The 54,354-nt window shown below is 63.5% G+C and carries 61 protein-coding genes and 1 riboswitch (2 of these 62 running past the window's edge); of the genes, 17 read left to right on the top strand and 44 right to left on the bottom strand.

What is annotated here, in order from left to right; genetic code table 11:
- The 23 genes from D1223_RS13990 to D1223_RS14100 form a co-directional block, all read right to left on the bottom strand.
- Nucleotides 1-94: the start of a heme lyase CcmF/NrfE family subunit gene (locus tag D1223_RS13990; protein WP_119377021.1), read on the bottom strand. The gene continues 1,808 nt to the left of window position 1, outside the view; 94 of the gene's 1,902 nt are visible here — the first part of the coding sequence; its start codon is at nt 92-94; the stop codon falls past the left edge of the window.
- A complete protein-coding gene (locus tag D1223_RS13995; protein WP_119377022.1) occupies nt 91-516 on the bottom strand; it encodes a cytochrome c maturation protein CcmE in 426 nt (141 codons plus the stop codon). The genes D1223_RS13990 and D1223_RS13995 overlap by 4 nt, the downstream gene beginning before the upstream one ends.
- 66 nt (nt 517-582) lie before the next feature.
- Complete coding sequence (locus D1223_RS14000; RefSeq protein ID WP_119377023.1) at nt 583-1,179, bottom strand: tetratricopeptide repeat protein; 597 nt, start codon at nt 1,177-1,179, stop codon at nt 583-585.
- Nucleotides 1,176-2,540: an ATP-binding protein gene (locus tag D1223_RS14005; protein WP_233353172.1), complete on the bottom strand. Its 1,365-nt coding sequence runs from the start codon at nt 2,538-2,540 to the stop codon at nt 1,176-1,178. The genes D1223_RS14000 and D1223_RS14005 overlap by 4 nt, the downstream gene beginning before the upstream one ends.
- Before the next feature lie 63 nt (nt 2,541-2,603).
- On the bottom strand, nt 2,604-3,290 hold the full coding sequence (locus D1223_RS14010; protein ID WP_119377025.1) for a response regulator transcription factor: 687 nt from the start codon (nt 3,288-3,290) through the stop codon (nt 2,604-2,606).
- Nucleotides 3,291-3,299: 9 nt separating this feature from the next.
- Nucleotides 3,300-3,611: a PepSY domain-containing protein gene (locus tag D1223_RS14015; protein WP_119377026.1), complete on the bottom strand. Its 312-nt coding sequence runs from the start codon at nt 3,609-3,611 to the stop codon at nt 3,300-3,302.
- A gap of 77 nt (nt 3,612-3,688) precedes the next feature.
- Nucleotides 3,689-4,558 (bottom strand): DnaJ C-terminal domain-containing protein, encoded by an 870-nt coding sequence (locus D1223_RS14020; RefSeq protein ID WP_119377027.1) that lies wholly within the window; start codon nt 4,556-4,558, stop codon nt 3,689-3,691.
- 45 nt (nt 4,559-4,603) lie between these two features.
- Nucleotides 4,604-8,281: a baseplate multidomain protein megatron gene (locus D1223_RS14025; RefSeq protein ID WP_119377028.1), complete on the bottom strand. Its 3,678-nt coding sequence runs from the start codon at nt 8,279-8,281 to the stop codon at nt 4,604-4,606.
- A 6-nt stretch (nt 8,282-8,287) separates the two neighbouring features.
- Complete coding sequence (locus tag D1223_RS14030) at nt 8,288-8,719, bottom strand: NlpC/P60 family protein (protein WP_119377029.1); 432 nt, start codon at nt 8,717-8,719, stop codon at nt 8,288-8,290.
- Entirely contained in the window at nt 8,716-9,357 is a 642-nt protein-coding gene (locus D1223_RS14035) for a DUF2163 domain-containing protein (protein WP_119377030.1), read from the bottom strand. The genes D1223_RS14030 and D1223_RS14035 overlap by 4 nt, the downstream gene beginning before the upstream one ends.
- A gap of 8 nt (nt 9,358-9,365) precedes the next feature.
- On the bottom strand, nt 9,366-9,986 hold the full coding sequence (locus D1223_RS14040; protein ID WP_119377031.1) for a DUF2460 domain-containing protein: 621 nt from the start codon (nt 9,984-9,986) through the stop codon (nt 9,366-9,368).
- The gene (locus D1223_RS14045; protein WP_158588493.1) at nt 9,983-10,360 is read right to left on the bottom strand and encodes a phage tail tape measure C-terminal domain-containing protein; all 378 of its coding nucleotides are present in this window, start codon (nt 10,358-10,360) and stop codon (nt 9,983-9,985) included. Before D1223_RS14045 ends, D1223_RS14040 begins: the two co-directional genes overlap by 4 nt.
- Entirely contained in the window at nt 10,347-10,541 is a 195-nt protein-coding gene (locus D1223_RS19295; RefSeq protein WP_119377033.1) for a phage tail assembly chaperone, read from the bottom strand. The genes D1223_RS14045 and D1223_RS19295 overlap by 14 nt, the downstream gene beginning before the upstream one ends.
- Nucleotides 10,525-10,815: a GTA-gp10 family protein gene (locus D1223_RS14055; protein WP_119377034.1), complete on the bottom strand. Its 291-nt coding sequence runs from the start codon at nt 10,813-10,815 to the stop codon at nt 10,525-10,527. Before D1223_RS14055 ends, D1223_RS19295 begins: the two co-directional genes overlap by 17 nt.
- Complete coding sequence (locus tag D1223_RS14060; protein ID WP_119377035.1) at nt 10,812-11,231, bottom strand: phage major tail protein, TP901-1 family; 420 nt, start codon at nt 11,229-11,231, stop codon at nt 10,812-10,814. The genes D1223_RS14055 and D1223_RS14060 overlap by 4 nt, the downstream gene beginning before the upstream one ends.
- Complete coding sequence (locus D1223_RS14065; protein WP_119377036.1) at nt 11,231-11,662, bottom strand: DUF3168 domain-containing protein; 432 nt, start codon at nt 11,660-11,662, stop codon at nt 11,231-11,233. The genes D1223_RS14060 and D1223_RS14065 overlap by 1 nt, the downstream gene beginning before the upstream one ends.
- Nucleotides 11,659-12,204, bottom strand: coding sequence for a head-tail connector protein (locus D1223_RS14070; RefSeq protein ID WP_119377037.1), 546 nt, complete (start codon nt 12,202-12,204; stop codon nt 11,659-11,661). Before D1223_RS14070 ends, D1223_RS14065 begins: the two co-directional genes overlap by 4 nt.
- Before the next feature lie 64 nt (nt 12,205-12,268).
- Entirely contained in the window at nt 12,269-12,472 is a 204-nt protein-coding gene (locus D1223_RS14075) for a hypothetical protein (RefSeq protein WP_119405215.1), read from the bottom strand.
- Between the two features lie 75 nt (nt 12,473-12,547).
- Nucleotides 12,548-13,726, bottom strand: coding sequence for a phage major capsid protein (locus D1223_RS14080; RefSeq protein WP_119377039.1), 1,179 nt, complete (start codon nt 13,724-13,726; stop codon nt 12,548-12,550).
- Between the two features lie 12 nt (nt 13,727-13,738).
- The gene (locus D1223_RS14085) at nt 13,739-14,149 is read right to left on the bottom strand and encodes an HK97 family phage prohead protease (protein WP_119377040.1); all 411 of its coding nucleotides are present in this window, start codon (nt 14,147-14,149) and stop codon (nt 13,739-13,741) included.
- Entirely contained in the window at nt 14,142-14,369 is a 228-nt protein-coding gene (locus tag D1223_RS14090) for a hypothetical protein (RefSeq protein ID WP_119377041.1), read from the bottom strand. Before D1223_RS14090 ends, D1223_RS14085 begins: the two co-directional genes overlap by 8 nt.
- The gene (locus D1223_RS14095) at nt 14,366-15,478 is read right to left on the bottom strand and encodes a phage portal protein (RefSeq protein WP_119377042.1); all 1,113 of its coding nucleotides are present in this window, start codon (nt 15,476-15,478) and stop codon (nt 14,366-14,368) included. Before D1223_RS14095 ends, D1223_RS14090 begins: the two co-directional genes overlap by 4 nt.
- Nucleotides 15,479-15,646: 168 nt before the next feature.
- Nucleotides 15,647-16,897, bottom strand: a complete 1,251-nt coding sequence (locus tag D1223_RS14100; RefSeq protein WP_233353173.1) for a DNA-packaging protein — start codon at nt 16,895-16,897, stop codon at nt 15,647-15,649.
- An 87-nt stretch (nt 16,898-16,984) separates the two neighbouring features.
- Here D1223_RS14100 and D1223_RS18955 point away from each other — a divergent pair, with 87 nt between their 5' ends.
- Both D1223_RS18955 and D1223_RS14105 read left to right on the top strand, forming a co-directional pair.
- Nucleotides 16,985-17,140, top strand: a complete 156-nt coding sequence (locus D1223_RS18955) for a hypothetical protein (RefSeq protein WP_233353174.1) — start codon at nt 16,985-16,987, stop codon at nt 17,138-17,140.
- A gap of 108 nt (nt 17,141-17,248) precedes the next feature.
- Complete coding sequence (locus D1223_RS14105; RefSeq protein WP_158588494.1) at nt 17,249-17,896, top strand: 1-acyl-sn-glycerol-3-phosphate acyltransferase; 648 nt, start codon at nt 17,249-17,251, stop codon at nt 17,894-17,896.
- On the opposite strand, the gene D1223_RS14110 is transcribed toward D1223_RS14105, so the two are convergent.
- The 3 genes from D1223_RS14110 to D1223_RS14120 all read right to left on the bottom strand — a co-directional run bounded on the left by D1223_RS14110 (nt 17,861) and on the right by D1223_RS14120 (nt 20,235).
- Entirely contained in the window at nt 17,861-18,187 is a 327-nt protein-coding gene (locus tag D1223_RS14110; protein WP_119377044.1) for a hypothetical protein, read from the bottom strand. The genes D1223_RS14105 and D1223_RS14110 overlap by 36 nt on opposite strands.
- Nucleotides 18,184-19,203: an NADP-dependent oxidoreductase gene (locus D1223_RS14115; RefSeq protein ID WP_119377045.1), complete on the bottom strand. Its 1,020-nt coding sequence runs from the start codon at nt 19,201-19,203 to the stop codon at nt 18,184-18,186. Before D1223_RS14115 ends, D1223_RS14110 begins: the two co-directional genes overlap by 4 nt.
- Nucleotides 19,204-19,314: 111 nt before the next feature.
- Nucleotides 19,315-20,235 carry an Hsp33 family molecular chaperone HslO gene (locus tag D1223_RS14120; protein ID WP_119377046.1) on the bottom strand — a complete coding sequence of 307 codons (921 nt, stop codon included), beginning with the start codon at nt 20,233-20,235 and terminating at the stop codon, nt 19,315-19,317.
- Nucleotides 20,236-20,535: 300 nt separating this feature from the next.
- On the opposite strand from D1223_RS14120, the gene D1223_RS14125 reads away from it, so the two are divergent.
- On the top strand, nt 20,536-22,422 hold the full coding sequence (locus D1223_RS14125) for a putative bifunctional diguanylate cyclase/phosphodiesterase (RefSeq protein ID WP_233353190.1): 1,887 nt from the start codon (nt 20,536-20,538) through the stop codon (nt 22,420-22,422).
- Nucleotides 22,423-22,430: 8 nt separating this feature from the next.
- On the opposite strand, the gene D1223_RS14130 is transcribed toward D1223_RS14125, so the two are convergent.
- Entirely contained in the window at nt 22,431-23,633 is a 1,203-nt protein-coding gene (locus D1223_RS14130) for a serine hydrolase domain-containing protein (RefSeq protein ID WP_119377048.1), read from the bottom strand.
- 89 nt (nt 23,634-23,722) lie between these two features.
- Nucleotides 23,723-24,346: a YqaA family protein gene (locus tag D1223_RS14135; protein WP_119377049.1), complete on the bottom strand. Its 624-nt coding sequence runs from the start codon at nt 24,344-24,346 to the stop codon at nt 23,723-23,725.
- A 126-nt stretch (nt 24,347-24,472) separates the two neighbouring features.
- On the opposite strand from D1223_RS14135, the gene D1223_RS14140 reads away from it, so the two are divergent.
- The 5 genes from D1223_RS14140 (at nt 24,473) to D1223_RS14160 (ending at nt 28,670) form a co-directional block, all read left to right on the top strand.
- Nucleotides 24,473-25,789 carry an MFS transporter gene (locus tag D1223_RS14140; RefSeq protein WP_233353175.1) on the top strand — a complete coding sequence of 439 codons (1,317 nt, stop codon included), beginning with the start codon at nt 24,473-24,475 and terminating at the stop codon, nt 25,787-25,789.
- Between the two features lie 30 nt (nt 25,790-25,819).
- Entirely contained in the window at nt 25,820-26,146 is a 327-nt protein-coding gene (locus tag D1223_RS14145; protein ID WP_119377051.1) for a c-type cytochrome, read from the top strand.
- 23 nt (nt 26,147-26,169) lie between these two features.
- Entirely contained in the window at nt 26,170-27,027 is an 858-nt protein-coding gene (locus D1223_RS14150) for a hypothetical protein (protein WP_119377052.1), read from the top strand.
- Between the two features lie 124 nt (nt 27,028-27,151).
- Nucleotides 27,152-27,847 carry a hypothetical protein gene (locus D1223_RS14155; RefSeq protein ID WP_119377053.1) on the top strand — a complete coding sequence of 232 codons (696 nt, stop codon included), beginning with the start codon at nt 27,152-27,154 and terminating at the stop codon, nt 27,845-27,847.
- Between the two features lie 85 nt (nt 27,848-27,932).
- Nucleotides 27,933-28,670: an enoyl-CoA hydratase/isomerase family protein gene (locus tag D1223_RS14160; protein WP_119377054.1), complete on the top strand. Its 738-nt coding sequence runs from the start codon at nt 27,933-27,935 to the stop codon at nt 28,668-28,670.
- Here D1223_RS14160 and D1223_RS14165 read toward each other — a convergent pair.
- Nucleotides 28,667-29,767 (bottom strand): Zn-dependent alcohol dehydrogenase, encoded by a 1,101-nt coding sequence (locus tag D1223_RS14165; protein ID WP_119377055.1) that lies wholly within the window; start codon nt 29,765-29,767, stop codon nt 28,667-28,669. The two genes, D1223_RS14160 and D1223_RS14165, sit on opposite strands and share 4 nt — an antisense overlap.
- Nucleotides 29,768-29,914: 147 nt before the next feature.
- Nucleotides 29,915-30,841, bottom strand: coding sequence for an ornithine carbamoyltransferase (gene argF / locus D1223_RS14170; RefSeq protein ID WP_119377056.1), 927 nt, complete (start codon nt 30,839-30,841; stop codon nt 29,915-29,917).
- A 227-nt stretch (nt 30,842-31,068) separates the two neighbouring features.
- On the opposite strand from argF, the gene D1223_RS14175 reads away from it, so the two are divergent.
- Entirely contained in the window at nt 31,069-32,034 is a 966-nt protein-coding gene (locus D1223_RS14175; RefSeq protein ID WP_233353176.1) for a zinc transporter ZntB, read from the top strand.
- Nucleotides 32,025-33,446 carry a mechanosensitive ion channel family protein gene (locus D1223_RS14180; RefSeq protein ID WP_119377058.1) on the top strand — a complete coding sequence of 474 codons (1,422 nt, stop codon included), beginning with the start codon at nt 32,025-32,027 and terminating at the stop codon, nt 33,444-33,446. Before D1223_RS14175 ends, D1223_RS14180 begins: the two co-directional genes overlap by 10 nt.
- Before the next feature lie 2 nt (nt 33,447-33,448).
- On the opposite strand, the gene D1223_RS14185 is transcribed toward D1223_RS14180, so the two are convergent.
- Together D1223_RS14185 and D1223_RS14190 are read right to left on the bottom strand one after the other, a co-directional pair.
- A complete protein-coding gene (locus D1223_RS14185) occupies nt 33,449-34,711 on the bottom strand; it encodes a S41 family peptidase (RefSeq protein ID WP_119377059.1) in 1,263 nt (420 codons plus the stop codon).
- Nucleotides 34,712-34,808: 97 nt separating this feature from the next.
- On the bottom strand, nt 34,809-35,000 hold the full coding sequence (locus D1223_RS14190; protein ID WP_119377060.1) for a LapA family protein: 192 nt from the start codon (nt 34,998-35,000) through the stop codon (nt 34,809-34,811).
- Nucleotides 35,001-35,177: 177 nt separating this feature from the next.
- Between D1223_RS14190 and D1223_RS14195 the strand changes: the two genes are divergently transcribed.
- The gene (locus tag D1223_RS14195) at nt 35,178-35,789 is read left to right on the top strand and encodes a glutathione S-transferase family protein (RefSeq protein WP_119377061.1); all 612 of its coding nucleotides are present in this window, start codon (nt 35,178-35,180) and stop codon (nt 35,787-35,789) included.
- Between the two features lie 9 nt (nt 35,790-35,798).
- On the opposite strand, the gene D1223_RS14200 is transcribed toward D1223_RS14195, so the two are convergent.
- Nucleotides 35,799-36,260: a MarR family winged helix-turn-helix transcriptional regulator gene (locus D1223_RS14200; protein ID WP_158588495.1), complete on the bottom strand. Its 462-nt coding sequence runs from the start codon at nt 36,258-36,260 to the stop codon at nt 35,799-35,801.
- A gap of 135 nt (nt 36,261-36,395) precedes the next feature.
- Between D1223_RS14200 and D1223_RS14205 the strand changes: the two genes are divergently transcribed.
- Nucleotides 36,396-37,679 carry an acyl-CoA dehydrogenase family protein gene (locus D1223_RS14205; RefSeq protein WP_119377063.1) on the top strand — a complete coding sequence of 428 codons (1,284 nt, stop codon included), beginning with the start codon at nt 36,396-36,398 and terminating at the stop codon, nt 37,677-37,679.
- Between the two features lie 89 nt (nt 37,680-37,768).
- On the opposite strand, the gene D1223_RS14210 is transcribed toward D1223_RS14205, so the two are convergent.
- The 4 genes from D1223_RS14210 to hisS all read right to left on the bottom strand — a co-directional run bounded on the left by D1223_RS14210 (nt 37,769) and on the right by hisS (nt 43,141).
- The gene (locus tag D1223_RS14210; protein ID WP_119377064.1) at nt 37,769-38,959 is read right to left on the bottom strand and encodes an aspartate aminotransferase family protein; all 1,191 of its coding nucleotides are present in this window, start codon (nt 38,957-38,959) and stop codon (nt 37,769-37,771) included.
- A 653-nt stretch (nt 38,960-39,612) separates the two neighbouring features.
- The gene (hisG, locus tag D1223_RS14215) at nt 39,613-40,557 is read right to left on the bottom strand and encodes an ATP phosphoribosyltransferase (RefSeq protein ID WP_119377065.1); all 945 of its coding nucleotides are present in this window, start codon (nt 40,555-40,557) and stop codon (nt 39,613-39,615) included.
- On the bottom strand, nt 40,554-41,654 hold the full coding sequence (locus tag D1223_RS14220) for an ATP phosphoribosyltransferase regulatory subunit (protein WP_119377066.1): 1,101 nt from the start codon (nt 41,652-41,654) through the stop codon (nt 40,554-40,556). The genes hisG and D1223_RS14220 overlap by 4 nt, the downstream gene beginning before the upstream one ends.
- A complete protein-coding gene (gene hisS / locus D1223_RS14225; RefSeq protein WP_119377067.1) occupies nt 41,651-43,141 on the bottom strand; it encodes a histidine--tRNA ligase in 1,491 nt (496 codons plus the stop codon). The genes D1223_RS14220 and hisS overlap by 4 nt, the downstream gene beginning before the upstream one ends.
- A 310-nt stretch (nt 43,142-43,451) precedes the next feature.
- Between hisS and D1223_RS14230 the strand changes: the two genes are divergently transcribed.
- Both D1223_RS14230 and D1223_RS14235 read left to right on the top strand, forming a co-directional pair.
- Complete coding sequence (locus tag D1223_RS14230) at nt 43,452-44,480, top strand: glycoside hydrolase family protein (RefSeq protein WP_119377068.1); 1,029 nt, start codon at nt 43,452-43,454, stop codon at nt 44,478-44,480.
- Between the two features lie 43 nt (nt 44,481-44,523).
- Nucleotides 44,524-45,012 carry a hypothetical protein gene (locus D1223_RS14235; protein WP_119377069.1) on the top strand — a complete coding sequence of 163 codons (489 nt, stop codon included), beginning with the start codon at nt 44,524-44,526 and terminating at the stop codon, nt 45,010-45,012.
- Nucleotides 45,013-45,023: 11 nt separating this feature from the next.
- On the opposite strand, the gene D1223_RS14240 is transcribed toward D1223_RS14235, so the two are convergent.
- The 3 genes from D1223_RS14240 to D1223_RS14250 are packed head-to-tail and all read right to left on the bottom strand — an operon-like array spanning nt 45,024 to nt 47,757.
- On the bottom strand, nt 45,024-45,872 hold the full coding sequence (locus tag D1223_RS14240) for an acyl-CoA thioesterase (protein WP_119377070.1): 849 nt from the start codon (nt 45,870-45,872) through the stop codon (nt 45,024-45,026).
- A gap of 11 nt (nt 45,873-45,883) precedes the next feature.
- Entirely contained in the window at nt 45,884-46,786 is a 903-nt protein-coding gene (locus D1223_RS14245; protein ID WP_119377071.1) for an ABC transporter permease, read from the bottom strand.
- Nucleotides 46,786-47,757 (bottom strand): ABC transporter permease, encoded by a 972-nt coding sequence (locus D1223_RS14250; RefSeq protein ID WP_233350134.1) that lies wholly within the window; start codon nt 47,755-47,757, stop codon nt 46,786-46,788. Before D1223_RS14250 ends, D1223_RS14245 begins: the two co-directional genes overlap by 1 nt.
- Before the next feature lie 122 nt (nt 47,758-47,879).
- Between D1223_RS14250 and D1223_RS14255 the strand changes: the two genes are divergently transcribed.
- From D1223_RS14255 to D1223_RS14265, 3 genes are all read left to right on the top strand, one after another.
- The gene (locus D1223_RS14255; RefSeq protein WP_119377072.1) at nt 47,880-48,290 is read left to right on the top strand and encodes a TIGR01244 family sulfur transferase; all 411 of its coding nucleotides are present in this window, start codon (nt 47,880-47,882) and stop codon (nt 48,288-48,290) included.
- Nucleotides 48,291-48,413: 123 nt separating this feature from the next.
- Nucleotides 48,414-49,349 carry an ATP-grasp domain-containing protein gene (locus tag D1223_RS14260; protein ID WP_119377073.1) on the top strand — a complete coding sequence of 312 codons (936 nt, stop codon included), beginning with the start codon at nt 48,414-48,416 and terminating at the stop codon, nt 49,347-49,349.
- Nucleotides 49,350-49,393: 44 nt separating this feature from the next.
- A complete protein-coding gene (locus D1223_RS14265; protein ID WP_119377074.1) occupies nt 49,394-50,305 on the top strand; it encodes an MBL fold metallo-hydrolase in 912 nt (303 codons plus the stop codon).
- A gap of 7 nt (nt 50,306-50,312) precedes the next feature.
- Here D1223_RS14265 and D1223_RS14270 read toward each other — a convergent pair whose 3' ends face one another.
- The 4 genes from D1223_RS14270 to D1223_RS14285 form a co-directional block, all read right to left on the bottom strand.
- Nucleotides 50,313-50,984, bottom strand: a complete 672-nt coding sequence (locus D1223_RS14270; RefSeq protein WP_119377075.1) for a M23 family metallopeptidase — start codon at nt 50,982-50,984, stop codon at nt 50,313-50,315.
- Nucleotides 50,985-51,077: 93 nt separating this feature from the next.
- Nucleotides 51,078-51,779 (bottom strand): DJ-1/PfpI family protein, encoded by a 702-nt coding sequence (locus D1223_RS14275; RefSeq protein ID WP_119377076.1) that lies wholly within the window; start codon nt 51,777-51,779, stop codon nt 51,078-51,080.
- A gap of 22 nt (nt 51,780-51,801) precedes the next feature.
- A riboswitch (ZMP/ZTP riboswitch) is annotated at nt 51,802-51,882 on the bottom strand.
- Between the two features lie 31 nt (nt 51,883-51,913).
- Nucleotides 51,914-52,816 (bottom strand): DUF1499 domain-containing protein, encoded by a 903-nt coding sequence (locus D1223_RS14280; RefSeq protein ID WP_119377077.1) that lies wholly within the window; start codon nt 52,814-52,816, stop codon nt 51,914-51,916.
- A 102-nt stretch (nt 52,817-52,918) separates the two neighbouring features.
- Nucleotides 52,919-54,354, bottom strand: the 3' portion of a protein-coding gene (locus tag D1223_RS14285) for a long-chain-fatty-acid--CoA ligase (RefSeq protein ID WP_119377078.1). The gene runs 190 nt beyond the window's last position; 1,436 of the gene's 1,626 nt are visible here — the last part of the coding sequence; its start codon lies off the right edge, out of view — the gene reads right to left on this strand; the stop codon is at nt 52,919-52,921.

A 54,354-nucleotide genomic window follows, 5' to 3' on the forward strand; every position in this document is an offset into this window, starting at 1 on the left:
CGGACCGCGCCCGGTCTCCCGCGAGGCCGAACCCGGCCTGGAAACCGCAGAATGCAAGCGCGAGGAATGCCGCGAAGTGGCCGGCTTCGATCATGAAGTCGCCTGTCCTGCCTTCTTCAGCTCACGTGGCTCGTAATTCTCATCATGCTTGGCCAGGATGCTCTCGGCGGTGAAAGCGCCCTGTTCGTCAAACCGGCCGGTCGCAACGACACCTTCGCCTTCCCGGAAGAGATCAGGGACGATGCCGGTATAGCTGACCGTCACGGTCCTGGCGCTGGCATCCTCAATGAGGAACGTCATGTCGGCGCCCTCACCATAGACAAGCGAGCCTTCCTGGACCCAGCCGCCAACCCGCACGCGTTTGCCCGCATCCGGCAGGCCTTTCTCGGCGATCAGCCCCGGCGTGTAGAACAGGTCCGCATGCTGGCGCAGGGCCACTGTCGCCAGCGCAACCGCCCCGATCAGGAGGGCCGCGGCAACGCCAACGCCCCAGAGTCTCTTGGTTCTCGCTCTCATGACCGGCCTCCTATACAGGACGAGATATCAAAACGCACTGCGACCTAATCAGCTAAGATAGCTTCCCTATTCGCCTGGCTCAGCGGGCGCATCGCGCGCCTCATCGATCTGCGATTTGAAGACGTCCAGCATCGCAAACAATGGGTCACCCGGCTCCATATCCTCGCGCACCTCCTGCCAGTGGGCCTCGGCCGCCTCGATATCGCCGGCCTCATAAGCAGGCAGAGCCGAGAGCAGGCCCGCCCGGTGCTGGCTCGGATCGAGGCGCCAGGCACGGTCATACAGCTGGGCAGCCGGTTCGGTGACAATGCCGCCATCGCGGATCATGATGATGTCAGCCAGGGCAACCAGCGACGGGACATGCGTGTCGTCGCGGCGCAGGGCGGACTGGAAGGCTCGCAAGGCCTCATCGCTGCGCCCCTGAGAGCGAAGCAGGACGCCAATGAAGTATTGCGGCTCCGGCGCATCCGGCTGCTGGCGAGCGGCCATCTGCAGCCGCGCCAGCATTTCCGACGGATTGAGGTCTGCGGCATCACGCTTGGCGATTTCCGCTTCGCGCTCGGCATAGGGCTGCTCGGCCAGCAGAGGCCGGCCCTTCATCAGGTAGAGCCCGCCTGCCAGCAGTCCGGCAATGGCCAGCGCGATGAGTGACGTCCGGGTCATGAGCGGCGCAGGGCTATCGTCGCCCTAAGACCGCCGAGCGGGCTGTCAGATAGCGTCAGCCGGCCGCCATTCATCTCGGCGATATCCGCCACGATCGACAGGCCAAGGCCCGTGCCGGGCGCGGTCTCATCAAGGCGGACGCCGCGCTTGACCGCGGACGTCATTTCCTCCGGCGTCAGCCCTTCGCCATTATCGTCGACATGGATCAGCATATGGCCGTTGTCGCCCGGCTCAGCGGAGACTTCAACGCGCGATTTTGTCCACTTGCAGGCATTCTCCATGATGTTGCCCAGCATCTCCTCAAGGTCCTGCTGTTCGACACGGACAAACACGTTGCCGGCAACAGTCGACGACACGGTCACGCCGCTTTCATTGAACAGCCGGTTGAGCAGCCGCACCAGCCCGTCCACGACCGGCGCAATCTCGGTGCGAACGCCCAGCGCCTCGGCGCGGGCAGCCGCCTGGGCCCGCTTCAGGTAATGCTCGACATTGGCACGCATCGATTCGGTCTGACGGCGCACGACATCGTCGAGCGGGGTGCTGCCCGTCGCTTCATTAAGCAGCACCGCCAGAGGCGTCTTCAGCGCGTGCGCGAGATTGCCGACATGCGTTTGCGCGCGCTCGACGATGGCCCGGTTGTTATCGAGCAGCTTGTTGAGCTCCTGGGTGAGCGGCAGAACTTCGACCGGATAGTCGCCGTCCAGTTTGGCACGCGTGCCTTCGCGCACCTGGGAGATGTGGAGCTGGACGCGGTCAAAAGGCAGCAGCGCCAGCCGCAGACCAACCCAGAGCGCGATCAGCGTGCCGGCCGCCAGGAATGTCATGCTGATCAGGAGCAGGAAGCGCAGCTGGTTCGCGCCCTCATCGGTCGCCTCACGGTCGGCAGCTGCCATGATCAGGATCGGGCTGTCGCGGTTCGGGACGGTGATCGCACGCACGGCAACACGCAAGCGTTCGTCTGCCGGTCCACGGGCATTCTCGTAGACCGTCAGGCCCGGGTTCGCGAGCGCTGCCTGCGCATGTCCCACGGCAAGCGGCAGGGGGCCATCCCAGAGGCTCTGGGAGCGAATATCGTCGCGTATCGTCCCGTCTTCCTGTGCCGCGGCAATGGCCCAGTAGCGCCCCGACAGCGGCAAGTCGAAGCGCACGTCGCTGGGCAGCTTTTCCTCAATGTCTGTCACGCGGCCATCCGGCAGCACTTCCAGGGCGCGCGGCAAGGTGATGAGTACGCTGTCGAGTTCCTGCTCCAGCAGGCTGATCGTTTGCGCGCGGTAGGAGACGGTCATGGCAACGATGCCGCCGATAACGGCGACGAGGCTCCAGGCGATCGCACCAATGAGCATGCGCCGCGCGAGAGACATTCGAGGCTTTGGCCGTAGAGGTCTGGATTCGCTCATCAGATCCGAGCGTGCGCCACAGCGCCCCTACCCGGCAAGGCCGGCCGCTTCGCCCTCGGGCACGACGAGCCTGTAGCCAAGTCCGCGTTCGGTCTGGATCCGGTCCTGACCAATCTTCTTTCGCAGACGTCCGATAAAGACTTCGATCGTGTTGGAATCGCGATCGAAGTCCTGGTCATAGATATGCTCGACCAGTTCGGTGCGTGGCACCACGCGGCCCTGATGGTGGATCAGATAGGAGAGTACGCGGTATTCATGGGCGGTCAGCTTGACCGGTCGGCCATTGACTGTCGCGCGCGCGGCCCGTGTGTCGACCCGAAGGCCGCCGGCTTCCAGCGCAGCCGCCGAATGCCCAGCCGCCCGGCGCAGCAGGGCGCGCAGGCGAGCCAGCAATTCTTCCGTATAGAACGGCTTGGTCAGGTAATCGTCCGCACCGGCATCGAAGCCCGCCACCTTTTCACTCCAGCGGTCGCGCGCCGTCAGGATCATCACGGGGAAATCCTTGCCGTCATCGCGCCAGCGCTCGAGGATCGTCACGCCGTCCATCTTGGGCAGGCCAAGATCAAGGATCACCGCGTCATACGGTTCGGTGTCACCGAGAAAGTGGCCATCCTCGCCATCAGCGGCCAGATCGACCGCATAGCCCGCCTGTGTCAGCGCATCGGCGAGTTGCCGGCGCAGATCTGCATCGTCTTCAACAACCAGAATTCTCATTAGCCCAACCTAGCTTTTGCTGATCACGCGTCCAGACCTTGCGTCGATCGTGAACGTCACCAGTTCGCCGCGGCCCGTAACCCAGTCTATGATATAGACCTTCTTGCCGCCCCGCTCATAGAGCCCATCGAAACGACGCATATTGCCGCCATACTGCTGGCGAATCGGCTGTAGCAGGTCGTTGAGGGGCTTGATCTCACCCTTCTCGCGAGCGTCACGCGCCTGGTCGGCGGTGAACGAATTGCCCCATTGCCCCTGAGCCGATACCGGCTGGGCAAGGGTCGCAGCGCCAAGCGCGAGAGCGAGAATGATGCGTTTCATGACACGCCTTATGGCTGAACAGCCCTGAACAGCCCGTGAATGATTGTCGTGGGTTTTAGTCAGGTTGGGGCGTCTCTTCAACGCCCGGCGGCCCACTCCTTGAGGCCGGGATCCTTCGGGTCTTCAAGCATGATCTCCAGGCGCACATAAAGGTGGCCCGGCTTGTCCTTGAACTGGACGCCCTTGTTGCGCAAGCGCAGGACGGTTCCGGTATTCGACCCCTCCGGAACTTTCAGCGTGACCGTACCCGCCGGCGTCTGGACGTCGACCGATCCGCCCGCCACCGCCGTTTTCAGCGGAATCGGCACCGTCATTCGAAGGTCATCGCCGTCGCGCTTCCAGATCGTGCTGGGCCGGACCTGGACCTCGAGCAGCGCATCACCGGGCGGCCCGCCCGTCGACGAAGGCTGACCCTGGCTTTTCAGACGAAGGGTCTGGCCCGTCTCGATACCGGGCGGAATGGAGACGTTGAGCGCCTTGCCATCGCCCATCGTCATCTGGCGCTTGGCGCCCATCACCGCGTCCTCGAAGGATATCTCCACCCGGTAGCGCAGGTCGGCGCCCTTGCGCGGCCCCGGCCGGCGGCGCTGCTGGCCGAACATGCCGGCGAGGATATCCTCGAACGGATCGCCCTGCGCAGATCCGCCTGAGCGCGCAAAGTCGCTATAGGCCCCGTAATTCCGGCCGAAGCCACCCTGCCCCCCGCCTGCAAACCCTGTGGGGTTGCCGTCGGAGTCGATCTCGCCGCGGTCGTATTTCTTGCGCTTTTCCTCATCGCCGAGAATCTCGAACGCCGCCGAGACTTCCTTGAACTGGTCGGCCTTGGCCTTGTCATCCGGGTGCAGGTCAGGGTGAAGGGTCTTCGCCTTCTGCCGGTAGGCTTTGCGAATTTCGTCGGCACTTGCCGATTTGGACACGCCCAGGATTTTGTAGAGGTCGCGCGACACGTCTGGATAACCACGTTCGATTCGGGTTGATGGATCGCTGCATAATTAGGATGCCCCGAGCGCGATTGAAACCCAGTGACCGATACGACCGTCAGTTCCGATTTCAGCAACCCGTGCGCTATTATGGCCGGCTGGCACCGCGGCCGAGGCCTGATCGACCGCCTGACTATGCCCAACGACGCCTGACAACAGGGCTTCCACCCGGTACCGCCGTTGGCGCGACGGGTCCGGACGGTCCCAGCTGTCAGGGATGTCGATGCCGCGGGGAATCCAGCTCAGCAAGGCGCCGCCCGGCGTCGGTGTCGCCCGCAGGTGAGCAACACTCCAGGGAAGCCCGCCCCGGTCTTCATAGGTGAAGGCAATCGCCTCACCTTGACCTGCCCGCCAGACCAGCTCGCGCCCGGTCTCCCCCGGCAGCATGTCCGCTGTCGCCAGCGCGCGGTCGACAATCACGCAGACCGCACCCGCATCCGCAGGCGAGATGACGGAGCCTTCCAGGCCGCGGAGCAGGCCGGACAACTGCCAGACGCCATCAGCAATGAGACTTGCTGACTCATATCCGATGAGCTCCCAGCCTGCGCCATTCTGCACGAGGATGCGATTGCTCACGGCCAGAACGTCGAGCCGATCACGGCTCATGAGGTCGGCGTCACTGATGTTCAGCGTCAGCGTCCCCGCACGGTCCCAGCGGCCCGCCGGGCCTGCGGCCAGCGGATCGGCCAGCGTAGCGATGCTGGCTGGTCCTGACACGGCGGCGCGCGGGATGAGACTGTTCGCCGTCGCGCCGGCATGGATCGTAACAGGACCTCGCCATGGATCGGCGCCAACGGCGATGACGGGCCCGGATGGTATCGCCCCCGATAGCGCCGGGCCATCGATCAGGATGAGCTCCGGTTGGGCGGGATGCGGTGCCGGGCGGGGTTCGCCGGGAAGCGCCCGGCTTCGTACCGGTCCGCTGGAGGGGGCCCTGACCAGCGAGACGTGGCGCACCAGTCCGTCATCGGTGACATCCGAGGCGGCCCAGTCGCCCGGCAGTCCGTCCAGCTGCACGGCATCGCCGGGCTCGAGCGCCAGGGCTTCGACCGGCAAGGCGATGTGGGCCGTATCAGCCGCCTGCAGGTCATCGAGCATCTGGGCAGCCAGTCTCGTTGCAGCGGCGTCGGACAGGACAAGTGGCAACTCTGCCTCAATGGAAAAAGCCGTATCGCCGAGATCGGACCGCGCATCGCTCACCCTTGGCGCATAGAGCCCGTCGGCGCTGATATAGCTGAGCTGCAGGCGGCCCGGCCGTTTGTCGAGAAGCGGCCGGGTATGCGTGAGGCCGGGTTCGACGAGCCGGTCCGTATTCACATTGACCTGACTGATGCTCGACCCGTCCACGCACACCAGGCCATCAGCCCGCTCGAACATGCCGAGCCCGTCTGTCACCCGAAACGGTTCGAGGATACGGCGCAGCGAGGCCGGTCCGGTCGTTACGACGCCTTCAACCAGCCCGCCCAGCTGGCTGGCATCGACGCTGACGCCCGCACGGGCACAAAGGTCGGTCACGGTCTCGGCAAGGCTGATCAGGCTTGTCCGGCCATTGAGCCAGTGGCCATAGGCCCAGTTGGGTCCGTCGCTCCAGACGGACTCGCGGACCGGAAAGTCCGGCCACGGGCGGGCGTCCCACGCCCAGACATAGACCTGATCAACGAAAGGCTGTGCCTGCCAGAAGGCGAGCGCGGCCTCCAGAGCCCGGCGCTGGAAGACATCATCGCGTTCCCCGGTCGAATAAGGCGGCAAGGCGCTTTCGGAGCTCTTCGGATCGTAAAACAGGTTGGGCGCGTTCCCGCCCTTGTCGACGGCTGGAAAGCCGATCTCGATCAGGCGGACGGGTTTCATCCCCGGGGACCAGCCGGTCGGGCTGGCCGACCTCACGCCGCCGGGCCGCTCATGGTGCGCTGCGTTCCACCAGCCAGCGAGATCCTTCTGGCGGAACACCCAGTGCTCACCATGCGCGGTGTCGGTGATCGGCGTGCGGACCTGCGAGTCGCGATCCGCCTGACTGGCATAGTACCAGTCGTAGGCTTCGCCGCCCGCCATCTGATCGGCAAGGTAGGAAGGATCGTCGGCCGCCGTATAGCCTGCAGCCCGGTCGAGATGGGTCTCGCCGTCCCGCCAGTCGCCGGCAGGCGGATACCAGTCGACGCCGACGAAATCGATGTCTGAAGACGACCAGAGCGCATCCAGCGGGAAGAGCACATCACCGGAGCCGTCGCCCGGCACATAGCTGCCGTACTCGGTCCAGTCGGCGGCGTAGGAGACTTTCACATCCGGCCCGACAATGGCGCGCACATCGCTCGCCAGCTGGATGAGCCCCTCAACGAAGGGAAAGGCCCCGGTTTCGTCGCGCAGCCTTGTCAGGCCGCGCATTTCGCTGCCGATCAGGATTGCCTCGACGCCACCGGCTTGCGCCGCCAGCCGCGCATGATGGAGAATAAAATGCCGGTATCCGAAATCATTGTCCGTTCCGAGGAATGCCTCGACAGCCGTCCGCACGGCAGCCGTCTTGTCCGCCGCTTCGGTGATCCGACCGCGCCAGGGAAAGGCGGCCTGTTCGGCGCCGCCATAAGGGTCGCTCAGCCCGTTGCCCGGCGGCACATCCATGAGCAGGAAGGGCGACAGCGTGACTTCAACGCCCTCGGCCTGCAAAGCCGCAATGGCCTGCAGGACAGCGGTGTCAGACGGCGTTCCGCCATAATTGGCACTCGTGCCGGATTGGCTGACGAGGTGGGCACCGGCCCGGGTCTGGCCAGCGGCAGACCATTGATACGGGACGGTGGATCGCTCGCGTGTCTCGACACCTGGCCGGATCCGGCAACTTCCCGCGCGCAGGTCATCGCCAAACCAGCCCACCGTCAGGGTCGCCGCCTCGAGGCCCGGCAGGTCGCTGAGGAGCTGGTCGAGCGACCGGCGAAAATCAGCCTCACCCGCATCATTGTTCATGTTGAGCGCACGCTCCGTACCCGGAAAGTAACGCTCACGGACAATGTCGATACCGTAAACGAATTCACCGGTCGCCGGGATGATATTTACGCCGTGCGCCAGGGCGCACAGACCTTCGTCGGCGGAGGCAGCCCGTACGACCTCGAAGCTGAATTGCGGCAGCCGGTTGCCGAAGGCATCGAGCGGCAGGTCCTCGAAAACGACATAGGCCGTCCCCCGGAAGGCAGGCACCTCGCCCGTGCCCTCGACCGCTTCAATGAGGGGATCTGGCTCTTGCGTTTCGCCGCCGGCGTAGAACCGCCAGTGATAATCCGCCAGCCTTAGAATCTCGCCATTCGCCCAGACGCGGTCGAGCCGCGTGACCGGGCCTTCGCAGACGGCCACGGCGAGGCTGACCGAATAGCTGTAGTCCGAAATCTTCGGCCCGCCCTTGCCAGCCGAGCGCTCGCGGCGACACTCCTTGAAGCGGCTCGCCCAGATGAGCTGGCCGCCAACGCGCATGCGGCCATAGACGTTCGCCATGCCCGCACCCTCACGGGCATTCATGACGTGAAACGCCTCGATACGCGGTCCCTCTAGCGTGGGGGCGAGCGCGGAATCAATCGCCCGCCCGGCAATCGTCCCGGCAATGGCGCCAATAGCGGCACCCGACACACCGAGTCCACCAAGGCCGACGCTGCTCGGAAGCAGGCTGGCGCCGAGTGTCGCGCCGACCTGCGAAAGGATGATCTGTCCCATGCTTCGTCAGTCCTCCAGTCCGGGAAACGAAAATGCGGCCGCGATGCGCCGCTCCCACCAGGGCACAAGCCGGGTCTGACAGACCGAGCGGCCCCAATAGGCGTGAATGATCCAGCCCGGCGCGGAGACGATGGCGCAATGCTTGGCGGGGGCGCCCTGCACCATCCGGAACAGCAGGACATCGCCCTCCGCTGCCTTGCCGGCCGGGATTTCGACGAGGACTTCGCGCGCGGCCTTCAGAAGGGCGTCTTCGCCTTTCAGCTCTGCCCAATCGGGCGCATAAGGCGGCACTGGAAGCGGTTCCGCCCCGCAAAGCGCTCTCCACACGCCGCGGAGGAGTCCGAGGCAGTCAGTCCCCACGCCTTTCCGGCTGGCCTGGTGCTGATAGGGCGTCCCAAGCCATTCGCGCGCCGTATCGACGATATCGGCCCGCCTCATCGCTTGCCGCCGTCATTGCCATTCGCCCCCGGCCCGGCGAGTAGCGCGTCCGGCCCCGGCATGTGCGGGAATCCCCGGAAGTTCGAGACGTTGGAGAACACGTCCCGACAGGTCTCGAACCGCTTGTCGCAACTTTGCCCCCCCACCCCGGCCAGTCCGCAACGTGCGTCTCCCAGCCGGGCATCGCAGAGGCGCGAATAGGTTCGTCCGACAGGGCGTTCAAGGTCGGCCTTGAGCGACACAAGTTCCGCTTCGAAGCCGGTCTCGCGATGGCTGATTTCGCTGAGGTAGCCGGTCCAGACGAGCGCCCCGAGATCCGGGGCCCGCCAGTCGACGCGGTAGACGTGGACGCGAGCCCCATTCCACAAGCCTGCCGCAAGATCTGCCTCGGAAATGACGTCGGCCGCCAGCGCGCCCGTTCCTGAGGCCCGCCCGGGCTTCAGGCCGCCCGCCAGGTCAAACCGCCCGCCCTCGATCGCCGCGCCCGGTTGATAGGTCTCGTCTTTCCAGACGACAGGCTCATCATGTTCGGTCAGGCAGACAGTCAATCCGTCGGCTCTGGACAGCTTCCAGCAAAGACAGGTGGTCAGGACGGTTTGCCCTAGACGGTCCCGGAACGCCTCATCGATCAGTCGCATGGCTTCCCTCAGCGGATTTCGATGATCGGAACACTGACGGCGCGCCCTGCGCCGATCAGCTCATGGGTGATGTCGAGGCGGTCGGTATCGAAACGGACCGGGCATTCGAACTCGAAACCGGCGGTCAATGCGGCGCCAAGGGCGGGCGGCGTGTCGAACACGATCTCGCCGGTAAGACAGTCGACGCTCCAACCTGAAGTCTGCGGGACACCATCGACGGCAATGCTGACAGTGCCGTCGACAGGCTTGGTGACAGCCTTGACCAGTCCGCCATACGCCTTGCCCAGCTGAAACGTGTTCGTCACTCCGTCGCCCAAACCAATGGACTGGTCCTGCGGGCCTGGCGCCTGCCCCGGCATGGCGCTCGAACGATCTGCCGGATCCCGGAACCGGAAGCCGCGAAGCCGGCCCATGCGCGCTTCGAAGAAGGCCGTGAGCAAGGCAAGGTCGCTGGTGGAACATACCGCGCTGGCAATGTCCCAACGCCGCCTCGAACCGGCCCATCTTGCATTGCGCACTTCCGCACCGCTGGCGAGTGTGACGACATCCGTTCGCCACACCGCCCCACCAGTCGCACCGGGGCCGACCGGTAGGGGAAACCGCACATCATCAAATGCCGAACCGCTCAAAGGAACCGCCCTCCCCGCGCGACTGCCTGGGCGATCGTTTTCGACAGCTCACTTCCCGATCCGGAGATCGCATGAGCCTGCGACGCGTCCTGCATCGAAAGGTTTACCGTCATCGAGCGGCCCGCCTGCCCAATCCCGGCTGACGCGAGCGCCGCTTCGGCGGCGATCCGGGCGAGATCGGCCAGGACCGAACGGGCCATGTTCGAGAAATCGAGCTCGCCGCTTCGGGCTGCCCGGGCAAGCGCCTGTTCGATCCGCAGGCCGGCATCGCCAAACGCCGCCTCGAGCGTTTCGGCAGCCGCCTTGCCCGGGCCATCGGCCAGCGCCTGCAGGGCATCGCCCGCGCGCTGAAGCTGGTCGTCATACGGTTCCATTGGAAGGGACCTCCTCTTTGTCAGGAAATTGGCGGACCAGCTCGTCCAGGTGTTGCCGGACAAGGCCGCTCTCATGGCCGCCCGAGAGCCAGCGCCACTCGCGGACTGAGCAGGCCCAGAAGTCCGCGGGCGCGAGCCCGAGACCGAAAGCGTGGCGCAACATGTCAGCCCAGGGCAGCATGGAAGGCCTCCGCAATCGCGGTCGCCGCAGCCAGGGGGGTGAGCGCAGCGCCCGACAGATTCCCGGCAGCGTCAGCTTCGCCGCCCGCCCGCAACAGGATGCCGAGAACGGTTGAAAGCTCGCTGGCAGACAGGATTCGAAGACGGGTCTGAAGTTCCGAAAGGGACCGGCAGCCAAATGCCGTTTCCAGCTCCGCCAGAGCGCCTAGTGTCAGGCAAAGGCGGTGCTGCCTGCCATCGATCTCGATCGACACTTCGCCGCGAGGCCCATTCATGAGGCTGCTCCGAAGACAAGTTCGCCGGCACTTTGCAGGTCCACCGAGAAGGTCGCTTCGCCGTCATGCACCCCGCCCCAGTTCATCTGAGCGATCTGGAATGGCCCCGTGAAGCTGCCGAGCCCGGGAACGATCAGCTGCCAGCGCGCAATCGTGCCGGCGAAGAACACACTGCGCATGCGTTCATCGCTGGCCGCATCCTTGAACAGGCCCTGCCCGCGTACCCGCATGGTCTTCAGCCCGGCGCCCGCCAGCAATTCCCGCCATCCGGCCGGGCTTTCCGCGCTTGTGGCATCGACGGGTTGCTGGTTGAGATCCAACTGGCTGGTACGGATGCCGGCAAGCGTAATGAACGCCTCCGGATCACCGCCATCGGAAATCTTGATCAGGACATCGCGTCCTCTTTGGCCTGCCATCAGGTTGCCTCCTCTGTGATGATGCGGACCCTGAGGAGCCCGCGAAAACTGCGAAGGTCCGGCGCGCGCAGGACGTCGGAGTAGACCGGCTGGATGAGGACGACGCGCTGGCCAGACAGCGTCAGCGCCATGCGCTCGCACGCTGCCCGCAAGGCGCCTGAGGCCTCCTTCGCCGCCGCCCGCCCACCATCACGCGCGTGAATGGCGAAGCTCAGCGTGTGGGCATGGCCCGCGGCGCCGGCCGAACCGCGCCCCTCGACCTCGTGGCGCTCGAGTTCGGCATAGGGAAAGGCCGGCTCCGGCGTTTCATCATCGAAGATCCGGGCCGGATTGCCGAAGATCGCCTGCACGTCGGCATCGGCGCGAAGGGCGACCAGAACCGCGCGCTCCAGGGCGGCCTCGGCTGACCAGATCATGCCGTCAGCGCTCATAGCAGCACCTCCCGGCGCGCAGCGATGATCGCCTTCGCTTCTTGCGGCAGGCCCACCTCGCCATTGCGGCGATAGGCATCCAGCAGGATCAGCTTGAGCGCATGGACGAGGTCGTCAGGTATCTCCGATGCCGCCCCGAAGCCGCTCACGAAATCGATCTCGACCCGCGATCCTGACGACAGGCTGGGAAGCGCGGCTCCGGGTCTCAGGCACAGCCGTCCGGCGGCCAGCTGGAACCGGTCGGTGTGGTCGGTGGCGGCCTCACCTGCATCCACTGTGCGAACACCAGTCAGCGAGGCCGCCGGGCCGGGACGCAGGGCAATCCCGCGCCGCATCACCGACGTCGGCCAGGCATAATAGGTCCGCCGCAGCGTCCGCGTTACCAGCGCCAGGCCGGCGGCTTCTTCCAGCCTCGCCCGGGCGCCGGCAGCAAGATCGGCGACCAGCACATCCTCGCCGTCATGGCCGATCCTGAGGAAGGCTTTTGCCTCGGCGAGCGGCAAAGCCTCCTCGCCTGGCGGTGTGAGCACCGTCAGTGTCATGGTCGATACCTGATTGTGTTGAGGGGGGATGGACCGGCGGGCCGGATGCCCGCCGGCATGCGGCCTAGACGAGCGCCTGCAGTTTCTCGATCACGGCGCCGCCGAGCGGCAGGCCGATCGAGCGCAGAAGCTCGTCATCAATTTGTGTCCCGGTCGAGCTGACGAGCGTGGCGATGGCTTCGGCGATCCGCGTGGTGAACTCGTCCTGCTGCGGCTTGGTCAGCAGAGCTGCCTGGCGAAGCAGCGATACAGCGATGGATTCAAACATGGCATTGTTCCTTGTGGGTTTGTTCGGGAAGGAGACGCCGGGCGAGCGCATTGCCCGCCCCGGCCAAAATCAGGCTCAGAACACCATGACCTTTATGGCATCGAAGTTCTGGACGCCGCCGCCGACACGCTTGGTGGTGTAGAAAAGGACGTAAGGCTTGGCCGAATAAGGATCGCGAAGCACGCGGGCACCCTGCCGGTCGGCGATGAGATAGCCGCGGCGGAAATCCCCGAAGGCGATGGCCGCATTGCCGGTGCCGATATCCGGCATGTCTTCCAGCTCTGTCACCGGGTAGCCGAAGATGGTCTGCGCCTCGCCATTCATGCCGGGCCGCCAGAGATAGCGCCCATCAGCGTCCTTGAGCTTGCGGACCGCTGCCACCGTGCGCCGGTTCATCGCGAAGCGGCCATTCGACCGGAACTGCGACTTCGGCGTCTGGATCAGATCGATGATCTGATCGCCAGCATCGGCGGCAGTGAAGTCCCCCGCGACCGAGCCGATCTGCCCCCAGGCATGCGAGGCCTCGGCGACGATGGTGTAATCGAGGAAGCCCTTCGGCTTGCCGTCGCCATCGCCGCTCACAAAGGCCGCGCTCTCCTGGATGGAGAAGGCCGCCTCGACCTCGTCAGCCAGCCACTCATCGATATCGGCATAGGAATCCTCAAGCAGTGTCTGCGTCGCCGCCGGCATCGAGTAGAGTTCGCCGGCCGGGAATTCGAGCAGGCTCAAGCCCGCCGTCGTGGACTGCGTGCGTGCGTCTTCCTCGCCCGCCCAGGCCGCGCCGACGCCAAGGCTGACCGGCTTGCGATAAACACCGGCTGAGGTCTGCCGCACGCTCGCAATCTGGCGCATCGGCGAGGCCTGCATCAGGCGCGCCTCGATCAGCCGGTCGAGTTCCGGCGGCGCAGTGTAGCCGCCCTGGTCATCGGTCCCGGCCGAGAAGGCCTTCATATCAAGCCGCGACAGGCCGCTTTCGTCGCCCGTGCGCAAGTACCGAGACCAGGCCTGCGAGCGTTCGCCGTCTGCTTCACTGGCCGGTGCACCATCCGCTGGCCGGGCGGCCTTCAGGCTCAGCTGATCGAGGCGGCGGTCGATCTTCTTCAGCTTCTCATCAAGAAGCGTATCGGCAACGCCCTTCGACTCAATCTCCGCCATGCGCGCATCATTGGCCTCCTTATAGGCCTCGAAAGCGGCCATCATGTCGGCGGCCAGCGACTTCACGTCCGTCCCGGCCATCTTGGTTTCCTTGGTCATGTCTCTCCTTTCTCAGGCCGCCCGCGCGGCCGCTGCAATGATTGAAAATCTGGCCCGTGGCTGCATCGGCTCGGCAACCAAGGAGACCTCGACGAGGTCCACCTCCTTCAGGTCACGGCCGCCCCCAACCCGCGGCGTCCAGAACCGGGCACGAAAGCCGATGGACAGGCCGTCGAGACCAGCCCTGGCCAGAGTCTGCGCCCCCGGCCGCTCGATCAGCCCACGGACGAAAAGCCCGCGCCCGTCCTCGATGATCCGTGTCCAACGTCCCGCGATGGCTCCCTGCCGGTGCTGCAACAGCATCGGCACAGGACCGGACTTCAGGCTCCGCGCGAAAGCCCCCGCCCGGACCACGTCGCCCGACAGGTCTGCGGCCCCGAAAACGGCTGCGTAGCCTTCGACAAGCACCGGCGCGCTAATCATCGGCGCGCTCCAGCCTTGTCTCGATCCGGTCGAGCTGGTCTTTCACCGCGCCGAGTTCGGTCTCCACCCGGGCAAGGCGCTCGGCGACCGGCCGGGACAGCTCGACACGATGCTCGAGCGCGGATATCCGCTCCGCCGCCGCCCCGGCCCAGACCAGCGCGCCGCCCGTCTGGATCGCGATGGCCAGCAGGAAGCCGGCCGTCAGTTTCTTCTCGATCATTCGCCTACCCCAGCCAGCTTGCGTTTCTCGGCATCGGTCAGGAAACTCGCTGCTTCCAGCCGGGACCAGAGCGCCTCGCGTTCAGCCGCGAAGGCTGGAACCTCATCGAGGTCCGGCGTGATCGCGACGTCGTCAAACCGGGCCGACAGCCAGATGGAGAGCGCGCTCGCCACCTTCTGCACCAGCGGCAGGACGGTCAGCCGCCAGAAGGCAATGTTGGCTTCGCGATAGGTCGCGTAGGTGTTGTCTCCGGGGATACCGAGCAGCATCGGCGGCACACCGAAGGCCAGCGCAATCTCGCGCGCAGCCGCATGGCGCGTCCCGGCAAAATCCATGTCGGCCGGCGTCAGCGACATCGGTTTCCAGTCCAGCCCGCCATCGAGCAAGAGCGGACGGCCCGCATTCGCGCTGCCGGTATGGGTCGCCTCCAGTTCAGCCTTCAGGCGGTCGAACTGGTCCGGGGTCAGAGACCCGCCATCGCGACCGTAGACCAGCGCGCCAGACGGGCGGGCCGCATTGTCGATGAGGGCCTTGGCCCAGGCAGCCGCACCATTGTGCAAGTCGAGCGCCTTGCGCGCGGCCGCCAGCGGCGAGAGGCCGTAAATGCCATCGGACGGATGGTAAAGTTTCAGGTGAAGCACCGGGCTCCAGCCATCGGCTTCTCGCTGGATGATACGTTGCCCGCGGCGCTGGCGGACCGCCCAGCCTGTCAGGGCACCCTGCGCACTGGTTTCAGCACGGACCGTATCGGCACGAAGCGGGAAGATACCCTTCGGTTGGGCATCACCCGCCAGCGTAACAGCCTCGGCCCAGGCATTGCCGGTGATCTGTAAGTCTCCATAGAGGCGCTCCAGAAACACATGACCGGCTTCGTCAGGCGACGGGTGGGCGAGCAGCTGCGCGGCGTCCTCATCATTGGACGTCAGCGGAATGGAAGCGGCCGCCTCGGCAATCATCCGCACACACCGATAGGCAACGGCGTTCCCGATATAGCCGTCGCGCATCAGCGCCCCCGCATCCATGCGGCCCCACTGCCCCGTCGGCAGGTTTGCAAGGGCGACAAGCGATGAGGATGAGCGGGTTTCCGCGCTTTGCCATGGCCATTTCATGCACGATGTCTCCGGCTTCAGGGCAGACAGCGATGCCGTCCGTCCCGGTGTGTCTCGATGATGGTGAGACTAGACGGGCCGCCTCTGCGGTCTGACGCTTTCCGGAACCTGCCCGTCATTGCGGCATATCTGGCGGGAGGATTGTTCATCGCTCCTCCCTTGGAATGCTCACAGGCGGCGAATGCTCGGCTCGCCCTGGTCATCCAGCAGAAGCGCGGTGACCGCCCAGACCAGCGCATCGACCCTGTCGGGTGAGCCCTTCATCGCGGCGGTGCCGAAGGCCATCATCTCTTCTTCGAGGTCGGGAAAGCCGCCGATGTGGAAGACCCGGCCCTGCTCGTAGAGAGCCCCGACCGGCATGGCGCGGGCGTGCTTCGACAGCCGGGCATGGTGCAATGTCACAGGATGGCGGCAGCCTGCATTGTAGAGGATGCTGCGGATCATCTCCCCGCCCTGATTGGCTTCGGCGATGATACGGCTGGCACCCGTCCGGCTGGCGGCTGATACAACACGGGAGGCCCACTCATGCGGCGGCAGGCCCCGGACGGTCGCATCGTCGAGGACGCACGCTGTATCCGGCGCACCTGGCATACGCCTGAGGCCAACCGCAACGATCCCGCAGGCATCGGCCTTGAGTCCGGTTCCTGCGGGCGGATCGACGGCAATGATGACATCCGACAACGGGCCCGGGACAGCTCCCATCGTCACCCGGTCGATAAGGGCGCGCGTCCAGAGCACGTTTTGCGGCGCATCCAGTAATTCGCCGTCAAGCTCCTGGCGTCCAAGCTTGGTGTTGGCATAGGTTCGCTCGACATGGCTCAGGAATGCCGGCGACAGGTGCTGGGCATTGGCCCGCGTCGACGACCGCGTGATAGCCACAGACGGATCCTTCACCAGCTGGCGGATGAGCTGCACGGGTTTTGGTGTCGTCGTGACCATGGCGCGTGGATTGGTGCCAAGCCGGAGCGTCATCTGCAGCATGTCCCAGACATCGCGTCCATTACGCCAGGCCGCCGCCTCGTCACACCAGGCGGCATCGAATTGAGGGCCGCGAAGCCCGTCCGGGTCCTCTGCGGAAAATGCGTAGGCCGCGGCCCCGTTCGGCCAGACGAGGCGGTGCCGGGAGGCCTGGTAATACGGCGGCAATTCACCCGGACGCACAATCGCCCGCAGGCCCGAGACGCCCTCGATCATCACTTCGCGTACATCGCTGAAGGTCGGCCCGACGAGCGCTATGCGTCTCGCCCCGCCGAACAGGGCGAGGCGGCGCACCCATTCGGCGCCGGCCCGCGTCTTGCCGGAGCCGCGCCCGCCCATGAACAGCCAGGTCCGCCAGTCTCCCGGTGGATCGCACTGCACGCCGCGCGCGCTCAGCAGGAAAGGCAGCCCAGGGCGGGCGCGCGGCTGAGGATCGGTCATGAAAGGGCAATAGCTGGTGACATCGGAGGGTGGGACGGATTGCCCGCTTCGCACGGCCGGTTATCATGCCTGCAAGACTGGAGGGCGATGAGCATGTTCCTGTTCCTGCTTTGGTGGTGTGTCGATGATCATTTGGCCGCGGCGCTTGAAGCGCCCGGGCTGGGAACGCTCCCAATCTGGGTGCCGCTGATCCTTTCGCTCGCCTTCAGTTTCACGCTGCAGGGTGCGGTGAAGAAGAAGTAGGCGGAATTCTCCCGGAGCGAGAATCAACAGTCCATTCCCGGCCTGGTTGCTGGCGTGCCCCGGTATATGGGCGCAGTCTGCGCCGATGGTGTTCAAGCGTGCGATTCTTTGAGACAGCGGGCGCGTCCGGCGGCGTCGAAATCTGTCTTCGCGCCGGTCTGGCGGCAGGTCTGCCGGCTGGTGCTTGCGCTGGGTGGGTGGAAGGTTCGCGGCGACTGGCCGGACGCGCCGAAGGCGGTCATGATCGCCGCGCCCCACACGTCGAACTGGGACGGATTCTGGATGCTCGCGGCAGCAGGCCTCTACCAGATCAAGCTGAAATGGATGGGCAAGAAGTCCCTGACAGACCATGCGCTGGGCGGGTTTGTCAGATGGCTCGGATGCGTCCCTGTGGACCGGACGTCCGCCAGCGATGTGGTCGACCAGATGGCTGCGGCCTTTGCAGGCGCCGACCGGATGATCCTCGCCATCGCGCCTGAAGGCACGCGTGCTCGGGCAGGAGAGTGGAAAAGCGGCTACTACCGTATCGCGATGGCGGCCGGCGTGCCCCTGATCGTCTCGGTTCTCGATTATGGGTCGCGGACGATCCGGATCGACGGCATCATCCAGCCGACCGGCGACTACGAGGCCGACCTTCCACGCATCCAGGCGCACTATGCTGGCGCCGAGGGCAGGCATGCCGGTCGCTTTTCAGTCGGTGAGGCACCTGAGGAGGAACCATCAGGTGGAGAGATACCGCCGGAAGACAAAGGCTGAGGCGGCCGACGCGGCAAGCAGCAAAAGGATTGCGAGCGGATCGACAAACTCCGCCCGCCTGAACCACGCCGCAGGCACCAGATAGGCGAGCAGCGGCGCGGCCCAAACAGCCGGTTCGCGCGGCAACATGTATCCAAGCACGAAGATCAGTCCGCCCGCGATGGGCAGCCAGAACCTCACAAATCCAAGCACATCACTGCCAACGGGCAACCACATGAACTGCAGGCTGACGAGAACCGAAAATCCGATCAGGAAAACCGCTAGCCAGGCGATGCGCAGGAGCGGCTTCATCCAGGCTCCGACACCTTGACCGCGAGCTTGCCGAGGTTCTTGCCGGTGAAAAGCCGATCGAGCGCCGCCGGAGCATTCTCCAGCCCCTCAACGACATCGGTTTCAAACTTGATCTTGCCCTCCATAAGCCACTGGCCCATCGCCTGCATGCCTTCCGGAAAACGGTCGATATAGTCGGTCACGATAAAGCCCTTCAGCGTCACGTGACGCATCAGCAGCATCGAGAAATTATAGGGGCCGGGCACTGGATCCGTCGCATTGTAGGATGAGATGAGGCCGCAAAGCGGCATCCGGGCAAAGTCATTCAGGCGCGTCAGGATCGTGTCCATGATCTCGCCGCCGACATTCTCGAAATTGACGTCGATCCCGTCCGGACAATGCTTGTCGAGGGCCGCGCCGACATCCTCTTTCTTGTAGTTGATGGCAGCATCGAACCCGGCGACGTCAGTCAGCCATTTGCATTTTTCGTCCGAGCCAGCGATGCCGACGGCGCGGCAGCCCTGTATCTTGGCGATCTGACCGACCATCGAGCCGACTGCGCCGGCCGCTGCCGATACGACCACGGTCTCACCCGGCTGGGGCTTGCCGATGTCCATCAGGCCGAAATAGGCCGTCATCCCGGTCATGCCGAGTGGACCCATGAAGGCCGTCAGCGGCAGGCCCGGAATCTGAGGCAGCTTGTTTACCTCACTGCCCGGCTTGACCAGATAGAGCGCCCACTGGCCGAGCCCGGTATTGACGATGTCGCCCGGTTCAAGGCCGTCGAACCGGCTTTCCTCGATAATGGCGATCCCGCCCCCACGCATCGGGTCGCCAATCTCCACTGGCGGCATGTACTGGTCGCGGTCCGACATCCAGATCCGGTTGGTCGGGTCGAGAGAAAGGTAGACGGTGCGAAGCAGCACCTCCCCATCATTCAGCGCGGGCACCGGCTCTTCGACAAGTTCAAGGTCGCCCTCACTGACATCGCCGACCGGGCGCTTGCGAAGTTTCCAGATCCTGTTTGTCCGAGCCATGCGAGTCTTCCTCCTGATATTCCGGTGTTTCATCCACCTTAGGAGCGCGCAACGCAAGTGACGAGACGTGACGCCGGGTCGGCCTGTTCTTCGATCCGGTTGGCGTTATCGCTAGTTCGTGGCGCCTGTGACAGCCTCGATCGGTATGTCGTAGTGACGGGCGCAGAACTGGCAATCAACCTTCAGCGTTCCGTCCGGCTCGACCATGTCGTGCAGGGCCTCGTCCGCCATGCCGGACAGGGTCCCCAACAGGCGCTCCTCATTGCAGGTGCACTCATCCTTCAGGATTTGCGGGGCTTCCATGCGCACGCCACCTTCGTGGAACAGACGGTACAGAAGATCGGGCGCCGCCAGCTCCTCGGAGGTCAGCTCTTCCGGGGTCAGCGTGTTGAAAAGTGCCTGCGCCTCAAGCCATCCCTGCTCGGTGTCGCCGCGCGCTTCGTCTCCCGCGATCCTCTGCATCATCATCCCGCCGCCATGCCACTGTCCGGCCTTGTCGCGCTTGACGGACATGGCAAGGCAGGTCTCCACCTGCTCGGACCGATGGAAATACTCCTCGGCACAGGCCTGCAGCGAGCCTTTCTCCAGAGGAACAATACCCTGGTATGACTGGGCGCTGGGCCGGTCGTGCACAATGATGAGCCCAAGCCGGCCCATCGGGCCGAACAGTTGCGGCATGTGGGGCTTTTCACCCTTGTTGACCTTTTCGAGATAGGCCCAGCGTTCCTGCTCGAAACGTGAATAGGCGCGCACGTTCCCATTCTTGTGGTACTCGCCGACAAGCATGGAGACCGGGCCATCGCCCTCAGCCTGGGTCATGACCCGGCCTTCGAATTTCATGCCGGAACCGACGAGCGAGGCGAGAATCAAGGCCTCGCCGAGGATCTCGCCGAGATGGTCCGGATAGGCATGCCGCTGCAGGATGGGCGACAGGGTGCGGCTGCCCATGCGCAAGATGCGTCCGGCCACGGGCAAGGTCTCCGAAGAGAATCCGGCAACAAAGTCTTCAGGATGGGAAGAGAGGGCACTCACGACGCTTTCCCCTTGGTTTCGGTTTGGGCGCTGATGTGGCGGCTCAAGCCCGGCTCGACAAGTTCAGGGCAACACATGTTCTGCCGCTCGGCATATCTTTCTGCAATGTTTACTACGGTTCATGAAATACGGCCTATCGCTGTAAGGCGACTTTAAAGTGACTGGTTTAAAGCACACGATGAGGGCAACCCTAAGGGCTGAAGTGTGCTGCAAGAACTACGATCCTTTCTGACGATCGACAAAAACGAAACAGACCTGAATCGCGCGCGCTTCAGAGCGCTGAGCCGGCAATTGCCGCTGATGTACGGTATCCTGTCGATCAACACGCTGGCCGTGGCCTTCACCCATATGGAGGTCGCACCGCTTTTCCAGACCTTGTTCATGCCGGTCATGGTGCTGCTATTTGCGGCCCTGCGCACCATCAAATATCTCAGGGTCCGGCACCGAGGCCTAACGGACGAAGAAGTCCTGCGCGGCCTTTATCAGACATTCTATCTGTCTTTTCCGACCGGCGTGGTGATCTGCGCCTGGGGTCTGTCCTTCTATCAATTCGGCAATGACCTGCAGCATGCCCAGATCGTCTTCTTCATCGGCGTGACCCTGCTGACGTGTGCATTCTGCCTGATGCATCTCAGGCAGGCGTCAATTGTCGTTACCGTGACCGTTTCCGTTATCACATGCGGTTTCCTCGTTTCCCTGCAGAGCATGGTCATGCTCGCTGTCGCGCTAAACCTGGCCCTCGTTGCGGTCGCCCTGTGCTCGCTCCTGCTGAACAGTGAGCGGGACTTCGCGCGCATGGTTGTCCAGCGGCGAATCCAGCGTGAGCAGCACAACCGTCTCCTCGCATTGAACGAAGAGAATGAGCGCCTGGCCAACACTGACAGCCTGACCGGGCTGGCCAATCGCCGCCAGTTCCTTGCCGAGATCGACGCGTGCGTCGAAAAGCATGAGCGTACCGGCCAGCAATTTGTCGTGGCGCTTATGGATCTTGATGGCTTCAAGCCGATCAATGACGTCTTCGGACATCCGGCCGGTGACCAGGTTCTGGTCGACACTGCGATGCGCCTGCGAAACCTGTTCAGGGGCCAGCCGGTCACGATTGCCCGCCTCGGGGGTGACGAATTCGGCCTGTTGATCCGCAATCCCGGCTCCGATGACGACGTCATGGCCATCGCCCAGATGGCCTGCGCCTCATTCGATACGCCCTTTACCTTCGACGAAGGGGCCGCCAATCTCAGTGCGACGGTCGGCATGGCTCGCTTCCCGACCGCAGCCAACAGCCGAAGCCTGCTGTTCGATCGCGCCGACTATGCCCTTTATTATGCCAAGCAGAATGCGAAATCCGAACCGGTCTTCTTCTCGCATGAGCATGAACGCCTGATCTTCGCAAACAGCGCCCTGGAACAGGCCCTGCGGCATGCCGACCTCGAGAAGGAAATGCGCGTGGAATTCCAGCCTGTCCTGGATCTCGGCTGCGGTCACACCAAAGGGCTTGAGGCGCTTGCCCGCTGGTCCTGCCCGACGCTTGGCCGGATTCGCCCGGACCTGTTCATCAAGGCGGCCGAAAATATCGGCATGATCGGGCGGCTGACCGAAGTGCTTTTCCGCAAGGCTGTGAATGAAGCCCGCCACTGGCCAGGCGAGCTGACCCTCAGTTTCAACCTGTCCGCCACAAGCCTGACCTCCGAAGCCCCGGTCATGCGGCTCCTGTCGATCGCGGACCAGCTTGGCTTCCCGACGCATCGCCTGATCTTCGAAATCACCGAATCTGCCGTGATGAACGATTTCGAAAGCGCGATGGAAGTCCTGAACCTGATCCGCAGTGCCGGGGCGCATGTCGCCATCGACGACTTCGGCACAGGCTTCTCCAGCCTTGCCTATGTGCACCGGCTGCCAATCGATATCCTGAAGATCGACCGCAGTTTCGTGCGCGACCTGCACGCCAACGAGCGCAGCAAGAACGTCCTGCGCTCGATGCTCAGCCTCTGTGAGAACCTGAACATTGCCTGCATCGTCGAAGGCGTCGAAACGCAGGAGCAGTTTGATCTCGTCTGCGACCTCGGCGGTCAGCTGATCCAAGGCTACTACTACAGCAAGCCGCTCTCATCGGGCGATGCACACATGGTCCTGCAGATCGAGTTCGACACGATGAACCGCCCGCCCCTGCGCACGGTCGTCAACCAGTAGGCTTCGGCCTAGCGGAACCAGGCGCCCGGCGCATTGGTCCTGTAGCCCAATGCCCGATAGGCCGCATCGATCAGCGACTGGCCGCGGTCATTCATCAGCAGGCCCTGCCCCATCTGCGTCATCGTATAGCTGAACGCCATGCCACATTCGGGGTCCGCGAAGCCGATATGGCCGCCCGCACCGACATGCCCGAAAGCACGGTGACCGATCACAGCGGATTCCCGGCGCCCCGGCGGCTGGCCCCGATTGTCCATCGACTTCATGAAGCCGGATGCAAACCGGGTGGGAACAAGAAGTGTCGCATCCTGCTGGGTCGCCGTCGAAACCATGCTCATCGCCTGAAGCCGCTCGGACGAGACGAGCGATCCGTCATTGCAGGCGAGCGGCGTGTACATGGCGACCTGTCCGCGCGCATTCGACAGCCCGCCAGCACCGCCGATCTCGGCCTTGTGAGCGGCCGGGTCATTGGGGCTCCATCCGCCATTATTGAGGAAGGAGAGCGCCTGAATGGAATCGGGCGCCGATAGCAGCAGCTTGGTGAAGTCCGACAGGGGATCGTCGGGCTTTGGCGCATAGGGAATAATCGGCGCGATATGCGGTGAAACCCCATCCGGCAGGCCGATCCAGAATTTCGCGCCCGTGGGCCCGGCGACCTCGTCGGCGAAAAACGTCCCGAGCGACTTGCCCGATACGCGCCGGACCAGCTCTCCGACCGTCCAGCCGAAATTCACCATGTGATAGCCATTGCGCGTACCCGGTTCCCAGAAAGGGGCCTCGTCTTCCATCCTCTTGATCATGTAGTCCCAGTCGAGAAAGCCGCCCTCACGAACCGGCTCGCGCAGGGCCGGAATGGCGCTCTCATGGTTCAGCATCATCTGGACGGTGGTGTTTTCCTTCCCGTTCTTTGCGAACTCGGGCCAGTATTTCGAAACGGGCGCGGACAGCTCCAGCTCGCCGCGGTCGACGAGGATGTGGGCACACAATGCGACCGCCGCCTTGGTACAGGAGAAAACAATGGAAACCGTGTCCTCTTGCCAGGGCTCGGCGCTGCTCGTATCTGCGACTCCACCCCATAGATCGACGACCGTCTCGCCATTCACGCTGACGCAGACTGAAGCCCCTGCCTCACCGCGCTCTTCGAAGTTCCGCTCGAACTCATCCTTCAGCTCCGCGAACTTCGGATCGCAAGACCCCTTCACCGTTCCAGCCATCGGCAGATTTCCTCCTGAGTTTCTAATTCAGAAGCAAATTGCGCCGGGAATATCGCACTGGGCAAGCCTCGCCCTAGGGAAGCCCGCGGTCAGAACAGGAAGAAGTAGACCACGAACCCGGCAAACAGGAGGATGCCGACGGCTGCGAGTTCCAGCTCATGCGCCTTCAGGACTTCCTCGGCACGCTCTCCCACCAGCATCACAAGCACCGCGAGCGCGAAATAGCGGATCGACCGCGAAAGGGTCACCGCAATTGTGAACAGCAACAGGTTGTATCCGGCTGCCCCTGCCGCCGCCACACCGACCTGGAAGGGAAACGGCGTGATGCCGATCATGAACAGGGTCGTGAACCCGTCTGCATTCAGCCTGTCCATCGTGTTCTGGTAAGCGCTCTGGGCATCGAACATGGTCACCAGTGGCTGGATTGCCTCTTTCGCAAAGGTAGCGCCCAGCCAGTACATCAGCAGGCCGCCCAGGACATTGCCCAGGAGAAGCGCTGCGGCAACAAGCCAGGCCGTCTTGCGCCGCAGGGCCATGAGCGGCAGGAAAATCGGCTCCATCGGGACAACGACGATCGTGTTTTCGACAAAGCCGATCACGACGGCGAGCGGCAACGACCACGGGCCTTTGCCCCAGGCTGAAACCTTTTCGCGCAGCGAAAACCTTTTGCGGGTAGCTGTTTGCGACATCAGATTGGCAACGGCCAACACCATGGAGCCGTTCCCCGAAAAGCTGCCAATTCGCGAATTAACTGCGCCCGCATGACAGGTGCCGGTTTGCTAAAACATGAAGGCGCGCTACCTCGGCTCGGCGAGGCTGAAAACGAAAGAGATGCGGATTTGTCAAAGAACACGCTGGAAAGGGTCTATCGGGCGCTGACCGCCGAAGATGACGGGCGTGTCTGCCTCGACATCCCGGAAAGCGCGTGCAACCACCAGCCCCGCAACTTCCTCACGCATATCGTCTCGCTTGGCGCGACCAAGACAGCTGACGGCCTGATCGATCCGAAACTGGTGCTCGCCTGGCTCCTGACACATCTTGGCGCGCCAGCGGCGTTCATAGGCCTGCTCGTCCCCGTACGCGAGTCCGGGGCGCTGCTGCCGCAACTGTTTACCGCCGCCAGCCTGCGCCGGCTGGCACAGCGCAAATGGGCATGGGCGGCCGGCAGCGTCGTCCAAGGGCTCGCCGCCATCTCGATCGCAATTGCTGCGCTCACTCTTGAAGGCGCGGCCGCGGGCGCCGCAATCATTACCGCACTCGCCATTCTCGCCCTGGCGCGAAGCGTCTGCTCGGTCACCTACAAGGACGTCCTGGGCAAGACCGTGTCCAAGTCACGCCGTGGCACGGCCACCGGGACAGCCGCCTCGATCTCCTCGCTCTTCGTCATCCTGTTCGGCCTTGCCCTGGCTTCGGGGATCTTCGATCGCTCGTCACTCGTGCCATCGGCCATTCTGGTCGCGGGCGGCCTGTGGTTGATGGCAGCGCTGCTCTTCTCCACGCTTCAGGAAGAGCCCGGCTCGACAGAGGGCGGCCGCAATCCCCTGAAAGCTGCCTGGAAGAACCTCTCGCTGCTCAAGAAAGATGCCCAGCTGCGCCGCTTCATTGCGACTCGCGGCCTGCTCATCTCGACCGCGCTGGCCCCGCCCTTCATGGTGGCCCTGTCAGCGTCGGAAACGGCGACCTCGGCCTTTGGCGGGCTTGGTCTTCTGGTCATCGCGTCTTCGGGGGCAGCGTTGCTGAGTTCGTATGTCTGGGGACGCCTGGCCGACCGGTCGAGCCGCAAGGTGCTGATCTTCTCGGCGCTCGCGGCAACGCTCGCGCTCGCGGCGACACTCATCCTGTATTTTACCGGACAGCTCCAGGCCGTCTGGGCCCTGCCGGCGGTCGTCTTCGCGCTGATGATTGCCTATCAGGGCGTGCGCCTTGGCCGCTCCACCCATCTCGTCGATATGGCAAACGAAGACACAAGGGCCGCCTATACGGCTCTGTCGAACACGATCATCGGCGTGCTGCTGGCCCTGGGGACCGTGTTCAGCCTTCTGGCCGAGGTGGCCGGTGTGGCGACTGTCATCGGCGTTCTTGCCGTCATGAGCGCGGGCGCCGCCGTCGTGGCCCTCGGCCTCGAAGAAGTGCAGGCCTCCGACAGTGAGGCTTGATCAATCCTGCAATTGCGGCACCCTGTGTCCATGAGAGTCGCCATACCGTTTGTCTTCGCCGCCCTTGCCGCCTGTTCGGGTCCGCAAAGTGCCAGCTCGCCGCTCGTTGAACAGGGCCGCGAGATCGCGCAAACCAATTGCGCGGCCTGCCATGCCCTGGATGCGACCTCCGAAAGTCCGCATGCAGACGCGCCGCCCTTCCGCACCCTGTCAGACCGCTACCCGATCGACAGCCTGCAGGAAGCCCTCGCGGAAGGCATCGTCGTTGGCCATGCCGACATGCCAGAGTTCAGCTTCGACCCGGACGAGGTCGATGCCCTGATCGCGTTCCTGGAAAGCCTTCAGGCCGAGGGCTGACCGGCCGGCCGGAGGGATAATGCTTGGCTCGACCGTTTCGCTGGAGCTTCGAGAAACGCGAACAGCTTGGCAGCTGGATCGATCAGGCCGAGGGCTTCCGGCGCCCGCACCCCGATGACCTGAACATTCTGCGCGTGTCTGCGGCCCGCATCCTGGCGATGAGCGACGGCGCCGATCTGGCTTTCATCGGCCGCTCGCCGGAAAACTTCTATGACTATCTCTGCGGTTGTTTCAGTGGCCTCGAAGGTGTGCCGTCGCTGTCGCTTGTGCCGTTTTCCATGCGCTGGGAAGGCGAAGGCGGCATCGCCGCGATACCGGCCCACAAGTTTTCAGGGCTCCGGGAAGCCTTTGAAGAAAATGGCCTGTCGCCCGCCCGAATCGCGGCCGCAAACCGGTCGACCGCACTCGTCGACATGATCGCCTATGGCGGAACGATGGGTGCGCTGGTCAAGGTCCTCCACCGCATGGCGAACGAGGACGGTACCGACTGGAATGCCGTCCAGCGGCGGCTGAAGATCATCGGCCTGAAGGTGCGCACGAAGAACAGCCCGAACACCTGGCGCTGGCAGCAGCACCAGAAATGGCTGGATCTCATTCCCGATGCTGTCATCAAAAATGTGTCGGCGCCCGCTGGCTTCGTCTTCCTGATTGCCAACACCGACGACAAGGTCACGCGCTCGTTTCATTTCGGGCGCTGGGACGAGGATAAGAGCGGCGCCGAGCCCCCTTCAGCTGAGCAGCTGCGCGCAATGAAGCAGGCCGCCTGGCTCTACGATCTTGGAAAGACCCGCGAGGAGCGTCAGCGCCTCTCACGGCTCATCGCCAAGCGCCCGGAGATGAAACAGGCGGCGACGCGCGCCCTGGTCTCCGCCCTGCGCTAGTGCGCCGAAACGATTGACACAAAACTGTCACAACACTAGCCCAGCAAGGTGTTTCCGTTGGGCGTTTTCCGTGAACTGCGTTCTCATTGATCGAGTGGGTAAAAGGTTTGCTCCGGTCGTCGCAATGCTCATTGCGGGTGCCACAGAGGCCGCCGCCCAGAACACCTCGTCAGTCTCTTCGCCGGTCGTCACCGAAGACCGCAAAGAAATAAGCTACCGCTTCGGCTGGACGCCCGGCGAAAGCGGCTCCGGCGACAGCTATGTTCACAGGTTCGACTATGGCTTCGCCCTTAATGCGCGCTCCAGCCTGAAGCTGAATGCCCGCTGGGAAGACCAGCCCGGCAGCGACTTGCGTTTCGATAACATCAATGCCGAACTGCTTTTCGAACTGACCCCTGAAACTGCCAAGGTCTGGCAAAGCGGTGTGCGTTTTGATGGGCGGATTTCCAACGGGCCGGACTCCGAGAGGATCGCCGTTCACTGGCTAAACCGCTGGAATTTCGACAATGGCGCACAATTGCGCGCGCAGCTCATCGCAAGGCGCGCCTTTGGCGGCAATGCCGACGATGCCATCGTCTTCGAAGGCCGCTCCAGCGCGTCCACCAGGCTGGGCGACGGCTACAGCATTGCCCTGCTCGGCTTTTTCGATCTTGGCACAAGCGAGGATTTCGGTCCCGGCGGACAGGACAGTCAGATCGGGCCTACAATATCCGGCCCGCTAGGGGGCAGCGGCTGGACCTGGACAGCCGGCAACCTCTTCGGAACCTCGGGCGATGCGCCGGACAATGATGTCCGGCTTTGGCTTGCGCGCGAATTCTGAGCCCTGCCCCAGCGTCGCTGATCGACAGGCCGCGCTGCTCTGCTAGGTCTGGAACGAACAGCAGATCAGGGACGGAAAACCGAACATGACAATCGACATCAAGAAGGCCGATGGCGTCTGGACGCTTAAGTTCAACCGGCCGGATCGCATGAACGCCATCAATGAACCCATGTCGGTCGAATTGCTGGAATTCTTCGAGGGGCTGCGGCGCAATCAGGACGTTCGTGTCGTGATCGTCACCGGCGAAGGTCGCGCCTTCAATGCCGGGGCAGACCTGAAAGCCATCGGCACACCGGACGCCCTGCGTGACGGCCCGAAGGGCGACTGGCGGCTTCGCGACACGATCAAGGCCATGCGCGCCTGCCCACAACCGATCATCTCGCTCGTCAATGGCGCGGCGGCGGGCGGCGGTCTGGCGCTGGCCCTCGCCAGCGACATCATCATTGCCTCGACCAAGGCGAGCTTCGTCCCGGCCTTCATCAAGATCGGCCTGTCGGGATCTGAGCTTGGCGTCAGCTGGCGCCTTCAGCGCACAATGGGCATCTCGAAGGCACGGGAGTTCCTGTTCACCTCGCGGCCGATGTCGGCCGAGCAGGCCCTGGAAAACGGCATCGTTTCCGCGGTCGTCGAACCCGATGAGCTCATCGCCTATGGCGACCAGCTTGCCACCGAAATGCTGCAAGCGGCGCCGGATGCGCTTCGCGTGACCAAACGCACCCTGGACGCCGCTCTGGAGATGTCCGACCCGGCGCTGCTGATGGAGCTGGAAGAGCGCTCGCAGTCTTCCTTCGTTCGCCGGAACATTCGCGGCCGCGCCGGCTAGTCGAAGACGACGACCTGCCGGGCGACGGTGCCCTTGTTATCCTTGAGGTTCTGCAGCGCGCCGGTGATGCCCTCCAGGCCGATCCGGTCAGAGACGAGATCGTCGAGGTGCAGCCGGTCCTGCTTGTAGAGTTCGATCAGGCGGGGGAAGTCAATCCGGAACCGGTTCGAACCCATGACGGCCCCTTGCAGGCGCTTCTCGGTGACCAGCAGCTCGATGCCCGGCACCTCGATGTTCACGCCGGGCGGGATCATCCCGATGATCGTCGAAACACCGCGCGGGCGAAGCATCATATAGGCCTGCTCGGCCGTCTGCTTGAGGCCGATACATTCGAAGGAATAGTGCACGCCGCCGCCCGTCAGCTCTTTCACCTGCTCGACAGGGTCACCCTTCTTGGGATTGACGAAATCGGTCGCGCCGAACTTCTTCGCCATGGCGAGTTTCTCGTCAGCGAGGTCCACCGCGATGATGCGCGAGGCGCCCGCAATCGCCGCACCATTGATGGTCGACAGCCCCACACCGCCGCAGCCCACCACGGCCACGGTCGAGCCGGGCTCGACCTGCGCAGCATGGAAGACCGAACCGACGCCGGTGATGACACCGCAGCCGATCAGCGCGGCCCGGTCCATCGGCATTTCGGGATCGATGGCGCAGAGCGTGTTCTCGTGAACGAGGATCTGCTCGGCAAAGGACGACAGGTTCAGGAACTGGTTCACCGGCTTTCCGCCAGCGCTGAGCCGCGGCTCGGCGCCCTCTTCCCGATTGAAGAAGTCCCGGTTCACCGTGTGGCACACCGACATGTGGCCGGACAGGCAGAACTCGCAGGACCCGCAGAAGGGCGAAAGGATCGACACGACATGGTCGCCGGGTTTCACGGCGCTCACCATGGAGCCGACCTGTTCAACGACCCCGGCGCTCTCATGGCCGAGGATGACCGGCAGTTCCGCCGGGAAGGCGCCATCCCAGAAGTGCACATCCGAATGGCAGACGCCGACAGCTTTCAGGCGCACCAGCACCTCGCGCGGGCCGGGCTTTGAAATGGTCACATCCTCGATCGACAGGGGCTCGTTCGGCGCCCGCATCACGGCAGCTTTCATGGGTTCTCCTCCGGTGTTTCCTCGCACCATCGTCCCGGCGGCGTCTTTGTTCGCGCCGCTCAGTCCGACATGCAGGGTTACACTGTCAGGACACCCGTCCCTTGGAAAGCCTGTCCTAGCGAGAGGCCAGGACGGTCATCCGACCAACTACTTGTCCAGGCACCAGCGCATGATGGCCTTCTGGGCGTGGAGGCGGTTTTCGGCTTCGTCGAAGACAAGGGAGTTTGGCCCGTCGATGACTTCACTGTCGACTTCCTCGCCCCTGTGGGCCGGCAGGCAATGCAGGAATTTCGCGCCGGGCTGGGCGAGGTCCATCAGCTCCTCGGTCACGGCGAAGGGCTCCAGCTCTTCCAGGCGTTCATCGGCGTCGGTATCGCCCATGGAGACGAAAGTGTCAGCGATCACGACGTCCGCGCCGGCGACGGCATCCTCGGCGGTGTCGTAAATCTCGACCCGGCCCTGAAGCTCGCGGGCCAGGTCGACATCATCCTCTTCCGGCGCATAGCGGTCCGGCGTGCCGATGGCGAGGGTGAAGCCGAACTTGGCAGATGCGTGGATGAAGGAAGAGCAGACATTGTTGCCGTCCCCGACCCAGGCCAGCCGCGCGCCCTTCAGGTCGAGGCCATGCTCTTCCAGCGTCAAGAGGTCCGCCATGATCTGGCAAGGGTGGGAGCGATCCGTCAGCCCGTTGATCACCGGGACGGAGGCCGACTCGGCAAAGTCTTCCACGTCGGAATGATCATTCGCCCGGATCATGACGAGGTCGACATAGCGCGAGAGGACGCGCGCAGTATCGCCAATGCTCTCGCCGCGGCCGAGCTGCATATCGCCCGAATTCATCACGATGGAGGAGCCGCCAAGCTGGCGGATACCGACATCGAAACTGGTGCGCGTGCGCGTCGATGACTTCTCGAAGATCATCGCCAGGATGTGCCCGTCCAGCGGCGCGCCCTCGTCGACCTTGCCTTTCGGCCAGCCCGCACGGGCCGACTTCATGGCATGAGCCTCATCCAGGATGGCGCGCAGCTCAGAACTCTCGAGCTGCCATAGATCGATAAAATGCCGGATAGCCATCTGCCCTCCTGCCGAAACACCGTGCGTTCAAGAACCAAAGCGCGCGCCATAATGGAAAATGGGCGTCATGCAAAGAGGTGCCCGGACACAACTGCCAATTGCGGGGGCGCCGACCGTCTGCACGCCTGCGACTTGCCAGCCCCCGGTTTGCCTATAGTTTCACTGGGATGAACGATGCGAGCGCGGTCACCGCAACACAAGCCAGGAATATTCCACAGGATGGCCCGTTGCTATTCGGCTGCACGCTCGACGGCGAGGGCGGCTGCGCCCTGACCGACTGGGCCACAGCGCGGGACTGGGACGGCGAGATCGCCGGCAAGCCCCTGTGGCTGCACCTCGACCGGGTATATGGAGGCCTCGACGACTGGCTGGATGCGCGACTCGACCTGAATGAGGCGACGGCCGACCTGCTGCTGTCCAACGAGACCCGGCCGCGGGCCTTCCTTGAAGACGATGCGCTGATCACCGTCCTGCGCGGCATCAATTTCAATCCAGGCGCCGAACCTGAAGACATGATCGCAATGCAGATCTGGTGTGACGGTACGCGCCTCATCACCTTGCGCCGCCGCCCGCTGCAAACCCCGCGCGACATTCTCGCCGAACTGCTGGCCGGCAAGGGCGCCAGCACGATCGGTGACCTGTTTACGGCCCTTCTCGAGCAGATGGTCGCCAAGATGAACCGCGCCATTGTCGACATGAACGATCATATCGATGCGATGGAGGCGCTGGACGAAGACGAGCGCGATACCGACGCCATGCTCACCCGGATCGCCGACATCCGGCGCAACTGCCTCGCCCTGAAACGTTACATGTCCCCACAGCACGAAGCGCTGGTCCTCATCCATAAGACACCGCCGGCCTGGCTTTCGGAAGAGAACCTTGCCGACATCCGCGAGACGGTCGAACGGCTGAAGCGCTATCTCGAAGACCTCGACGTGTCGAAGGAGAGCGCGCTGGTGCTGCAGGACGACCTTAATAACCGCGCCGCCGCGAAGATGAACCAGACGATGTACATGCTGTCCATCGTGGCAGCGATCTTCCTGCCGCTCGGCTTCATCACCGGCCTGCTGGGCATCAATGTCGGCGGCATGCCGGGCGTCAATTCCAGCTATGCCTTCTGGATAACGGTCGGCATGCTCGTGACCCTGCTGGGTCTGCAATTCTGGATCTTCAGGAAACTGAAATGGCTATAGCAAACTCAATATTTTCACTGGCGCCTTTCCGGGGCGTGCAGCAAACGCCCGCCGAGAATGGCGGCGACGTCGTGGAATCCCACTTCGACTGGGACAGCATCCGCCAGAGCGCCATCGACAGCTACAGCGCGTTCAGTGAGAACTTCATTTCCTGGGGCTCGCTCTGGCAACTTTGTGCCTTTGTCGCGGCGGTCGCGCTCGGTTGGCTGTGCTCGCGCTACCCGGCTGGCCGCCTGCGTAAGTTCGCCGAAGGACGCGAGCATCACGACGTCCTCGCGAGGCTCGCGATTTCGCTCGCCCGTATCGTGTGGCCAGCTTTCATCGTCATCTTTCTCTGGATCGCCACGGCCAGCTTTGAAGCGACCGACCTCTCCAATGCCGGCCTGCGTATCGCTGCCAGCCTGATGAATGCCTGGATTGTCGTGCGGTTTGTCACCTCGAACATGAAGGAAGGCTTCTGGCAGGGCGCCATCGCGGTTCTCGCCTGGACCGTGGCTGCCCTCTATATTCTCCGCCTGCTCGGCCCGGCGACCGAGGCGCTGAACGCAGCCGCCTTCACTGTTGCCGGCGTGAAGATCACGCTGCTGCGCGTCATCACCAGCGTCATCATAGCGATTGTTGCGCTCTGGCTCGGGCGGATCGCCGGTGACGCGGCGCAATCCCAGCTGCGCTCGAACAAGGCGCTCAACCCATCCATGGCGGGCCTGCTCGGCCAGGTGCTGAAAGTCGCCTTCATGACGGTGGCCATCCTGATCGCCCTGTCGACCCTCGGTGTGAACCTGACCGCGCTGACCGTCTTCGGCGGCGCCCTCGGCGTCGGTATTGGCTTCGGCCTTCAGTCAATCTTCTCGAACTTCATATCGGGCGTGATCATTCTTTTCGAACGCTCTGTAAAAGTTGGAGATTTCATTGAACTTCAGTCAGGCGTGACGGGCCTGGTGAAAGAGATCAACATCCGCTCCACGCTGGTCACCACCAATGACAATGTCGACATCCTCGTCCCCAATGAGGAGTTCATCAAGGCGCAGGTCATCAACTGGACCCTGCGCGATGCGCGCCGGCGGATGCACGTCGAATTCGGCGTGGCCTATGCCTCGGACAAGGAGGAGGTCAAGAAGGCCGCCCTCGAAGCGGCTGAGGCCGTTCCGTGGACGTATGACGATACGCCGGGCCGTGAGCCGCAGGTCTGGCTCACCGGCTTCGGCGACTCCGCGCTGGACTTTGAGCTCGTCATCTGGCTGACCGAAGAGGCCGTGAAAAAGCCGTCGCGGGTCAAGGCTGACTATTACTGGGCGCTGCACACCGCACTGACCAAGTACGGCATCGAGATACCCTTCCCGCAGCGCGACCTCAATTTCCGGAACATGGGCGAATTCACCCTCCGCAAACCAGAACCGGACAGCGGAGACTAGGTTCAGTCCAGCCAGTTCATGGCCGCTTCAAGTGCGATGTCGTGGCCATTCCCGTTGTCGGCGACAACCGCTTCTGCAGGGCGCCAGTGGTGGCGGTCGATGCCGGAGAGGTGCATGAGATTATAGGTCGGTATTCGCAGGCTCATGCCGCTGCCGGGGAGCTCGAAGCCGCTTACTCCGCCGGCCAGCCCGGCCATGGGCGAGCCAAATACGCGGCCCCGGCGAAGCCCGTCAAAGCCGACCGCCATGCCCTCCCCCATGCTGCCCGTCCAGCGGCCCGCAAGCACGGCCAGCTTGCCCCGCACCCGCCAAGGTCCGCGTGAGGCAGCATAGCGGACCGGCTCACCTTGCCAGCGAGGACCGGATTTCTGGTAGGGCTTCACGCCCGAAATGAACCGGCCGAGAATGGGTTCAGCAACATCGGTATTACCGCCGCCGGGCGTATTCCGCAGATCGATGATCCAGCCATCGGCACCGCGCAAGGCTTCCAACGCCGCATCGAAGGCCTCCACAGTGAGGTCGTCGTCAAGCGAATCCTCAAACCGGATATAGCCGATATTGCCTGGCAGGCGCCGGGCCGTAACCAGACGATTGGCCGGAGCGGGTTCGGGCTGTTCGACAGCGAACGCCTGCACACCGTCCTGCCGCCGGATCGTAAATTGCCGAGGAGCGCCGCGATAACCGGCGGCCTCGGCGTTGAGCGCCCATTCAAGACGCGCGTCTGGCACCTGCGTCCGGCCAGCCTGTATGCGCGTCATGGCCGCGCCCGGCACCGGGTCTCCATTGATAGCCAGCACGACATCCCCGACCTGCAATCCCGCCAGGGCTGCTCCAGAGTCAGGCCGTACGGCACCGATCACGGCCTCGCCATTTTGCCATTCGATCCAGAGGTCACTGCCGGACGGCACGAGGCGCGGGGAGACCGCCGAATTGGTGTTCAGCGACACATGATTGTCCCACAGCTGGTCTATCAACCGCTCAAGAAGCGCTAGGTGGCCAGCCTGTCCCAGCACCAGCGGGCTCTCTGCCTCGGCCCGGGCCTGCAGGCAGGCCTCCTCCCATGCGTCCCGGCGCGTCTCGTAGTAGGCATATCGGGTGGCCACGAGATGGCAGACGGCATTGACGTCCTGAAGGATGGCCGCAGTCTGATCGCTACTTGTATCCTGAGCGAAGACAGGCGCGCAGAAGGAACCTTGGGCGAAGACCACAAGGGCTGCGAAGACGTGAAAAACCGGTTTTATGCTGAACTCCCTGAAAGTCGGCACCCCTGACCAAGCCTCGCGAGAATGGCGTCCGCCTTCCCGCTTGTCGATTTTCCAGATGATGAAACTGTAGACCGCTTCGGGGTCCGTGCATGGCCCGTCAGTGATGCCTGATCCGGATCGCCTTGCCGAGCGCAAAGCCGATACCCACGCAGATGGCGATCAGAATGATCCGGCTGGTCGCAAATTCGAAACCGAGAAAATTGACGTGGATCGACGCCATGTTCTGGACGGCAAAAACGACCAGAAGAATGACCAAGCCGATTGCGATCCAGTGTCTTGCCTGTTTCATGACGCTGCTTTCCTCATTCTTCCACCAGTTGTCTCCGACCTTAGCCTAACGCCGCAGGCGACAGGATTCCAGACTGGCGCGCTGGGCCCTCGCGAGCAGCCGTGATTGACGCTGCGTCCCGGCTTGCGATGCCCCGCCCGGTGCCTAACTCTTTCGAAAACAAAGGGAGGTCTCACCATGAAGCTTTATAATTCCGTTGGCCCGAATCCGCACGTGGTCCGCATGTTCATGGCTGAGCGCGGTATTTCAGTACCGCTCGAGGAGATCGACATCATGGGCGGTGCCAACCGCCAGGAGCCGTATCTCTCCGTCAATCCGGCCGGTCAGATGCCAGCCCTTGTCCTCGACGATGGCAGCCTGCTGACCGAAATCACCGCGATCTGCGAGTACCTGGACGAAACCCAGCCCGGCAAGAGCCTCATCGGCGCCACGCCCGAGGAGCGCGCCCAGACGCGGCGCTGGACCCGCTGGGTCGATCTCAACATCATCGAGCCACTGACGGCCGGCTTCCGTTATGCCGAGGGCCTGCCCATGTTCAAGGACCGGATGCGCTGTCTTCCGGAGGCCGCAGACGGGCTGAAGGCGATCGCGCAGGACAAGCTCGCCTTCCTCGACCTGCAGCTGGAAAGCCGCGAATGGGTCGCCGGTGACAAGTTCACCCTCGCCGACGTCATGCTCTTCGCTTTCCTCGCGTTCGGCGAGCAGGTTGGCCAGCCGCTGAACCGCGACCTCAAGAATGTCGCGAAATGGTATGACAAGATGGCCGCGCGGGAGAGTGTCGTCGCCTGAGCGCCGGGACTACTCCACGTCCGCCTCGGCGGCCTGCTCTTCGTCGCAGATCTCGATCAGGCGATTGAGCTTGGTCACGAAAGCGTCGAGGCCGTCGGCGCCAAACTCCTTTTCGATGCGGGCATTGATCGACAGGGCCTGCTTGCCGGCTTTGTCGATCGCCGCCTCACCCTCTTTCGTCAGGGTCAGCACCCAGGATCGGCTATCGGTCTTGCTGCGGGCCTTGGCCAGCATGCCGAGGCCGATGAGACGGCGAACCATGGCAGTGATGGCGCTGTCGTTCAGGCGCAGGTCCCGCGCGAGCCTTGTCTGGTTGAGTTCTTTTGCCGCAGCCACGCGCGTCAGCACACCCAGCTGCGGGCCAGTAATACCAGCCACTTCAACGAGTTGGCGGTCAGTAACCTTGCGAAGCAGCTGCGCCGCGATCTGGAGCCTGGAATAGAGCCTCGGATTTTTTGTTCTTGTTGCCATGTCCCGCCCTTGCGCCGCCCTGCCTCGGCGGATATACTTCACTAGTGAAACAATAGCCGTTCTGGGCATAAACGCAAATTCGCTGCCCCGGCCTCGAATCCTTCACGCTAGAGTCTCTGGGAGGAGAAGAAAACCATGGATACCGGAAGCCTTGAAAAGATGGATGTGCGCGATCCGCTGAATGACCTGCGCATGTCGGAAGAAGCAGTGCCGCTCTATGAGCACGTCAAGAAGTTCATCGCCGAGGAAGTCGAGCCGATGAGCATCAAGTTCCACGAGCTCGGCGAGGGCCGCAAGGACCGCTGGTCCTATGTCGACGGCCAGCTGGAAATGCTCGAAGCGGTCAAGAACAAGGCCAAGGAACAAGGTCTCTGGAACTTCTTCCTGCCAAACGCGGAGACGGGTGAAGGCCTGTCCAACCTGGACTACGCCTATATCGCTGCCGAGCTTGGCAAGAACCGGCTCGCCTCGGAATGCCTGAACTGCTCGGCCCCCGACACCGGCAACATGGAAGTGCTGGAACGCGTCGGCACGCCGGAGCAGAAAGAGAAGTGGCTGAAGCCGCTGCTCAACGGCGAGATCCGCTCCGCCTTCGCGATGACCGAACCCGGCACCGCCTGCTCCGACGCCCGCAATGTCCGTACCCAGGCTGTCCTGAAGGATGGCCAGTGGGTCATCAATGGCGAGAAATACTACGCCTCGGGTGCCGGTGACCCGCGCTGCAAGATCATGATCGTCATGGTCCAGACGGACCCGGATGGCCCGTCCCACCAGCAGCAGTCGCAGATCCTCGTCCCGATCGACACGCCCGGCGTGGAAGTCCTCGAAGGCATGCAGGTCTTCGGCAAGGATGACGCCCCGCACGGCCACATGCATATCCGCTTCACGGATGTGAAAGTGCCGGAGGAGAACATCCTGCTCGGCGTTGGCCGCGGCTTCGAGATTTCGCAGCTGCGCCTCGGCCCGGGCCGCATCCACCACTGCATGCGTTCCATCGGCGCGGGCGAAAAGGCCCTCGACCTGATGATCGATCGTGGCATGTCGCGCGACGCCTTCGGCCAGCCGCTTGCCCGGCTTGGCGGCAACCTCGAGAAGATCTCGCGGGCCCGTATCGAGCTTGAGGCGATGAAGCTGATGGTGCTGAAAGCCGCCAAGGCGATGGACGTCCTCGGCAACAAGGAAGCGCGCGTCTGGATCTCGATGGTGAAAGCCATGGTGCCGGAACGCGTCTGCAAGATCATCGACGACGCGATCCAGATGCATGGCGCAACCGGTGTCTCGCAATGGACCCCGCTCGCCGACATGTACACCAGCCAGCGCACGCTGCGTCTGGCCGATGGCCCGGACGAGGTTCACCACATGGTGGTCGGCCGCAACGAGCTTGGCCGCATGGGCATGAAGAAAGCGACGAAGGGCTAGGACCTCCCTCCAACCCCTTCATCGACAGAAAGCCGGCACCTTGTCAGGGGTGCCGGCTTTTTTATTGACTGCGAAGGTGCGGAACGAACCTAGCTTTCCATCTCCCATTCGGAGAGGGCCTGGTCGATGACGCCGACGGCTTCGCGCACATCTTCATCGGAGATGATCAACGGCGGTGCGAGGCGCAGGACGTTGGCCCCGGCGACACCGACGAGCAAGTTCTTCTCGCGGCAGGCATTCTGTACCGGTTTCGGCGCGGCTTTCAGCTTCAGTCCGGTGAGCAGGCCCTTGCCGGTTACGGACTCGACCTTGTCGGGGTGGCTGTCGGCGAGGCTCTTCAGCCCCTGGGCAACCGTGCCGGAGACGCGGCGCACCTCAGCCAGAAAGGCTTCGTCGGAGATGATGTCCCACACCGCATTGCCAACGGCCATGGCGAGCGGGTTGCCGCCATAGGTCGACCCGTGCGAGCCCGGCTGCATCGGCAGGCCGACCTCCTCGGTCATCAGGCAGGCGCCGAGCGGGAAGCCGCCGCCAATTCCCTTGGCGAGGCACATAATGTCCGGCTGGGCATTCTCGGCCCATTCAAAGGCGAAGAGCTGGCCCGTCCGGCCCATGCCGCACTGGATCTCGTCATAGATGAGCAGCGCACCGCGCTCGTCGCAGAGCTTGCGCAGGCCGGTGAGGCACTCTTCCGGCATGGCGCGCACGCCGCCTTCGCCCTGCACCGGCTCGACGAAGACGGCCGCCGTCTTGTCGGTCACGGCCGTATCGAGCGCGTCATGGTCGCCCCACTCGATCTGGGTAAAGCCTTCGATTGGCGGGCCGAAGCCTTCCAGGTATTTCGGATTGCCGCCGGCATTGATCGCGCCGAGCGAACGGCCATGGAAGGCGCCGGTGAAGGTGACGAATTCGATGCGCTCCTCATCGCCCTTGGACCAGTGATACTTGCGCGCCGCCTTGAGTGCGCACTCGACCGCCTCGGTGCCGGAATTTGTGAAGAAGACCCTGTCGGCGAAGGTGCGGGCACAGATCTTGTCGGCCAGCTGTTCGCCAGCCGGCACGCGAAACATGTTCGACAGGTGCCAGAGCTTCTTGCCCTGCTCGGTGAGCGCCTCAACCAGTTTCGGGTGCGAATGGCCGAGCGCGTTGACGGCAATGCCGGCGATGAAGTCGAGATACTCGGCGCCCTCTTCGGTATAGAGGCGCACGCCCTCGCCTCGCACGAACACTTCCGATGGCGGTGCGTAGACGGGCATGATGTGGGCGCGCGGATCTGACATGTCTTGAAACTCCAATGTTTATCTTGCCAGCGAAGCCATCCGCATGGCTGGGGCCGGTGCCAAAGTCAACACGAGGCCCCTATACCGCGGACAGGGAAAGCTGTCGGTCTGGAAGAAATGCCACAACTGGTTGCAAATGCAATTATGCATGGGCGCCATGACATCCCGCCTCTAGCCAGCGGCTCCCGGACTGCCTATCTGCCCTGCCTGACGATTGCAGCGGCAACAGCTAACGCATTTGTAACAATTGTTTTTCGATAAGGCCTTGACGTTTTTCGATAAGAGTCTATATTGAATAACAATAAGAAAAGAGAGCCCGGCTGGCGATACCCTGACGCCCTGACCCTGAGCCGCCAGTCGGGCTCCACTCCCAGAGAAACTCCTCTTCCGGGGCCCGCAAGGGCCCTTTTTTCTTGGCTGCGACATTATATTCAGGGCAATCGGTCGATTTGCCCTTGTCGGCAGTCAAAGCCGCACAATATGCGCTGAAGAAACAGGAAAACCGGCTCGCAAGTCGTCAGCGTTCAAACGGCGAAATAAGCGGAAACCGGATAAAAAATTGGCGCGGCTATCGAGCCGCGCCTGTAAGAGTTCTTGCAGCGTTTCCTCCCAGAAACTTGCAAAACCTGTATCGCCTTTTTTGTGTCACATTGTCAAGCGACCGATTTCAGATTGGTAACAAACTTCTTAAATGAGGGTGTTTCCTGGTCAAAAATGAAGTCTGTGCGCAAGATTGTGACTGGACCGGCCCCGGATTCAGCGATCGCCCGGGCATTTTTTACCGCGGCATAGGAAGGCGAAAGAACAGAAGTTGCCGAAACAGGTGTCATTCCTTCAGCCTTGATAACGCTATCAGAAATGGGATTCGCCGCGACCAGCATGCGAGTCGCATCCGCCGATTCCACGGCTTCGACAGAAGAGAGAAGTTTCTCGAGTGCACCGAGCGCTTCCTGCGACCAGTCAGCCTTGAGCGATCCGGTCAGCGCGGCCTGGCTTTTCAGGATCACGCCATCGTCGAGCACCTTCAGCGAGTTGGCCTTCAGCGTCGCTCCGCTCGATGTGATGTCGACGATCACTTCCGCCTGTCCGGAACTCGGGGCCGCCTCGGTTGCACCCGCGCTTTCCACCAGCCGGTACTCGCCGACCGACTTTGCCGCAAAATAATTCCGCGTCAGGCGCAGATACTTGGTCGCGACCTTCATGCGCCGGCCATGACGCTGGCGGAACCGCGCGCCCGCCGCTTCAAGGTCGCTCATCGTGTTCACGTCGAGCCACGCCGCCGGGACGGCGACGACCACGTCTGCGCCACCAAAGCCAAGCTGCTTGATCACCGAGGCGTCGCGCGGCAGGTCGGCGGACAAATCGTTCAGAAGGTCCTCGCCCGTCACGCCGATATGGAAGGCGCCGTCGATCAGCCCCTGCGCAATCTCGCGCGCCGACAATAGCAGGACGTCTGCTTCGGGCAGGCCTTTCAGCTCAGCCGTATAGCCGCGTTCGCCGCCCGCCTGCTTGAGCGTGAAGCCTGCCTTCGAGAACCAGGCTTCGGCATTGTCCTTGAGCCGTCCCTTGGACGGGATTGCAATCGTCAGCCGCGTCATGGCCTGTCTCCCCCATTCAGCCGGTCGGGCCGGACAACACCGCCAATGGCGCTGGCATCGACCGCCCCATTCGACAGCTTGGACAGCAGCGTGTCATAGCGTCCGCCTGCACCGAACGGACGACGGCCAGACGATTCGCCGGGCCGGAAAAGTTCGAACAGGAAGCCGTCATAATAGTTGAAACGCCGACCGAAGGGCGTGCCGAAGCGGGCGGCCTGCATGAAGGCCGGGGCCGCTTCGCGCATTCTTGCGACCCGCGCATCGAGACGGGTCAGCACCGGCTCGACCCCATCAATACCGGCCTGCCGGGCAATGGCGAGCAGCGCGTCTGCCGCCTGTTCGGGCGCGCAGTCGACGGCCATGACCGATTCCAGCGTCTGGCGGGCAAGGTCCGGCGCACCGCCATACTCGGCGTCGGCCGCCTGGGCGAGCAGGCCCTCGACGATTTCATCGATGCTGCGGGTGCCCTGCGGCTGGATGCCCGACAGCGCGAAGATATCGGCGACAATCGCCTTGGCTTCGGCAGGGCTTGCCCCCTTGAGGCGGGCAGCAAGGCCATGCGCCGCCTGTTTCGGCTTCGCCTTGAGCAGCGCAGAGACCCCGCCCACCTGCCGGAAGGCGCGCTTCAGCGCGTCGGCGAGGCCGGGCGCGAGGTCGAGCGCATCGACAAAAGCGGGAAAGACCGCAAGATCGCCCATGCGCGTCTCGCTCTCGGTGACTTCCGAGGACGCCGCCGCTTCGCAGACCAGTGCGAAGGTCTCAGCATCGGTCTCCGCCGTGGACGGTGCGCCATAGCGCTCGAAGCCGACCTGGGTGAACTCGACCGGATCGCTCGCCACAGCGGGCAGGCGAAAAGCCCGCGCGGCGTAACGCTTCACCGTCTCGCCAGACACACCGGCCTCGGCCTGCGCAATGGCGAGCGGCAGGGTCAGATCCGGGCGGAGGGCACACTCCTCCCCACTTTCCCCCACAAACACACACAGGCGTGCACGCACCGCTTCGCCGGACAGCTCCAGCGGCTGGTTTGCCGGCATGACAATGGGCGGATCACAGAGCTCGCCGCCGAGGCGGGCGAAGATATCCTGAGGCGCACTCATTCCGCCGCCTCCACAATCTCACGAATGCGGGCGATCATTTCGGCGCGGGGCGCTTCGAACTGGCCGGGGCGGGCTTCGCGGTATTCCTCGTTGGACTTGATCGCCTTGGCCTGTTTGGCGCCTTCTTTCAGGTCCTTGATGGTGACGACGCCCTTGGCGATCTCATCCTCGCCAACCATGACCGCAACAGGCGCCCCACGCCGGTCGGCATACTTCATCTGCGGCCGCATGCCCGACGAGCCCATATAGGCTTCGGCCCGAATGCCGGCGGCGCGAAGTTCGGTCGCAAGTTTCAAGGCTTCGGTCGGGTCCTCGCGATTGAGGTTGAGCACGACGACCGGGCCGTTGAGGGCTTCGATGTCACCTGAAATCGCAAATGCCGTCGCCAGCCGCGAAATGCCAACCGAGAATCCGGTCGCGGGGACCTTCTCTCCCGTGAAGCGCGCGACGAGATCGTCATAGCGCCCGCCCCCGCCGACCGAGCCGATGCGCACCACATTGCCATCCTCGTCGACCGTCTCTTTCAGGAGCTCGGCCTCGAATACCGGGCCGGTATAGTATTCCAGTCCGCGCACAACAGACGGGTCGAACAGGACATCGCTGTCCGGACAACCAAACGCTTCGAGCCCGCGCGCAATGGCGGCCAGCTCGTCGAGCCCCGCCTTCGCTTCCTCGCCTGTGCCGACCGCCCGGCCCAGCGCTTCGAGCGTCTCGCCGCGCGTCGCACGTCCGGCCTGCGCGAAGGCCATGACCTTGTCGATGCTGCCTGCATCAAGGCCTGCGCCCTTGGTGAAGTCGCCGCTCTCATCCTCACGGCCCGGCCCGAGGAGAAGCTTCACGCCGTCCTCGCCAAGCCGGTCGAGCTTGTCGAGCGCGCGCAGGATGGTCAGGCGCGCGGCATCCGAATTGGCACCGACGCCGTCGAGCACCGCATTGAGCAGGCGGCGCGTGTTCACGCGAACCGCGAACTCGCCATCTCCTGCCCCGGCGGCCCGCATCGCCTCGGCCGCCATGGCGACCATTTCGGCATCGGCATGCGCCCCAGCCGCACCGACCGTGTCGGCATCACATTGCAGGAACTCCCGGAAGCGGCCTGGCCCCGGCTTTTCATTGCGCCAGACGGGCCCGGCGGCATAGCGGCGGAAGGGCTTGGGCAGGGTCTGCCAGTTCTCGGCGGCAAATCGGGCGAGCGGCGCGGTCAGATCATAGCGCAGCGAGATCCACTGTTCGTCATCGTCCTGGAGCGAGAAGACCCCGGCATTCGGACGGTCATCATCGGGCAGGAACTTGCCGAGCGCGTCGGCATATTCGAAGGCGCCGGTGTCCAGCGCCTCAAAGCCCCAGCGACGATAAACGGCGGTGACCCGGTCGATCATCTCGCCTTGGGCATGGATGAGCGCCTCGCGCCGGTCGGGAAAGCCGCGTGGCTTGCGGGCGAGATCCTTGCCGCTCTTGGGAGCATCCGGGTCTTGTTTCTTCTTGCTCATGCTCGTCCTGTCTGTTCAGCCCGGCCCCGCTTAGACGAAGCCGGTGCCAGTGTGAAGCGGGCGCGCTGGACAAGGCGCGAGACCGGGACATCCGGGCGTCTGCCTCTGGCGGTTCAATGAGAAGAAGATGAACACTTGGAGAGAGGCGCAGCCGGACCGGTTCGCGCCTCGTGCGGCGCGTCACGCGTGGTGATGATGGTGATGCAGCGTCGTGTTCATTGTGGGCGGTGGATATGCAGGCGCCGGGCCAAAGTCAAGTCTGAGGGGAATCACCTTTCCAAGCCGGGCCGCACGGTTGATACTCCCTGGCATGCAAGGACAAGACAGACGCAGCTTCCTGGCCGGGCTCGGCGCGGCAAGCCTGCTGGCCGCCTGCGCCGGCGACAGCCGCCGTGCCCTGACGCCGCTGAAACGCGAGGGTGACCTCATCTGGGGCGTCAACGGCCACCCCTTTCAGGCCTATCCTGACATCCCGCTGGAAACGCAGATCAGGCTGGTGCGCGAACTCGGCATGACACATTACCGCATCGGCTCGCATGACGAGAAGATGGCGCGCCTGAAGACCATCGCCGACCAGCATGGCGTCACCCTGCTGCCGATCATCCATCCGGACGGACCGCTCAAGGAAAAGACACCGGAGCAGCTCTACCGCGACAGTTACAATCGCGCCCGCTGGCGCACGCGCCGCTATCGCGGCCAGTTCGCGATCTGGGAACTCGGCAATGAGCTGGAGAACCACGCCATCATCAAGCCCTGCGAAATGCGCGACGATGGCACGCAATACCCCTGCGAGTGGGGCCCGGCGGGCGGAATGTACAAGCTCGATTATTACGGGCCGCGCTGGAAGAAGGTCTCCGCCTCGCTGGCCGGCCTGCTCGACGGTGCCCGCGAAGGCGATCCGGATGCGAAATATGCCATCGGCACGGCCGGCTGGGGCCATCTCGGCGCCTTCGAGCGCTTCGTCGAGGACGGCCTCGAATGGGACATCACCATCTGGCATGACTATGAGCAGGTGCGCGAAAGCTTCCTCGAAACGCTGGCCGGCTATGGCAAGCCGATCTGGATCACCGAGTTCAATGCTGGCGGCGGCGGCTTCGAGACCGAGGAAGACAATGCGCGCATGCTGACCGAGCGCATCGCCTACTACCGGAGCATGCGCGAGAAGTACCGCGTGGACGCGGCCTTCATCTATGAGCTTCTCGACGAGCCCTACTGGGACGATTTCGAGGGCAAGATGGGCCTCTACCGCGTCCACAAGAACGATGAGGACCGCTGGGAAGTCGGCGAACCGAAACCGGCGGGCCGGGCAGTGATGCGCGCACTGGGCGAGTCGGCATAGCGCTTGCTTCGCGTCTCAGGAGAATTCCGGAGACCGTGCCGTCATGAAACGCATCCTGCTTGCCATCGCCGCAGCCGCCCTGCCCTTCAGTGCGTCCGCCTCGCCTGAACTGGCCGGGAACTGGGGCATGAAAGCCGGTGACCTCCGCGAGCAGACAGCGAGCCTGATCGAGACGCTGGACGCATCGGGCAAGGCCGACATCACGCCAGCCTTTGAGACCGAAATCGAACGCTTCGCCTATGCGGCCACACAGCTCGGCCGCTGGATCGACGGCAATGACGGCCCGTCCGACCTTGGCTGCATCTTCCGCGGCATGGCCGAGGAAGGCGTTGTCCAGCTCGACGCGCTGGAAGAGGCCGAGACCGCCCGCGACACGCGCGACAGCCTGCTGCGCCTGGCTGTCATGTTCTCCGATGCCGAAGTCATCGCGGCAGCGGCCACACAGTCGGCCCTGCACGCGACACCCGCCCTCGACAGCGGCCTTGCCAGCTGTCCCGTCAACACAGCAGCAGCAAAGGCAGCCCTGAAATGATCGGAATCGAACTACGCGTCCTTCTTGAACCGCTGCCGGAAGGCTTCGGGATCGAAAATGCGGATGATGCCAGACTGGCTGCCCGTCGCCATCAGCGTACCGTCATCGGCGAACATCGCTATTCGCCCATGCACGAAGCCATTATGAACGCCTTCAATCTGGATGTCGCAGCAGACCCATTCGGTTTCAACGATCCTGCGAATGCGCAGCGTGTTGTCCAGGGAATTGGCGCCTGCTGGCAGGCCTAGCGCATGGCTGGTGCCTGAGGGCACGAAATCATTGATGATGGCAAGCAGCGCCGAATCGACCGGCGCGCCATTCTTCGCCCGGCCCCAAAGCACGACACGCCCATCTTCGCTGCGCCCGCCCTGGACGTCGCGGCGCGCCGAATAGCGCCCCTGCGCCACGCGCATGTCGAGCCGTGAATGAAGGTCTTCCGTCGTCTCATCGAAGCGCGGCATGGGCGGACAGTCGTCTGCGGGCGGCACATCCGGCATGGTAAGCCACTGGTGCGACTGGTCGGAATCGCGTTCGCCCACCGCGGCATTCACCGTGAAGATTTCCCGGTCCTTCACATGCGCGAGGACTCGCGCCTGGGTGATGTTCTTGCCGACGATGGGTGCGCGCACGTCGAGATCGACAATGTCAGGCGGATTGGCGAAGGAGAGGTATTGCGCCGTCGCCCAGATACACGGCCGGCCTGTGGTCTGTTCGAGTGCGGTGATCGCCGAAGCGAGGCCGACGCCGCCGAACAGGAACTTGTTGCCCGGGGGGCCGACGCAGATGCTCGGCTCCACGTTCAGGTACCAGCGATGAGGATTGTGCGTCGACTGCAGGTCGATGAAGGACGTCTTGCTCATGGCGGTTGGCTCTAGCGCTCTTTCGGGTCGAGCGCGTCGCGCAGGCCGTCGCCGATGAAGTTGAGGCAGAGCAGCGTCACCGCCATCAGCACGGCCGGCGCCATCAGCAGCCAGGGCTTGTCCTGCATTTCCTTTGCGCCGTTCGAGATCAGCACGCCGAGCGAGGTCAGCGGCTCGTTCACGCCGAGGCCCAGGAAGGAGAGGAAGCTTTCCGCCATGATCACGACGGGGATGGTCAGTGTCACGTAAACCGCAACCGGCCCCACAACATTCGGCAGGATGTGGCGGCGGATGATGGCCGATCCCGGTACGCCGGCGGCGCGCGCGGCCTCGATGAATTCCTTGCCCTTGATGGCGAGCGTCTGGCCCCGGACGATCCGGCTCATGGTCAGCCACTCGACCGCGCCAATCGCCGCGAAGATGAGGATGATGTTCCGTCCGAAAACGGTCAGCAGCAGGATCACGAAGAAGATGAAGGGCATGGCGTAGAGCACGTCCACGAACCGCATCATCAGATTGTCGACCCGTCCGCCGACATAGCCGGCAATCGCGCCCCAGGTGACGCCGATAATCAGCGAAACGATGGTCGCGACAAGGCCGACGGCCATGGAAATACGAAGGCCGAGCAGGTTGCGCGCGACGAGGTCACGGCCCTGTTCGTCGGTGCCGAGCCAGTGCCAGTCCTGCATGGTCGGCGCCAGCTCCGTGTCGGCAGAGATCTTGCTGTAGTCGTGGACCCACAGCATCGGACCGAAGACTGCGAGGAAAATCAGGATGCCCAGCACCCACATCGAGAAGACGGCTGCCTTATTGTTGAACAGCCGGCGGCGGGCATCGTCCCACAATGAACGCCCGCCTGCGAGCGCCTGCTCGACCGGTTCCTTCCGGCCCGTCATGTCCAGCGTATCGACCATCAGTCGTATTTTACCTTCGGGTCCAGGAGCGCATAAAGGATATCGGCGACAAGATTGAACAGCACGATCAGCGTCGCATAGATGATCAGGGCGCCCATGACGAGTGTGTAGTCGCGGTTGATCGCGCCATCGACAAAGTAAGACCCCATGCCCGGCAGGCCGAAAATCCGCTCGATGACGAGCGAGCCCGTCATCACCCGCGCCATGGCCGGGCCGGCATAGGAGACCAGCGGCAGGACAGCCGACGGCAGGACGTGTTTCATGATGACGTTGCGCTCGGCCAGCCCCTTGGCGCGGGCGGTGCGCACATGCGGCGAGCGCATTGTCTCGATGATGGAGGCCCGCATCAGGCGCGAAATGATCGCGATCTGCGGCAGGGCCAGCGTCAGCACGGGCAGCGTCATGTTGTAAGGGTTCATCCCGATATTCGGGTATTCGCCGAGGCCGCCGACCGCGAACAGCCCGGCGCCGAGCGCGAAGACAAGAATCAGGATCGGACCGGTGACAAAAGTCGGGATGGAAATCCCGGCCATGGCGATCCCCATCACGGTATAATCACCGGCTGTATTCTGGCGCAGGCCGGCAAAGACGCCGAGCGCCGTGCCGACGACAAGGGCAACCAGCATGGCCAGCGAGCCAATCGCGAGGCTGACCGGCAGGCCATCGGCGATGAGATCGTTGACCGACTTGCCGAGCGTCTTCATCGACGGCCCGAAATCGCCCTGCAGCACGCCGAGCAGGTAATCCAGGAACTGTTTCCAGAGCGCCTGGTCGAGGCCGAACTTGGCCTTGATCGCTGCCTCGGTCGCCGCATTCAGCTTCCGCTCGCCATCGAACGGACCGCCGGGCGCCATACGCATCATGAAGAAGGCGACGGCGATAATGACCAGGAGGGTCGGAATCGCAAACAGCAGCCTGCGTGTGACGTAGGCCCAGGGAATTCGGGAAAGACTTCTCTGTAGCGCTGACACGTGTGGCTTTTCTCTTTTCCGTTTCACCCGAAGCGGTTATCGGCACTTGGAAGTGCGACCGCGCGAACCTAGGTTCACGCGACGCGTTCGCTTGTCAACGCCACATGACACCGAGGTAACACATGGCTGACATCCGCAAGGTGACGGAATATTTCGCAGTCGCCCCCCAAATCGACGAATCCGACGTGGAAGAGATTGCCGCCAAGGGGTACAAGACAATCATTGCGAACCGGCCGGATGGCGAAGGCGGTGTCGATCAGCCCCGCATGGGCGCGATTCGCACCAAGGCCGAGGAACTTGGCCTGACTTTTGTTGCCCTGCCCTTTTCCGGCGCGCCGACACCCGAAATTATCGAGCGGACACAATCGATTCTGAATGAAGCCCCGACGCCGGTGCTGGCTTATTGCCGCACCGGGACGCGGTCCATCACGGCCTGGGCGCTGACCCATGCCGGCCAGGGCCAGCCGGAGGAAATCGTAGATGCAGCCGCAGATGCAGGCTATGACCTGTCGAGCATGAAGCGGCTTCTCTAGTCACGGAAACACACCGTTTATTGATGAGCCTGGCACGCTGACGACAGCGCTAAACGGTTGATCCCCGGGATGTGGCGTGCGATTCACAGTTAACTGTCTGAGGGGGCGGTGAGGAGAAATTGGATGTCGCGTAACTGGCTGACAGATTTCAAGTATGAAGACGGCGCCTGGCTTGTGAAAAAGACCGGGCATCGCGTGCCGGCCAATTTCCAGCTCGCCAATGACATCTTCACCTGGCTGACCTTCTATACGCTGGCCCAGTCCTGGCGCACCTGGCGCCGGATCACCGGGCACAAGCGCCCGACCATCGCCTTCCACCCGGACAAGCCGCGCCCATGGTATTTCATCTGGCCGGTCATGCATGCCTCCGGCGCCAAGCTGATTTCCGACGTGTCGGCCGCCGATATCGTCTTCCAGTTCGACGATTCCACGCAGGTCCGCCACGACACGCCGAAAACCAGACCCGGCGCGACGCTGGTCAATTTCGGCTGCACCGACATTTCCAAATCGAATGTCGCCGTCGCCTTCGAGCGCGCTGCCGGCTACGGCCTCAAGGTCGATCCGCGCACCTATCCCGGCCCGATGGTGGAAAAGTCGGAAAAGAATGCCTGCCATGACGGGCGGATCATCGAAGGGCCGATGGAGCCGCTCGAGGACAAGACCTATCAGCGCCTCATCGACAATGAGATCGATGGCGGTCTGGTCGAGGATCTTCGCTGCTGCATTGTCGGCGGTGAACCGACCCTCGTTTTCCGCAAGCGCCGCCCGCTTGCGCGCCGCTTTCTCAATGAGAATGCCGAAGTTTTGCTCGACGAGCCCAAGAATTGCTACACAACTGATGAAATTGCCGTGATCCGGGCATTTGCTGCAGAGCTGGGTCTGGATTGGGGCGGTGTTGACGTGCTACGCGACCGGACTTCCGGCCGCATCTACATTGTGGACGCGAACAAGACAGATATGGGTCCGCCCGTGGCACTGAAGCTTGGCGACAAGCTGAAATCCACCCGCCGCATGGCGCGCGCATTTGTCACCGCGTTCACCGGGAAGCGGTCAGCCTAGAATCACTCATTATCGGGTGGTTTGAAATCTGCCGAAGGGGTCCCATGGCCATTCCATTCGTCAAAGAAATAGACTTTGAATACGGCGAGGTCGAACAGGTCTCACCGCTGATCCGGCGCGTGATCGCGAACAATCCCGGGCCGTTCACCTATGTCGGCACCGGTGTCTACATTATCGGACATGGCGAGGTTGCCGTGCTCGACCCAGGCCCCATGCAGGACGAGCATTTCGAAGCGCTGAAGAAGGTGCTGGACGGCGAAACGGTCACCCATGTGCTCGTTTCCCATGGCCATTCCGACCACTCACCGCTCGCCCAGCCGCTGGCGGAATGGGCCGGCTGCAAGACCTACGCAAAGAATTGCGGCGTGCCGACCGCCAAGGGCGAACTGGGCTCAGCCGACGATCTCGGCTTCCAGCCGGATGTGCTGGTCGGTGATGGCGATGTCATCTCCGGCCCTGGCTGGACGCTCGACGTGATCGAGACCCCCGGCCACACAAGCAACCACCTCTGCTTCGGCCTGCGTGAAGAGAATGCCTGCCTGACAGGTGACCACATCATGGGCTGGTCGACGACGATCGTGGCCCCGCCCGATGGCAACATGGCCGACTATATGCGCTCGCTCGACAAGATCGAGGCGATGGATTTCGGCATCCTCTGGCCGACGCATGGCTCGCCGGTGCGCGAGGATGTGAAAGGCTTCATCCAGGCTTACCGCCAGCACCGGCTGGACCGGGAAGCGGCGATCATCAAGCATCTGAAGGCTGGCGAAACGAACATTCCGCGCATGGTCGAGACGATGTATGCCGATGTCGAGAAGCGCCTGCATCCGGCAGCCGCCATGTCGGTGCTTGGCCACATGCTGAAGCTCATCGAGGAAGGCCGCGTCACGACGCCGGACACCACGCCGACCGTGCGCTCGACCTTCACCTGGACAGCCCTGCGCAAATCGGCCTGAGGACAGGCTACTCCACCGGCACCCAGACCGCCGCGAACGGATCGACTGCGTCGAGCCCGAAGGATTTCTTCGGCGTGTCGTAGTCGCCCGTCAGCACTTCATAGTGAAGATGGATCGGGATCGGATAGGATGCCGTGTTGCCCATCAGGCCGAGCAGCGTGCCGAAAGCGATATCCTTGCCCTTGCCCGCCGCTCTCTCGCGTGAGGCGAGGTGCGCATAGCGCGTAAAGACGCCGCCGCCATGGTCGATGACGACATAATGCCCATAGTCGTCACGATAGCCGGACTCGATCACCTTGCCGTTACCGCCGGCATGGATCGGGATCGACTCGCGGGAAAAAAGGTCGATCCCCTTGTGCAGGCTGCTGCCGCGCACGCCGAAGCCTGAGCTGAGACAGGCCCCGTTCACCGGCGCCACGGCCACAACGACGCCGTCAACGCGGATGAAGGGCGAATAGTCGACAAGCTTGCCGTTTGAATCGCGCGCGGGAACGTTGGTCGCAATCATGCCTGGGCAGACATTCAGATAGGTCTGCGGCGTGAACTCATCGGAAACAGGGTAAGCGAGCGGCCGGGTCTGCGTTCCGTCGCCAGGCGCTGTCGTTGCCGTTTCCGCAGGTGTGGTCGCGCAGGCCGCAAGGACCAACGCCGAAAGAGCCGTGACAAGCCAACGGGACATGTCTGTTTCCCACACCACCAATCTGGATCATCCGTCAAAAGCCTGTGGATGACAAGCTGAAGCGGGCCGATTTCCGAAAGGCCGGTGACGGCTTCAGGTGTCGAAACCGCGCCGGCGCGCAATTGCCCTGACGGTTTCAACCCGGCCCGGCGCGGCCTTGTTCACAAGCGCCCAATAGCGTTCCAGCGTTTCCGCGTCGGCCTTTTCCGGCGCTCCGCTATCGAAAGGCGGATGCGGATCGTATTCGACCGAGAGCTGGACGAATTTCGCGTGCGCTTCACCACGGATACGGGCGACGAGGGCGAGGGCAAAATCGATGCCCGAGGTCACGCCGCCGCCCGTCAGGCGATTTCGGTCTAGCACGATGCGGCGCTTGACCGGGGTCGCGCCGAAAAAGGCGAGTTGCTCGTGCGAGGCCCAATGCGTGGTTGCTTCATAGCCCTTCAGGAGTCCCGCCGCGCCGAGAACCAGTGCGCCGGTGCACACGCTCGTGACCCAGTCAGCGCCCGTCCCCATCGACCGGACCCAGCCAATCGCTTCATCATCCTGCATGACATCCACCGTCCCGAACCCGCCAGGCACGCAAAGGATGTCGGCCTGGCTGACTTCATCGAACGTCTTTGTCGGCAGCAGCGGAAAGCCGGAATCGGTCGGCACCGGATCGCGTGTCTTCCAGACGAGATCGATGGACGTATTGCCGAGCCGCGAGAGGATTTGCGCCGGGCCGGTCAGGTCGAGCTGGGTGACATTCGGAAAAACGAGGAATGCGACGGAAATCGGAGACAGTTCGGGCATGGGCGCCCTCCTTCAGGTCAGAGGTTGATGCCCAGGCGCCCGGCATGTCCGTGCCGCGTTCCCCGGTGGTGATCCACCTCATGCGCCAGTTACGCAGCGAAGCTGAACCTACCCTGTTTTCCGGCGGTCGTCGATCAGGGTGCGCGCCGCCCGTCCGCGCGGTCGGCGAGCTCATCCATGAAGGCGGACACACGCCGCGCATTGGCGCCAAGGTCCGACAGGCCGACGCGGCTGATCGAGCGCATGTCGACACGGGTCGCGCCCTCCACGGCCCGGATGCGCACCGCGATATCGTCCTTGAAACCGAACCAGCCGGTCGTGGCTGTCGCCTCGATCATGGTCTGTTCGACATCCTCGCCCGCCTCCGGCCGGGTGAAGATATCCCAGCCACGATCCTCCGCGATGCTCAGCGCATAGCTGGCGACCTCGCCGGGCGACTGGTCGAAATAGAGCGGCTCGATCGGCCGGTCATAGGCTGGCGGAACCGTCTCGCCGTCAACCGTGCGTTCGCTTTCGGCCTCCTCCTGGACTTCGGATACGAGGCGGCCGCCCATGCCAGGCCAGCGCTCCTCGATGCCCGGCGATTCGGGAATAACCGGCGCGTCCTCGACCGGGTTCATCGCATCATCCGACTTGCGCTGGGCGAGCAGCGCCTCGGAGAAGCGGACCGGATCCGACCAGTCTGTCTGGATGTCATGGATCGGCGGCAGGCTTGCGGCCTGTGCACCAAAACCTACAAGCCGGAAGACCAGCATCAAGCCGATCAACAGTGCGCCCAGGGCCAGGATAACCGGCTGTGTTCGCGGAGACTTGATGAAGCCGATGATCAGCGCGATCACCGCAAGCCCAGCTGAGCCAAACGCGATCATCGGGCCCCAGCCGATTGTCATCTTGCCGAGCCCGAACTGCCAGCCCCAAAGGCCGTACTTCGTGCCGAGGGCGGCAGCCGCGAACCAGAGGACCGCGAAGATCGACACGCCAAGGGCGACAGCTGACAGCTTCAGGCGCCATCCGGCGCTTTGGGTCGTATCACTCATTCAACCAGCTCCCCGGCTTTTGCTGAGGTGCGCAGACTTAGCGCCTTCGTACCCGAGAGCAAGACCTCGCGCAACGTTCACACATGCAGCCCTGATCTGGGATCAGGCCGTCGGAAGCGTGTAATCCTTGAACATTTCGCGCAGCTTCAGCTTGTTGATCTTGCCGGTCGCGCCAAGCGGAATTTCATCGACGAACTGGACATCATCGGGCGTCCACCATTTGGCGATCTTGCCCTCGAGCTGCTTGAGCACTTCTTCCTTGGTCGGCTTTTCGCCCGGCGCGGGCTGCACGATCAGCAGCGGACGCTCATCCCATTTCGGGTGGTAGACACCGATCGCGGCCGCATTGGCGACCTTGGGATGACCGACGGCGAAGTTCTCGATATCGATGGAGGAGATCCACTCCCCGCCGGACTTGATGACGTCCTTGGCACGGTCGGTAATCTGCATGGTCGAATGCTCGTCCAGCGTGGCAACGTCACCGGTGTCGAAGAAGCCATTCTCGTCGAGCACCCTGCCGCCATCGCCCTTGAAATAGGCCGAGGAGATCGCCGGGCCGCGACAGACGAGCCGGCCGGACGTCTTGCCATCGCGCGGCAGCTCATTGCCATCATCGTCGAGGATCTTGAGTTCCACACCGAAGGGCGGGCGGCCCTGGGTGAGTTTGTAGGCCATCTGCTCTTCATGCGGCGCATCGACAAGGTGGGCCGGCAGCGCCCCAAGCGTGCCGAGCGGCGAGAGCTCGGTCATGCCCCAGGCGTGGAACACCTCGACATCGTAATTCTCTTCGAAGGCGCGCAGGATGCGCTCCGGCACGGCCGAACCGCCGATCACCACCTTGCGAAGGTGCGGCAGCTTGAGCTTGTTCTCTTCCAAGTAGGTCAGCAGCAGCAGCCAGACCGTCGGCACGGCGGCAGTGATGGTCACCTTTTCCTTGTCGAGCAGCTCATAGATGGCTGCGCCCGACATGTCGGCGCCCGGCATGACGAGCTTGGCACCGGTGGCCGGACAGGCGAAGGCCAGCCCCCAGGCATTGGCGTGGAACATCGGCACCACCGGCAGGACAACGTCCGCTGCCCCCATGCCGAGCGTGTCGACGCCCATGGTGATGAAGGTGTGCAGCACGTTGGAGCGGTGCGAATAGAGCACGCCCTTCGGATTGCCCGTCGTGCCCGAGGTATAGCAAAGCCCGCAAGCGGTATTCTCGTCGAAATTGCCCCATTCGACATCCCGCGAGCGGCCATCGATCCAGAGCTCATAGGACACCGCATTCAGCGAATTCTCCGGCATGTTGTCCGGGTCGGTTAGGATGATGAATTTCTCGACCGTTTTCAGCTGGTCCTTGGCTGCTTCGACCAGCGGCAGGAAGGTCGTATCGAACATCAGGATACGGTCTTCGGCATGGTTCGCGATCCAGGCAATCTGGTCGGGGTGAAGGCGTGGATTGATCGTATGCAGGACAGCGCCGATGCCCATCGTGCCATACCAGGCTTCCATGTGGCGGTCGGTGTTCCAGGCCAGCGTGGCGACCCGGTCGC

The sequence above is a fragment of the Henriciella mobilis genome (assembly GCF_003576285.1).
Taxonomy (GTDB): domain Bacteria; phylum Pseudomonadota; class Alphaproteobacteria; order Caulobacterales; family Hyphomonadaceae; genus Henriciella; species Henriciella mobilis.

Bases quoted from the DNA above. Each gene is read 5' to 3' on its own strand.
- D1223_RS13995 (WP_119377022.1), bottom strand. From the start codon at position 516: ATGAGAGCGAGAACCAAGAGACTCTGGGGCGTTGGCGTTGCCGCGGCC.
- D1223_RS14000 (WP_119377023.1), bottom strand. From the start codon at position 1,179: ATGACCCGGACGTCACTCATCGCGCTGGCCATTGCCGGACTGCTGGCA.
- D1223_RS14005 (WP_233353172.1), bottom strand. From the start codon at position 2,540: ATGTCTCTCGCGCGGCGCATGCTCATTGGTGCGATCGCCTGGAGCCTC.
- D1223_RS14010 (WP_119377025.1), bottom strand. From the start codon at position 3,290: ATGAGAATTCTGGTTGTTGAAGACGATGCAGATCTGCGCCGGCAACTC.
- D1223_RS14015 (WP_119377026.1), bottom strand. From the start codon at position 3,611: ATGAAACGCATCATTCTCGCTCTCGCGCTTGGCGCTGCGACCCTTGCC.
- D1223_RS14025 (WP_119377028.1), bottom strand. From the start codon at position 8,281: ATGGGACAGATCATCCTTTCGCAGGTCGGCGCGACACTCGGCGCCAGC.
- D1223_RS14030 (WP_119377029.1), bottom strand. From the start codon at position 8,719: ATGAGGCGGGCCGATATCGTCGATACGGCGCGCGAATGGCTTGGGACG.
- D1223_RS14035 (WP_119377030.1), bottom strand. From the start codon at position 9,357: ATGCGACTGATCGATGAGGCGTTCCGGGACCGTCTAGGGCAAACCGTC.
- D1223_RS14045 (WP_158588493.1), bottom strand. From the start codon at position 10,360: ATGGAACCGTATGACGACCAGCTTCAGCGCGCGGGCGATGCCCTGCAG.
- D1223_RS19295 (WP_119377033.1), bottom strand. From the start codon at position 10,541: ATGCTGCCCTGGGCTGACATGTTGCGCCACGCTTTCGGTCTCGGGCTC.
- D1223_RS14055 (WP_119377034.1), bottom strand. From the start codon at position 10,815: ATGAATGGGCCTCGCGGCGAAGTGTCGATCGAGATCGATGGCAGGCAG.
- D1223_RS14060 (WP_119377035.1), bottom strand. From the start codon at position 11,231: ATGGCAGGCCAAAGAGGACGCGATGTCCTGATCAAGATTTCCGATGGC.
- D1223_RS14065 (WP_119377036.1), bottom strand. From the start codon at position 11,662: ATGAGCGCTGACGGCATGATCTGGTCAGCCGAGGCCGCCCTGGAGCGC.
- D1223_RS14070 (WP_119377037.1), bottom strand. From the start codon at position 12,204: ATGACACTGACGGTGCTCACACCGCCAGGCGAGGAGGCTTTGCCGCTC.
- D1223_RS14075 (WP_119405215.1), bottom strand. From the start codon at position 12,472: ATGTTTGAATCCATCGCTGTATCGCTGCTTCGCCAGGCAGCTCTGCTG.
- D1223_RS14080 (WP_119377039.1), bottom strand. From the start codon at position 13,726: ATGACCAAGGAAACCAAGATGGCCGGGACGGACGTGAAGTCGCTGGCC.
- D1223_RS14085 (WP_119377040.1), bottom strand. From the start codon at position 14,149: ATGATTAGCGCGCCGGTGCTTGTCGAAGGCTACGCAGCCGTTTTCGGG.
- D1223_RS14090 (WP_119377041.1), bottom strand. From the start codon at position 14,369: ATGATCGAGAAGAAACTGACGGCCGGCTTCCTGCTGGCCATCGCGATC.
- D1223_RS14095 (WP_119377042.1), bottom strand. From the start codon at position 15,478: ATGAAATGGCCATGGCAAAGCGCGGAAACCCGCTCATCCTCATCGCTT.
- D1223_RS14100 (WP_233353173.1), bottom strand. From the start codon at position 16,897: ATGACCGATCCTCAGCCGCGCGCCCGCCCTGGGCTGCCTTTCCTGCTG.
- D1223_RS18955 (WP_233353174.1), top strand. From the start codon at position 16,985: ATGAGCATGTTCCTGTTCCTGCTTTGGTGGTGTGTCGATGATCATTTG.
- D1223_RS14110 (WP_119377044.1), bottom strand. From the start codon at position 18,187: ATGAAGCCGCTCCTGCGCATCGCCTGGCTAGCGGTTTTCCTGATCGGA.
- D1223_RS14115 (WP_119377045.1), bottom strand. From the start codon at position 19,203: ATGGCTCGGACAAACAGGATCTGGAAACTTCGCAAGCGCCCGGTCGGC.
- D1223_RS14125 (WP_233353190.1), top strand. From the start codon at position 20,536: ATGTACGGTATCCTGTCGATCAACACGCTGGCCGTGGCCTTCACCCAT.
- D1223_RS14130 (WP_119377048.1), bottom strand. From the start codon at position 23,633: ATGGCTGGAACGGTGAAGGGGTCTTGCGATCCGAAGTTCGCGGAGCTG.
- D1223_RS14135 (WP_119377049.1), bottom strand. From the start codon at position 24,346: ATGGTGTTGGCCGTTGCCAATCTGATGTCGCAAACAGCTACCCGCAAA.
- D1223_RS14145 (WP_119377051.1), top strand. From the start codon at position 25,820: ATGAGAGTCGCCATACCGTTTGTCTTCGCCGCCCTTGCCGCCTGTTCG.
- D1223_RS14155 (WP_119377053.1), top strand. From the start codon at position 27,152: ATGCTCATTGCGGGTGCCACAGAGGCCGCCGCCCAGAACACCTCGTCA.
- D1223_RS14160 (WP_119377054.1), top strand. From the start codon at position 27,933: ATGACAATCGACATCAAGAAGGCCGATGGCGTCTGGACGCTTAAGTTC.
- D1223_RS14165 (WP_119377055.1), bottom strand. From the start codon at position 29,767: ATGAAAGCTGCCGTGATGCGGGCGCCGAACGAGCCCCTGTCGATCGAG.
- argF (WP_119377056.1), bottom strand. From the start codon at position 30,841: ATGGCTATCCGGCATTTTATCGATCTATGGCAGCTCGAGAGTTCTGAG.
- D1223_RS14180 (WP_119377058.1), top strand. From the start codon at position 32,025: ATGGCTATAGCAAACTCAATATTTTCACTGGCGCCTTTCCGGGGCGTG.
- D1223_RS14190 (WP_119377060.1), bottom strand. From the start codon at position 35,000: ATGAAACAGGCAAGACACTGGATCGCAATCGGCTTGGTCATTCTTCTG.
- D1223_RS14195 (WP_119377061.1), top strand. From the start codon at position 35,178: ATGAAGCTTTATAATTCCGTTGGCCCGAATCCGCACGTGGTCCGCATG.
- D1223_RS14200 (WP_158588495.1), bottom strand. From the start codon at position 36,260: ATGGCAACAAGAACAAAAAATCCGAGGCTCTATTCCAGGCTCCAGATC.
- D1223_RS14205 (WP_119377063.1), top strand. From the start codon at position 36,396: ATGGATACCGGAAGCCTTGAAAAGATGGATGTGCGCGATCCGCTGAAT.
- D1223_RS14210 (WP_119377064.1), bottom strand. From the start codon at position 38,959: ATGTCAGATCCGCGCGCCCACATCATGCCCGTCTACGCACCGCCATCG.
- hisG (WP_119377065.1), bottom strand. From the start codon at position 40,557: ATGACGCGGCTGACGATTGCAATCCCGTCCAAGGGACGGCTCAAGGAC.
- D1223_RS14220 (WP_119377066.1), bottom strand. From the start codon at position 41,654: ATGAGTGCGCCTCAGGATATCTTCGCCCGCCTCGGCGGCGAGCTCTGT.
- hisS (WP_119377067.1), bottom strand. From the start codon at position 43,141: ATGAGCAAGAAGAAACAAGACCCGGATGCTCCCAAGAGCGGCAAGGAT.
- D1223_RS14230 (WP_119377068.1), top strand. From the start codon at position 43,452: ATGCAAGGACAAGACAGACGCAGCTTCCTGGCCGGGCTCGGCGCGGCA.
- D1223_RS14235 (WP_119377069.1), top strand. From the start codon at position 44,524: ATGAAACGCATCCTGCTTGCCATCGCCGCAGCCGCCCTGCCCTTCAGT.
- D1223_RS14240 (WP_119377070.1), bottom strand. From the start codon at position 45,872: ATGAGCAAGACGTCCTTCATCGACCTGCAGTCGACGCACAATCCTCAT.
- D1223_RS14245 (WP_119377071.1), bottom strand. From the start codon at position 46,786: ATGGTCGATACGCTGGACATGACGGGCCGGAAGGAACCGGTCGAGCAG.
- D1223_RS14255 (WP_119377072.1), top strand. From the start codon at position 47,880: ATGGCTGACATCCGCAAGGTGACGGAATATTTCGCAGTCGCCCCCCAA.
- D1223_RS14260 (WP_119377073.1), top strand. From the start codon at position 48,414: ATGTCGCGTAACTGGCTGACAGATTTCAAGTATGAAGACGGCGCCTGG.
- D1223_RS14265 (WP_119377074.1), top strand. From the start codon at position 49,394: ATGGCCATTCCATTCGTCAAAGAAATAGACTTTGAATACGGCGAGGTC.
- D1223_RS14270 (WP_119377075.1), bottom strand. From the start codon at position 50,984: ATGTCCCGTTGGCTTGTCACGGCTCTTTCGGCGTTGGTCCTTGCGGCC.
- D1223_RS14275 (WP_119377076.1), bottom strand. From the start codon at position 51,779: ATGCCCGAACTGTCTCCGATTTCCGTCGCATTCCTCGTTTTTCCGAAT.
- D1223_RS14280 (WP_119377077.1), bottom strand. From the start codon at position 52,816: ATGAGTGATACGACCCAAAGCGCCGGATGGCGCCTGAAGCTGTCAGCT.